The following is a 55059-nucleotide window of genomic DNA, read 5'->3' on the forward strand; positions in this document are numbered from 1 at the left end:
TACCGCGGCTTGACCAGCATGCCGTCGACATAAGGCGCTGCCGGGTGGCTGTAGTGGATGTCGTGGCCGGCTTTCTGGTCGGCATTCCATTGCGGGTGATCGGGGAACTTGAGGTCGACTCGGCCGGACAGGAAATCGCCGAGCAGCCGTCGGACCGGCAGCGGCGTGTAGACGAAGCGATAGCCAGACTCGGCGGCGAAGGCGTCCAGCAGGTCGCGGGCGTAGCCGCGGTACTCACCGTTCTCCACGTCGGAATACGGCTGATAGGGCTGCAGTTCGACGCCGACGCGAATGTCCTCCTGCGCGGCGACGGGCAGGGCGAGCAGGCAGAGCAGCAGGGCAAAGCACTTGGTCATGGCAGGCAGGGTCTCGCTGACAGCTAACAGCGGCTGGCACCCTAACCATAGCTGCGCCTTAGAGAATCGGCGAGATCAGCCTTGCTACGCGCATGCCCAGTTGTTGCAGGCGGTGCAGGTTGCGCCGGTCGGCGTTGACCAGCTCGCGCGAGCGGCTGAAGTCGTCTTCCAGCATGGCCGCCACCTGAGCGTTGAAGCCCTCGTCGAAGGTCAGCAGGCTGACCTCGAAATTCAGGCGGAAGGAGCGGTTATCCAGGTTGGCGCTGCCCAGCATGCTGACATCGTGATCGATCAGCAAAGCCTTCTGATGCAGGAAGCCCGGCTGGTAGCGAAAGATGCGCACGCCCGCGCGCAAGGCTTCGAAGGCATACAGGCTGGAGGCGGCGTAGACGATGCGATGGTCCGGGCGTGCCGGCAGCAGCAGGCGCACGTCGACGCCACGCATCACTGCCAGGCGCAGTGCGGCGAACAGCGCTTCGTCGGGCACGAAGTAGGGGCTGCTCAGCCAGATCCGCTCGCGTGCCGCATGAATCGCCTCGACGAACAGCAGCGAGCAGGTCTCCTGTGGGTCGGCCGGGCCGCTGGCGACCACCTGGCAGAGCAGGCCGGGTTCGTCCTGCTTGCTCGGCATCAGCAGCGGTGGCAAGCGTTTGCAGGCCCAGTACCAGTCTTCGGCGAAAGCTTCCTGCAGGCTGGCCACCACCGGGCCGCGCACCTCGACATGGGTGTCGCGCCAGGGCGCCAGCGGCGGCTTCTGCCCGAGGTATTCGATGCCGACGTTGAGCCCGCCGAGAAAACCGATCTCACCGTCGACCACGACGATCTTGCGGTGGTTGCGAAAATTCAGCTGAAAGCGATTGAGCAGCCCGGAGCGCGTGGGGAAGGCGTGTATCTGCACGCCACCGCGGCGCAGGCGGTCGATGAAGGCGGCAGATAACGAATGGCTGCCGACGCCGTCATACAGCACATGCACCTTTACGCCAGCGGCGGCGCGTTCCAGCAGTACGTCTTGCAGGCGCCGGCCGAGGCGGTCGTCACGGATGATGAAGAACTGCAACAGGATTACTTGCTGGGCGCCGGCCAGGGCGTTGAGTATCGCCGCGAAGGTGGCCTCGCCGTCGATCAACAATTCGACGCGGTTGCCGGTCAGGCCAGGCAGATGCGACAGACGCGGCAGAGCACGCAGGCGGTCGTAGGCGGGCGACAGGTGCGCGGCCTTGGCTTCCTCGACCCAGGGGCGCCAGTCCTGCTCGGCCATGGCGTGGTGCATTTCCTTGTCGGCCTGACGCCGCGCCTTGACGTAAGCATCGAAGCGACTGCGGCCGAACACCAGGTACGGCAGCAGCGTCAGGTAGGGCATGAAGAACAGCGACAGCCCCCAGGCGAGCGCACCCTGGGCGGTGCGCACGGTCAGCACGGCGTGGATCGCGGCCAGCACGCCAAGGGCGTGAATGGTGGCGATCAGGTAGGCGAACAAGTGGGGAATGCCGAAATCGGCAGGCATGCAGGCTCTTCCTTTCACAGGCTGTGTGCAACTGACTACGGCGGTTGCAGGGCGTTCTGCGTACATCCTGCCACGCTGTTTCCTGGTGTGGCAGTGCCGGGCAAATTGCCAGCTTACAGGGAATTATTCGGGACTCTCATGTGTCTGTGAGTCTGAGTGAGCGGAATTCATGTGTTACCCTTTCCGGTTCGACCCGTCTGTGGGTCGTCTTTAATTGGAGGAGGGCATCCGTCCTGTTCACGCTCGTCTAGCGAGTCAAACGCATCAAGGAGCACGCCACGTATGGGAAACGTCCCTTCGCATGACACGACCCCGCCATCCGCAGCGGAAACCCACGAGGGCATCCCGGCACCGTCCGGTGAGGCCAATCTGATCGACACCGATTACGTCATCGGTCAGGACAACATCAAAGGGCAATTCGTTTTCGCCCTCGACATTCATGGCAAGGTCTTCACCATCTCCGCGCTGGTCGCGGTGATCTTCGTGATCCTCGCCCTTGCTCTGCAGAACCAGATCGAGCCGCTGTTCAGCGGCCTGCGCGACTGGCTCACCCACCACATGGCCTGGTTCTTCATCGGCGCCGCCAACATCTTCGTCGTCCTCTGTATCGGGCTGATCCTGTCGCCACTGGGCAAGGTACGCCTCGGCGGCAAGGACGCGACGCCCGATTACACCTACATGGGCTGGTTCTCCATGCTGTTCGCCGCCGGTATGGGTATCGGCCTGATGTTCTACGGCGTGTCCGAGCCCATGTCGCACTACAGCGCGGCGATGGGTGGAATCACCGTCGGTGAGGATGGCGTGCGTACCGACTGGGCACCGCTTGGCGGCGCTGCTGGCAACGCCGAAGAAGCCGTGCGTCTGGGCATGGCTGCGACCATCTTCCACTGGGGCCTGCACCCCTGGGCGATCTACGCCATCGTCGCCCTGGCACTGGCGCTGTTCTCGTTCAACAAGGGCCTGCCGCTGTCGATCCGTTCGATCTTCTACCCGATTCTCGGTGAGCGCGTCTGGGGCTGGCCGGGGCATATCGTCGACATCCTCGCGGTGTTCGCCACCCTGTTCGGGCTGGTCACCTCGCTGGGGCTTGGTGCGGAGCAGGCGGCTGCGGGTGTGGAGTACCTGTTCGGCATCCCGGCGACGGACACCACCAAGGTGCTGCTGATCATCGCTATCACCCTGATCGCCCTGGCTTCGGTAGTCGCCGGTCTCGACAAGGGCGTCAAGCGCCTGTCAGAGATCAATATGGGCCTGGCCATGGCCCTGTTGTTGTTCATCATCATCGCCGGGCCGACCCTGGTGATCTTCACCGACTTCTTCAAGAACCTCGGTGCTTACCTGCAGTACCTGCCGGCGCTGTCCAACCCGGTCGGTCGTGAAGATGCCAACTTCAGCCAGGGCTGGACCGCCTTCTACTGGGCCTGGTGGATCAGCTGGTCGCCGTTCGTCGGCATGTTCATCGCCCGTGTCAGCCGTGGTCGCAGCGTGCGTGAGTTCCTCGTCGCCGTGCTGCTGGTGCCGTCGCTGGTGTCGGTGCTGTGGATGACTGCCTTCGGTGGTACCGCCATCAACCAGCTGCTGGTCGATGGTTTCACCGGTGCGCAGGAAGCCGGCCTGGAGCTGAAGCTGTTCAGCATGCTCGGTGAAATGCCGCTGACCGGTATCACCTCGTTCATCGGCATCGTGCTGGTAGTGGTGTTCTTCATCACCTCGTCGGACTCGGGCTCCCTGGTGATCGACACCATCACCGCTGGCGGCAAGGTCAACGCGCCGGTACCGCAGCGCGTGTTCTGGGCCAGCATCGAAGGCGTGATCGCCATCGCCCTGCTGCTCGGCGGCGGCCTGGTGGCGCTGCAGGCCATGGCCGTGTCGACGGGCCTGCCGTTCACCATCGTGCTGCTGGTGGGCTGTATTTCCATCGTCAAAGGCCTGATGAGCGAGCCGCGTTAAGCGATGAACGACCCTCTCCCATGGACGGGAGCGGGTCGTTCCGGCCATAAATGAAAACGCCGCGAACCTGTCAGGGTTCGCGGCGTTTTCGTATCTGGCGGTCGTGCATCAGCACTCGATGATATTTACCGCCAGGCCGCCACGGGCGGTTTCCTTGTACTTGGTCAGCATGTCTGCGCCGGTCTCGCGCATGGTCTTGATCACCTTGTCCAGGCTCACGTAGTGCGAGCCATCGCCGTATAGCGCCATGCGCGCGGCGTTGATGGCCTTCACCGAGGCGATGGCGTTGCGCTCGATGCAGGGGATCTGCACCAGGCCGCCGACCGGGTCGCAGGTCAGGCCCAGGTGGTGCTCCATGCCGATTTCCGCCGCGTTCTCGACCTGCTCCGGGGTGCCGCCCAGAACAGCACACAACGCACCGGCCGCCATCGAACAGGCCACGCCGACTTCACCCTGGCAACCGACTTCTGCGCCGCTGATCGAGGCGTTTTCCTTGTACAGGATGCCGATGGCGCCGGCGGTGAGCAGGAAATCGATGATGCCGCGGTCGCTGGCGCCGGAAATGGCGTTGGCGTAGTAGTGCAGCACGGCCGGGATGATGCCGGCGGCGCCGTTGGTTGGCGCGGTGACCACGCGGCCACCGGCGGCATTCTCCTCGTTCACCGCCAGGGCCCAGAGGTTGACCCAGTCGAGCATGCGCAGCGGGTCTTCCAGGTAGCTGCGCTGGAAGCCGCCCAGCTTGCGCGCCAGGATCGCGGCACGGCGACGTACCTTGAAGCCGCCCGGCAGAATACCTTCGGTGTGGCAGCCACGGTCGACGCAGGCCTGCATCACCTTCCAGATTTCCAGCAGGCCGGCATCGGTCTCTTCGTCGCTGCGCCAGTGACGTTCGTTGCGGCGCATTACCTCGGCAATGCCGATGCCGTTCTCGCGCGCCAGGCGCAGCAGGTCGGCGCCACTGCTGAACGGCAGCGGCAGGCTGGTGGCGTCCGGGGCGATGACCTTGTGCTTGGAGCCGTCGGCGAGAATCGCCTCGCTGACCACGAAGCCGCCACCTACCGAGTAATAGGTGGCCTCGTGAACCTGAATGCCGGCGGCATCGAAGGCGGCGAAGCGCAAACCGTTGGCATGCAGCGGCAGCGCCTTGCGGAACATCTTCAGGTCGGCCTTCTCGTCGAAGGCGACGGAGTGCTTGCCGGCCAGGACGATGCGCTTGTCGCGGCGGATGGCCTCGATGTAGCCCGGCACCTGGTCCACGTCGACGGTATCCGGCTCATGGCCGCTGAGGCCGAGCAGCACCGCCTTGTCACTGCCGTGGCCCTTGCCGGTGGCGCCCAGCGAGCCGTACAGCTCGGCGGCGACGCGGGTCACCTGCGGCATGTGATCGTGGTTTTCCAGCGCGTGAGTGAACAGCGCGGCGGCGCGCATCGGGCCGACGGTGTGGGAGCTGGAGGGGCCGATACCGACTTTGAACAGGTCGAAAACGCTGATAGCCATGGCGAGATTCTTCTTGTGTGGGCACGTCTGAAAACCCGGTTTTCAGCGATGCCGTCATGTGGGTGAACCACGCGCCCGGTTCAGCGCGTGTGGATATCTCTATCTAAGGCCGGCCATATCATTATGTATACTGATTTATTTTTAACCTATTCGTTAGCGACCCTTAACTATTGAGATCGCGTCATGGACATCACCCGCCTGCGCACCCTGCGTGAACTGGCCCGCTGCCGCACCATGGCCGCTGCTGCCGAGTCGCTGCACCTGACGCCCTCGGCGGTTTCGCAGCAGGTGTCCCAGCTCGAACGCGAAGCGGACATGGCGCTGATCGAACGGCGCGGGCGCGGTGTGGTGCTGACCCCGGCCGGCGAGCGCCTGGTGGCGCATGCCGAGCGCATCCTCATGGTGCTCGACGAAGCGCGCTCGGAGCTGGCGCTGCTGCGCGGTGAAATCGCCGGTGAGCTGCGTGTGGCGGCTTTCCCCTCGATTGCCGTGGCGGTGATCGCCGAAACCGTGCGCGCGTTGCGCAGCGCCTACCCTCGGCTGAACGTGGTGGTATTGGAACTGGAACCGCAGGAAAGCCTCAGCGCCCTCGGCGCCTGGCAGATCGACGTGGCGGTGATCGACGACCTGGCCGTGCAGCCCGACGAAAACCGCGAGAACTACGCGCTGATTCCCCTGACCCAGGACCAGCTGCACGTGCTGCTGCCCATCGACCATGCCCTGGCCCGGCGCGACAGCCTGACCATCGCCGAGCTGCGCGACGAAGCCTGGGCGCTGGACTCCACCGGCAGCTCGTTCGGCGAATTCATCACCAACCTGTGCCGCCGTTCGGGTTATGCGCCGCGCATCAATGCCCACTGCGCCGGCTTCGAGATGGTCGCGGCCATGGTCGCCTCGGGCAACTCCATCTCCATCGTCTCCGGCCTGCGCCTGGTACGAACGCTACCCGGCGTCACCGCCGTGCCGCTGCTGCCGGCTATCCAGCGTGGCGTGTTCCTCGCCTACCGCAAGGGCGAGCGCGATCACCCGGCGGTGAACGTGTTTCTCGACGAGGCGGTGTATACCGCAGACAAGGTGCTGGGTTAGCCCGCTCGTGTGATAGGGGCTTTAGCCGCGATGCTCTTGGCTTTTCGATGGGGCCCACATCATCCGTCTAACCGACTTTTACTCCACGGGCGCGAGAGGCTCTTGAGCCGTTTCAGCCTCCAACTTCGCCCTGTCAGCTTTGCTGATGTACTTGGGTTTGCTGCTTTTGGGCGCGAGCTTGGCATTGGCCTTCTTGGCATGGGCTTCGAGTAGTTGTTTGATCTTCTTGCGGCGATTCATGGGCGTGTGTCTGCGCTGTTATAGATTGAAGGTGTTGCCGGTAGTACCCACGCTCTGCGGGGGGATCGCCGTATAAGATGCTGTGCGTCGGAGTCTGTCGTCTGATCTGAGAGGCCGGCCGTGTGAAGGGTCAGGGCGCACTCGAGGGACTACGGACGTAGTAGTTGTCGAATTCGCCTTGCTCCACAAGCTGGAAGCCATGGCGGGTGTAGAACTCATTGGACTCGCTCTCCCGCAACGCACCGACTTTGACCGGCTTTTGCAGTGACTCGGCTTGACTGAACACGGACTGCAAGACCTGGGCGCCGATGCCAAGGCGTTGATGCTCAGGTCTGACGTACAAGTGATCGAGCAATAGGTACGGCTCTTGGAGCTTTGTGACGACAAACCCGACGCGCTTGCCGGCGACGACGATGTGCCTTGTGCTCTCGGGCGAGAAGCCGGCAAGAAAGCGCTCTCTTGCGCGCGCTGGATCGAACCGTCCGATGCGCTCCAGGCTCTCGCGCATGGCTTCGATGCGGATGGCGACGAGCGCTTCGAAATCGGATTGTATTGCAGGCTCAAGGTTGACGCGCGGTCGCTTCTGAGACACGAGCTTCTGGTTCCTGTGTGTTCTAACAGTGATTAGATTGAAGGCGGCATCAATCCGATAATTGAGCGCTCTATTTAGCTCCGTATCATTGCGCTACGCCTGACGCGAAAGGCTTTCGACGCTTAACCTTATCTCGGGATGACTGGCCGGGCAGAGTGTTTGCCTGACTTCCACTTTTGCCCTCCCGCTCTGACGGGGGCATACACGCATGCCCTGTATCAATCAGCCCCAGACCGCCCCCACTGGCGTATGCCCCGGATAGTGCCTCGCCACCTGCGCCTGCAGCAGCTCGCCACAGGCCAACGCATCGGTCAGCGCATGGTGCGCCGAGTACAGCGGTAGGCCGTAGCGCAGGCGGCTGTCGGCCAGGCGGATGGAAATGGGTTCGCGGCCGCGCAGGCGGTCCCACCAGCTTACGGTGCGCTTGGGGTGCAGGCGGGCTTCCAGTTCCATGGTGTCGATGGTGGGGAAGATCAGCCCTTCGCCGAGGTGCTGGCGCACGGCCTGGTCGAGGAAGCTGCGTTCGATATTGCGGTAGTGCACCACCACCACCTTGCCGGCCAGGGCTTCCAGTAGCTCTTCGAGCACACTGGCCAGGCGTGGGGCGTGGCGGATGTCGCTGTGGGTGATGTGGTGGAAGGTGACCGATTCGGCACTCAACTCGCTGGTGGGTTTGACCACCCAGTAGCGCGCCTCGCTGCAGCGGATGCGTTGCAGGCTCAGTGGCACCAGGCCAAGGCTGACGATGGCATGTTCACGCGGGTCGAGGCCGGTGGTTTCCACGTCCAGCGCCACCAGCGGTACTTCCGCCAATGGCGTATCGGCGGCGACGCAGCCGGCGCCGTAGAAGGCGCGCAGGCGCGGGTCGCGGCTGCTTTCGGCGAGGCTGGCGAACAGTTGCGGCCAGTCCTGGGCTGCGCGCTCGCTCATCGCGGGCGGCTCGCTGGCTGTGCGGGGTAGCGAAAGCGCAGGAATTTCTGCGCGTTGCTGATCACCTGGAAGGCTTCCTTGAGGTGCTGGCGTTCGCTGGCGCTGAACTGTTCCGGCTCGATGTAGTTGCTCGGTGCGTTGCCAGCCTCGACTTCACGGGCCTGGTGGCGCACGCGTACCAGGCTGAGGAACTCGAAGGCGTAACGCAGGTGTTCCAACGCCTCCTTGGGCAGCAGCTTGGTGGCGGCGATGGCGTCGAGGCGATCCAGCGAGTTCTGCGCCTTGGAGCCACAGGCCAGGGCGTGCACGCGGATCAGGTCGGTGAGCGGCGCGGTGCCGCGGCCTTTGAGGTTGATGATGTTGCGGTGGCGGCCGTCGGTTTCCATCACGAAGGTGCGGAAGAAGCCCAGCGGCGGTGTGCGGTTGAGCGCGTTACGCGCCAGCGCGGCGAGGAAGGCGGGGCAGGCGCTGGCCTTCTGTGCCAACAGGTCCTTGAGGTTTTCCACCAGCTCGGTTTCGCCGTAGAGGCCGTCGAGGTCGAAGAAGATGCTGGCGTTGAGCAGGGTTTCCGGGTTGGGCCGCTCGATCCACTCGCTGAAGTACTGCCGCCACACCTTCAGCGGCTGCCGCCACTTGGGGTTGGTGGCCATGATGCCGCCCTTGCAGTAGCTGTAGCCGCAGGCGGCCAGGCCGTCGCTGACGAACTGCGCCAGTTCGGCGAAGTAGGCGTCGTGTTCGTCCGCATCGAAGCTATCGTCGAGCACCAGAGCATTGTCCTGGTCGGTGAGCAGCAGTTGCTCGTCGCGGGCCATGGAGCCTGCAGCCATGAAGCAGTAGGGCACAGGCGGCGGGCCGAGTTTCTGTTCGGCCAGCTCCAGCAGGCGCTGGCTGAAGGCGCGGCCGATGCCGCTCATGGCGCTGCCGACCATGTGCGCGCTGGCATCGTCGGCGACCATGCGTACGAAGGTGGCGCGCAGGTCCGGCAGCAGGCTCTTGAGCCCCTCCACCGAGGTCTTGTTGAAGATGCCGTTGACCAGATACAGGCTGCTGCGCGACTCGTAGCGGATGATGTCGGCCAGCGCCACCACGCCCACCGGGCGGCGGCGATGCAGCACCGGCAGATGGTGGATGTTGTTGCGCAGCATGCACAGCATGGCTTCGAACACCGAGTCGTCGGCCTGCAGGGTGATCGGGTTGGGCGTCATGATCTGGCTGACCGGCGTGTCGCTGGGCAGGCCGGCGGCGACCACGCGGGTGCGCAGGTCGCGGTCGGTGAGGATGCCAGCCATCACCTGGTTCTGCTGCTCGGCGACGTCCACCTGGTTCGGGTCGGGCCAGCGCGTGCCGGGATCGACGACGATCACCGAGGACACGCTGTGCTCGGTCATCACCTGCGCCACCTGCTGGATCGGCGTATCCAGCGGCACGCTGATCGCACTGCGCGAGATCAGCTTGCGCACCTTGATCTTCATCAATTCGCTGGCCTTGCCGTGGCTGTCTTCCAGGGCGGACTTGAGTCGCGACTGGCCTTCGGCCTCGACGAAGTCGGCAAAACTGTCGAACTGGTCGCAGAGCTGTTGAAACAGGGGGCCCGGTATGAAGTAGATCAGGCAATCTTCCAGTGCCGTGGCGCCCAGGCGCACCTTGTTGCCGCGCAGCAGCCCGGCCTGGCCGAAGATGTCGCCTTCGGTCAGGCGGTTGTGCAGTTCGCCGCTTCGCCGATGGATTTCCACCGCGCCGCTGCGTACGTAATGCAGCTCGTGGATCGGCGCAGCGACGGCGAGGATTTCACTGCCGGCCTTGAAGTAGCCCACTTGCACCTGGCGGGCGATCTCGTCGAGAGTCTGCTCCGGCAGAGTGTCGAAAGGGGCGAAGCGATTCAGGTGGTCGCGGATCTCGATCAACTCGATCTGCATGCGTGCCTCGCTGACTGGCTGGCACTACAGGATACGGGCTGCCACGATGTCAGTGCAAAGCGGGCGGCCACGGGCCAACCAAGGAGAGGCTATGCAGGTTTCGGGATTTTGGTGGCTGGCGGGCGCGCTTCTGGTGCTCGGCGGCGCCGTGGTTTTCTACTACAACCGCCTGGTGTTCAACCGCCACCGCGTGGCTGAGGCCGCCAGCGGCATCGATGTGCAGCTCAAGCGCCGCTCCAGCCTGATTCCGGCGCTGGTGGAATGCGTGCGCCAGTACATGGGCTATGAACAGAGCACGCTGCAGGCGTTGGTGCAAGAGCGCATGCGCGCGGTACAACTGGCGGATTCGCCGCTGGCCCAACGTGCGCCGGTAGAGACGCTGCTCAGTCACCAGCTACGCCAGCTGTTTGTGCTGGTCGAGGATTATCCAGAGCTCAAGGCTGACAGCCAGTTTCGTGAGCTGCAGGGCAACATCAGCGAGGTCGAGAACCATATCCAGATGGCTCGGCGTTACTACAACGGCGCGGTGCGTGAGCTGAACGTACTGGTCGAGTCGGTGCCGAGCAATCTGGTGGCTCGGCTGTTCGCTTTTACCCAGGCCGAATATTTCACCCTGGATGACCCGCGTGAAGGCCAGTCGCCGAAGATGGAGTTCTGAGCATGCAAGGATGGTTGCGTGGCCTGTTGCTTAGCTGTTTTCTGCTACCCGGCCTGGTGTTGGCGCAGGAGGCCATCGAGGACTTTGCCGTCACCCTGCAGGTCGAGGCTGACGGCAACCTGCTGGTCACCGAGCGGATTACCGTACGCGCCGAGGGCCAGGATATTCGTCGTGGCATCTACCGCGATCTGCCGGTCAGTTATGCGCTGCCGATGGGGCTGGAGCAAAGCAGCCCGATCACCCTGCTGGGCGTGACCCGCGACGGCCGTAAGGAACCTGTGCGCACCGAGCGCAATGGCGCCTGGGTGCGCTATTACCTCGGCTCGGCTAGCGTCCTGCTCGATCCGGGGCGTTATCGCTACGAATTGCGCTATCGAGTCGAGCGGGCGTTGTTGCATCACGCCGACAGTGACGAGCTGTACTGGAACGTCACCGGTAACGGCTGGATATTTCCCATTCGCCAGGCTTCGGTCGAGGTTCGCCTGCCGGAGGGCGCGCAAATCGGCCAACTGGCCGCTTACACCGGCGCCCAAGGTGATCAGGGCCAGGACTTCCAGATTGTCGAACGCGGCGATGATCACCTGCGCCTGGCCACCACTGCGGAGCTTCCCACCCACCACGGCCTGACGATAGCCGTGGATTGGCAGGCTGGGCTGGTGCCGCGGCCAAGCGGCTTGGATAACGTCAAACGTGCGCTCCTGGACAACCTTGGTGTGGGCGTTGGCACGCTGCTGCTGATCGGCCTACTGCTGTTCTATCTGAACGCCTGGCATCGCGTCGGCCGCGACCCGCGCAAGGGCGTGATTATCCCGCTGTTCGAGGGGCCGCAGGGTATGAGCGCGGTGCAGGCGGGCTATCTCTGGCATCGCGGGTTGCGCGGCGCTTTCGGCGAGGCACGGGCCTTCAGCGTGTGGCTGACCGACATGGCAATCCGTAAGCATCTGCGTATCGAAGACAGGCCGCGTAGCGGTTTTATCCTGTCGCGCGCGGGTTTGCGAGGCGATCTGAATGGGCAGGATCGTGAATTGAGCGACCGTCTGTTCAAGGCCGGCAAGGAGGATGGTTCGATCGCTATCGGCAAGAAATACGAGCCTCGCCTCGCTGACACGCTGAGCACGTTGGAAAACCAGCTGAAGCAGCAGGGTAAGGCCTGGTTCAGCAACAACCGTGGCATCTGGGCCTTGGGCTTGCTGTGGGCCCTGCTCGGGAGTGCGGTGATGCTGGTGATGGGCAGCCATGGCGATGATTTTGCCACCGGCATGGCAGGGTTGGTGTTTGGCCTGGGCTTTGGCGTACCGACGCTGATCATGTTCAACCTGGCGCGGCGGCAGCCGAGCTTGGGCAAGAAACTTCCCTTGTTCTTCGCCGCACTGATGTTCGCCTGGCCGGTGCCGGTGGGGCTGTTGATGATTGCCGAGGCAGCTTCCCTGCCGGTTCTGCTGCTGATCGTGCTGTATGTCGCGCTGGTGGTGGTTTTCTATTACCTGATGCCGGCCCCGACCCTGGAAGGGCGGCGCCTGCTCGATGCGTTGGAAGGCTACCGCGACTACCTGCAACTGGCCGAGAGCGATGTTCTGGCGCTGGCGGGTGATGCGCCGGCGATGAGCATCGCCCTGTACGAACGCCATCTGCCCTTCGCCATGGCCCTGGGCGTCGAGGACAAGTGGAGCGCGCGCTTCAGTGCGGCACTGGCCAGCGGCCTGATCGACCCTGAGCAGCGAGATTACCAACCGACCTGGTATCACAGCCGCAGTAGCTACAGTTCCCCGCAAGCGATGAGCAGTGCCCTGGCGGCCGGCCTCAGCAGCGCTACGGCGTTGGCGTCGACGCCCCCGCAGTCGAGCAGCTCTTCGGGAGGCGGTGGCGGTGGGTCTTCCGGTGGCGGCTCTTCCGGCGGTGGTGGCGGAGGAGGCGGCGGCGGGGGGTGGTAGTACAGCCTCAATCGCGCCGATATCGCAGCGGCAAGCCTTGACAATCGTCTTGCACCTGGCCGGCGTGCCAGGCCAGTTGTCCGGAGACGAAGGTGCTGCGCACGGCATGACGGAAGCTGCGGCCCTGGAACGGCGTCCAGCCGCAGTGGGCGAGGATCGGGTCGGCCGCCACCGGGCGTGGCTCGGTCAGGCGTTCGACCAGGGTCAGGTCGGCCCAGTAGCCTTCGCGCAGGTAGCCGCGCTGCTCGATGGCGAAACGCTGGGCCACGGCGTGGCTGGTCTTTTCCACCAGCAGGGGCAGTGGCAGCAGGCTGTCGGCCACCAGCTCCAGCAATGACGGCAGGGCGTGCTGCACCAGCGGCAGGCCGGATGGCGCCTGCAGGTAGGGGCGCTGCTTTTCCTCCCAGGTGTGCGGCGCATGGTCGGTGCCGATGATGTCCAGGCGTCCGCAGAGCAGGGCCTGGCGCAGTGCGTCGCGGTCGGCCTGGGTCTTGATCGCCGGGTTGCACTTGATCAGGTGGCCGAGCTGCGCGTAGTCGCGCTCATCGAAGTACAGATGATGGGCGCAGACCTCCGCGGTGATCTGCTTGCCGGCGAGCGGGCCAGACTGGAACAGGCTCAGCTCGCGGGCTGTGGTCAGGTGCAGCACATGCAGGCGTGTGCCGTAGCGACGCGCCAGGCTCACGGCCAGGCTGGAGGACTGGTAGCAGGCCTCGGCATCTCGGATCGCTGGGTGTTCGCCGGCGGGGATGGTGTCGCCGAAGCGCGCCTGCCACTGCGCCTCGCGTTCGCGGATGCGCGGGGTGTGCTCGCAATGCGTCAGCAGCACCGTCGGGCAGTCGCGGAATAGCCGTTCCAGCGCTGGCAGATCGTCGACCAGCATGTTGCCAGTGCTGGCACCCATGAATACCTTCACCGCCGCCACGCGGTTAGGGTCGAGTGCGGCGACGGTGTCGAGGTTGTCGTAGCTGACGCCGAAGTGAAAGCCGTAGTTGACCTTCGAGCAGCTGGCGGCGCGTTGTTCCTTGGCCGCCAGGGCTTCCAGCGTCAGGGTCGGCGGGTTGGTGTTGGGCATGTCCATGACGCTGGTGATACCGCCGGCCACTGCCGCCTGCGACTCGCTGGCGAAGCTGCCCTTGTGCGGCGCGCCGGGGTCGCGAAAGTGCACCTGGTCATCGATCATGCCCGGCAGCAGGTACTGCCCGGCGGCGTCGAGCAGGCCCTCGCCGGGCTGGTGGGCGAGGCTGCCGGCGATGGCGTCGATGCGCCCGTGGCGGATGCGTAGGTCGGCCTCGAACACGCGGCCCTCGTTGACCAGGCGGGCGTTACGGATCAGCACGGTCAGAACTCGTTCTGCAGGGCTTTGTAGCCCCGCACCAGGTCGATGTTGGTGCGGGCCACGTCCTCGGAGAACTCGCTGGCCGAGACGCTGACGCGCGGCAGGCTGGCCAGGTCAGTCTTCGGTCCGATGCGTTGGGTGGAGGTGACGTGGAAGCCTGCCGGCAGGTCGCAACCGTCGACCACGGCGTTGTGCCGCACCACGCAGCCGTCGCCGACGGCGCAGTTGAACAGCACGCTGTTGAAACCGATGAACACGCGGTTACCGACGCTGCACGGGCCGTGGATGATCGAGCGGTGGGCGATGGATGTGTGCTTGCCGATGGTCACCGCCGCGCCGGACTTGGAGTGGATCACCACTCCGTCCTGGATGTTGGAGTTGGCGCCGATGACGATGGGCTGCATGTCGCCGCTGGCGTCCACCTCGTCGGCGCGGATCACCGCATAGGGGCCGACGAAGACGTTGTCGTGGATGATCACCTTGCCGCAGATGATGGCGGTCTTGTCGACATAGGCGGATTCGGCGATGACCGGCAGGTGGCCGGACGGATTCTTGCGGATCATGGTCGCTCCTTGGGCGAGGGTTCGGGCACCGGGTCGTAGCTGCCCGGATGCCAGGGATGACAGCGCAACAGCCGGCGCAGGCTGAGCCACAGGCCGCGCAGCAGGCCATGCTTTTCCAGGGCTTCGACGGCGTAGTGCGAGCAACTGGGGTGAAAGCGGCAGCGCGGCCCGAGCAGCGGGCTGATCAGGTACTGGTAGAAACGCACCAGGGCGATGGCCATGCGCTTCATGCTGGGCCGCTCACGGCCACGCGCAGCTGTTCGCCGTCGAGGTCGTTGTAGAAACAGTTGGGTCGGCCGGTATGGCAGGCCGGGCCGAGTTGCTCGACCTTGAGTAGCAGGGCGTCGCCGTCGCAATCGAGGTGCGCGCTGAGCAGGCGCTGGCGATGGCCGCTGGTTTCACCCTTGCGCCACAGTAGTTGGCGCGAGCGCGACCAGTAGCAGACCTGGCCGCTGGCCAGGGTTTCCTGCAGCGCGCTGCGATTCATCCAGGCCAGCATCAGCACCTCGCCGCTGTCGTGGCGCTGGGCGATCACCGGGATCAGCCCGGCGTCGTTCCAGGCGATGGCCGCCAGGGCCTCGTCAAGCGCCACGGCGTGGCCTGCTTCGGCGGATTCCAGCTGCAACCAGAAGGCGTCGGCAGTCATGGCTCAACTCCAGTTCCAGCGGCTTTGCGCCACCGCGTCGTGGGCGTGCAGGCTTTCCGCGTGGACGACCTTGAGGCGGAACGCGCTGGCCTGCGGCAATTGGCGCAGGGCGCGGTGCAGGCGGCGTGCGGCGTCTTCGCAGAACATCAGGTTCTGCCCGTTGGCGAGGGCGAAGGCCTGTTCGTCGGCGCGCTTCACCGCGGTCTGTACCGGCGTGCCGAGGGCCTGCTCGGCGCTGTCGATCAACTCCAGTACGGGTAGTTCGACGCAGCCCGGTGCCAGGCGCAGTCGCAAGGTCGCCGTGCTGCGCTGGCTGTGCGGTGTGGCGACGATGCCCTGGGTCGAGCCGAGCCAGTCGAGCACGCTGGAGTAATCCACCTGCTGGTCGGGAAAGTCCCAGGCGAAGCGTTGCTGGATCAACTGCCTTGCCAGCGCTGCCGAGCAAGGGCAGGTGGACGAGTAGCTGACCTCAACCTGCAATTCGATGTTCACGCCCCGGCCGTCCTGCCGGGCGCGCAGTTCGAAGGGGTAGCCCTTCCAACCGTTCAACGGGCTGACCAGCGCCGGACGCTTGAGTGGTACCTCGCCGCGCAGAGTCAGGGTGGCGCTGTCGGACAGCTCCTGGTGACTGCTCAGGCAGTCATCCAGCACCTGCAGCACTGCCGGCACGTTCAATGGCTGATGCACCAGACGCTGCGCCGCCAGGTACAGGCGCGACATATGGATGCCACGTGCGCCGGCATCATCGAGGCTCACGCCGATGTCGACGCTGGCGGTCACGGCGGCGTCCGCCAAACGAATGGGCAGGGCGATGCCGGCCATGCCGACCCAGTCCAGCGGCAGGTCATAGTGGGTGGCTTGGGCGGCAATATCCGGCAGAGGCTGTTCGTTCATCGTAAATCCGTGGGTAGCGGTCAGAAATAAATGTTATGTTATAACAATTAAAACAAGCCAGCCGATTTGCCATGACCCTGACCGCGACCACCGAAGCCGAACTGCTGGCTCAGCCAGCCGACGACTACATGAACGACGCCCAGCAGCAGTTCTTTCGCGAGCTGCTGCTGACCCAGCGAGCCGAGTTGCAGGTGCGCATCGACGAGGAATTCACCGAGCTGCGCCAGCCCGATACCAGCAGCGACGTCGCCGATATCGGCGCCGCCGAGGAACAGCGCCAGTGGCAGCTGCGCCTGCTGGAGCGGGAAAAGAAGCTGCTGGACAAGATCGACCAGGCGCTCGAACGCCTGGCGCGTGGCGAATACGGCTGGTGCGCCGAGACCGGCGAGCCCATCGGCCTGAAACGCCTGCTGCTGCGCCCGACCGCGACCCTGAGCATCGAAGCCAAGGAGCGTCAGGAGCAGCGCGAAAAACATCAGCGTGACCGTGACTGAACGAGGAACACCCCCATGAATCAGCGTCTACCCGTTACCGTGCTGTCCGGCTTTCTTGGCGCCGGCAAGAGCACCCTGCTCAACCATGTGCTGAAGAACCGTGAAGGCCGCAAGGTCGCCGTGATCGTCAACGACATGAGCGAAATCAACATCGACGGTGCCACCGTCCAGCAAGACGTCAGCCTCAACCGCGCCGAAGAGAAGCTGGTGGAGATGAGCAATGGCTGCATTTGCTGCACCCTGCGCGAAGACCTGCTCGACGAGGTCAGCCGCCTGGCCAGCGAAGGTCGCTTCGACTACCTGCTGATCGAATCCACCGGCATCAGCGAGCCGCTGCCGGTGGCCGAGACCTTCACCTTCCGCGACGAGCAGGGCCGCAGCCTGTCCGACCTGGCGCGGCTGGACACCATGGTCACGGTGGTCGACGGGGTGAACTTCCTGCGCGATTTCCATGAGGCCGACAGCCTGGCCAGCCGGGGCGAAACCCTGGGCGAGGAGGACGAGCGTTCGATCACCGACCTGCTGATCGAGCAGGTGGAGTTCGCCGATGTCATCCTGATCAGCAAGATCGACCTGATCAGCCAGGCCGAGCGCGAGGAGCTGATGGCCATCCTCCGTGGGCTCAACACCCACGCCGACATTCAGGCCATGAGCATGGGCCAGATCGCCCTGGACACCATCCTCGACACTGGCCGCTTCGACTTCGACCGCGCCTCGCAGGCGCCGGGCTGGCTCAAGGAGCTGCGCGGCGAGCATGTGCCGGAAACCGAGGAATACGGCATTGCCTCCAGCGCTTACCGTGCGCGCCGGCCGTTTCATCCGCAGCGCTTCTTCGACTTCCTCTCGCGTGAGTGGACGAATGGCCGCCTGCTGCGCTCCAAGGGCTTTTTCTGGCTGGCCAGCAAGTATCAGGAAGCCGGTAGTTGGTCGCAGGCTGGCGGGCTGATGCGCCATGGCCTGGCCGGGCGCTGGTGGCGCTTCGTGCCCAAGCAACACTGGCCGCAGGACGAGGAAGGTCTGCAGACGATCATGAAGCACTGGAGCACTGAAGTCGGTGATTGCCGCCAGGAGCTGGTGTTCATTGGCCAGAACATCGACTTCCCGCAGTTGGTGCGTGAGCTGGACGATTGCCTGCTGACCGATGAGGAAATGGCCGGCGGCCCGGATGCCTGGCGCCTGCTCGCTGACCCCTTCGGTGCCTGGCAGCAGGAGGCCGCCTGATGTTCGCCCTGCAGTTGCCGAACCTGTCCCGGCAGGTGCTGGGCGAGGATATCCAGGTGCTGGGTGAGGTGCTGCACGACGGCGTCAACCTGGCTGTCTGGCAGCGTCGCCTGCCGGCGCAGATCGCCGACTTCGCCGACGCGCTGCTGGCGCAAGGTGAGCCGCTGGCGCAGTCCATGACCCTGGAGCTGCCGCGTGCGGACAGCGAGCCGAATCTCGATGGCCTGGTGGCGCAGTACGCCGATCTGCCGGGTCAGGCGGCCTTTCTCGCCGATGTGGCCTGGCTGGTGCGTGCCTATGCCTGCCTGCTCGATGCTCAGCGCATCGGCCTGCGCCTGCGCGCGCTGGACAAGGCCATGTGCCCGCGCTTTCACGTCGACCACGTGCCGCTGAGGCTGATCACCAGCTATGCCGGTGTCGGCAGCGATTGGCTGGAGGAGGGCGTGATGCCGCGCAGCAAGCTCGGTCAGCCGGGTGCCGAGCCGCAGGACGAGGCCCTGATCCAGCGCCTCGAAAGCGGACATGTGGCGTTGGCCAAGGGCGAGAAATGGCATGGCAACGAAGGGCGCGGATTGATCCACCGCTCGCCGCAGCCGCCAGTGGGTGAGCGACGTCTGTTGTTGACCCTGGATTGGCTGGCCTGAGCCGCGCGAAACTGCAGTTGCGTAGGGTGCGCTGTGCGCACCGCGACACCGAGGCGTTTGCTGGTGCGCACAGCCTAGGCGGCCCCGCGACACCCTACGGATAGCGGCAAGCTCTTAAAAAATAGGCCGGAGCGACTGCCCCGGCCTTAAGCACCAAGAGATCATGTCGACGCGTGACTCGACATGAGGGTTACGTGAGGTACCCGAGGTCATTAGGCGCCTGTTGGGTGACAGTTTGATGTCAGCGTTCCGCGTAGGGCGGGTGCAACCCGCCAGGCAGGGAGTGGCGGGTTGCACCCGCCCTACAACACTCGCCTCAGGGCTTGATCCACTGGCCCTGATACTGCGTCTTGCAGGCTGGCTCCAGGTACAACGCGTCGCTGGCCACGCCGTAGTAGTGGATATCCTGCAGGTACATACCGCTGCCGGCGCGGGCGTTCTGGCAGACGCCGTGGGCACCCTTGGGGCACTGTTCGACGAACTCCACCTCGACCGTCTGGCCTTGCAACTGCGGCTGGCAGAAACCGTCGCGGAACAGCGTGGTGGGGATGTTGCGATTTTCCTGGCAGACCTTCACGTCCAGGCGTTCGGCCTGGCTGTGCACCACGCAGGCTTCGGCCAGAGCCAGGCCCGGCAGCAGGGAAAACAGCAACAGCCATGCACGCATCATTTCGACTCCCGAAAAACTGCCGGCGAATCTAACATGCTGTTTCTTTGCAGTCTGTGCTGGCACTTGTCTGGCGAACCACCGAACATAAATTCATGCTCAGTCAAATCCCTACCCACCTCATTGCCGGCCCGCTCGGCGCCGGCAAGACCACGCTGATCCGTCACCTGCTGGCGCAGAAACCGGCGGGCGAGCGTTGGGCGGTGCTGATCAACGAATTCGGCCAGATCGGTCTGGACGCCGCCTTGCTCGAGCAAGGCGACGACGGTATCGCCATGGCCGAAGTGGCCGGTGGTTGCCTGTGCTGCGTCAATGGCGCGCCATTTCAGGTCGGCCTCGGGCGCCTGCTGCGCAAAGCGAAGCCAGATCGCCTGCTGATCGAGCCATCCGGCTTGGGGCATCCGGCACAGTTGCTGGCGCAACTGCGTCGGCCGCCCTGGCTAGGCGTGTTGGCCGTGCAACCGGCACTGATGGTGCTTGATGCTGCCGCACTGGCTAGCGGTCAGCCGTTGCCGGACGTGCAGCGTCAGGCACTGGATGAGGCCGGCTTGCTGCTGTTGAACAAGAGCGAGTCTCTGGACGAGGCGAGCCGGGTGCGAATTGCCGCGAGCCTGCCGCCCGTGCCGCTGCACTGGAGCGAGCAGGGCCGGCTTGACCTGGGCTTGCTGCCGGGGCTGGCGGCGCAGGCTTCGTCCATCAAGGCGAGCACCGAGTTACCCACAGCTGCACCCGGCCTGGCGCAGATCTGGCGCTACGCTGCCGAGCCGATCTGCCAGGTGCAGGATCAGGCCGAGGGCTGGAGCATTGGCTGGCGCTGGCACCCCAGCCAGCGTTTCGATCTCGCGCAGGTGAGCCAGTGGTTGCAGCGTATGGATTGGCGCAGGGCCAAGGCCGTGCTGCACGGCGGCGAAGGCTGGCAGTCGTTGAATGCCTTGCAGGGGCAAGCGCTACAGGCCTGGACCCCGAGCGAATGGCGTAAGGACTCGCGCCTGGAATTGATCTTCGATCAGGCGCAGGACGCCAAAACGCTAAGCGCTTCGTTCGCTGCGTGCCGAATCCCGGCGGTGGGCTGATAAACTCGCCGCGCTCTCGTCGCTGTGGATAACTTTCATGCAACTGCTGCCCTGGTCTCACGACACCTCTGCCGGCTTCACCCTGCGCGGCTGGCACACGCCGCCGTCGGGCAAGCCGTTGCTGCATTTCCTGCACGGCAATGGCTATTGCGGGCGCGTCTATACACCAATGCTGGCCGCGTTGGCCGAGGACTTCGACCTCTGGCTGTGCGATGTACAGGGCCATGGTGACAGCGATCATGGCGGCCGCTTCCATGGCTGGAACCGCAGCGCTGAGCTGGCGGTGGAGGCCTTCGACACCTTGCGTGGGCCATTCGGCGACGTACCGCGCTTTGCCCTCGGGCACAGCTTCGGCGGTGTGCTTACCAGCTTGATCCTGGCGCGCCATCCAGAGCTGTTCCGGCGCGCCGTGCTGCTCGACCCGGTGCTGTTCAGTCCGGCGATGATCGGGGTGATGGCATTGTCCGACGTGGTCGGCCTGGCGCAGCGTACCGGGATGGCGAAGAAGGCGCAGAAGCGCCGTCGGCAATGGACTGACCGCGCCAGTGCTCACGCTGCGTTACATGGCCGTGGCATGTTCCGTGGTTGGGACGAGGCAGCGTTCGACGCCTATATCGAGCATGCGCTGAAGGATGTCGAGGGTGGCGTCGAGCTCAAGTGCCGGCCAAGCCGTGAGGCGGATATCTTTGGCTCCTTCCCGCGGGGCTTGTGGCCGTCGCTGGCCAAGGTGACGACGCCGACCGAAGTGATTCACGGTGCACACACCTATCCCTTCGTTGCCAAGTCCGTGGCGCGCTGGTGCGCGGGCAACGCCCATGTGCGCAGTCAGGTGGTGCCGGGCGGGCACTGTTTCATGCAGGAGCACCCGGCGGACAGCGCCGAGCGCGTGGCCGCTTTCCTGCTGCAGCGCGGCTGAATCGGGTAGGCGCTATTGCGCCTTGCGCCGCCAGTCTTCCAGGCGAATGACGTTGCCTGGTTGTTGCACTGCAACCGGTTCGGGCTGCGGCTCCAATATCGGGTGGGGCTGCAGTTCGATGCGGCCAAGGTGCGGGCCGAACATGCTGATATGTCCGCGCAGTCGTTGCTCGCCGGTGACGGTGAACTCGAAGTCATACAGTCGCGCCAGGCGACGATGGCCTCTGGCATCGCGCTGGATGGCCAGACGACGCAATGCCACGGCGCCATCGAGCAGCTCCACGTCGAGTTTTGCGCAGTGCTGCTTGGCGAAGGCCAGCGCACGCTCGCGAATACCGTGGCCGCGCCATAGCCAGGCGCAGGCAGCGGCGAACAGCATCAGCAGGAACACATCGAACAGGTTGATCATGGCGACTCCAGCTTCGGGAGACAGAGCTTAGCTTATCTGCCACGTGCTTCTCAGCACAGTGGCTTGCCCATGCGTCGGCTCTGCATTAGCGTTCGCTCTCTTCAGATGAAAAGGACGTCACCATGCATTGCCCCGCCTGCCGCACCACTCGCCTGCAACCGGCAAAACTCGAAGATGGCCTGCTCGGCCATGGCTGCGCACAGTGCCAAGGCACGCTGGTCAGCCTGCTGCACTACCGCGACTGGGCCGAGCGTCAACCAGCACAAGAGACATCAACCGAGCTGGCCGCCGAGGCTGAAGTGGGCGAAACCAGTCATGCCTTGAGTTGCCCCAAGTGCGCCAAGCTGATGAGCAAGTTTCAGATCAGCGGCACCCGCGCCAATCGTCTCGACCTGTGCGGCACGTGCGACGAAGCCTGGCTGGACAGCGGCGAATGGCAACTGCTCAAGGCCCTGGAGCTGAGCCAGCGCATGCCGGCGATCTTCACCGATGCCTGGCAGCGCCAGGTACGGCAGAAGGCCAGCGAACAGGCCCGGCGCGACCGCTTCAGCCGCATCGCCGGCGAAGACGCCATCGCCCGCGCCGACGAAATTCGTACCTGGCTCAAGGATCACCCGCAGCGCCGCGAGCTGTTGTTCTACATCGGTCACGACTGAGGCGCGAGGCGCCATCTGCGGCCGGTTGCATCCGCCCTACGCTTCGGCGTTCTTCTCTTCGCTCAACGCCTGGTAGCGCTGTTGCAACTCGTCGCGAATCTGCCGGCGCTGCTTGGCCTGGCGCTGGCGGCGCAGGCCGTCGGCGGTGTCCGGTTGCAGTTCCGGGATCGGTGCCGGGCGGCCATTGGCATCGACCGCGACCATGGTGAAGAAGCAGCTGTTGGTGTGGCGCACCGAGCGCTCGCGGATGTTCTCGGTGATCACCTTGATGCCGATTTCCATCGACGTGCGCCCGGTGTGGTTGACCGAGGCGAGGAAGGTGACCAGTTCGCCGACGTGCACCGGTTCACGGAACATCACCTGATCCACCGATAGGGTCACCACGTAGCAGCCGGCGTAGCGGCTGGCACAGGCGTAGGCGACTTCGTCGAGGTACTTGAGCAGCGTACCGCCGTGGACATTTCCGGAGAAATTGGCCATATCCGGTGTCATCAGTACGGTCATCGTCAGTTGCGCGGTTCCGGCTTCCATCGTCGCTCCGAGTACGTGTGGGGCTTATGAGAGTAAGGCCTGCTGGTGCAATGCAAGATACACACTCACTATTGCAAGGATGCCATCCATGCTGATTCGCTCGAAATTTATGCTCCTGGCTCTGCTAGGGCTCGCCGGTGCCGTGCAGGCGACCGAAGAATGCGCCACAGCGGTGCAGTGCAACCAGGTCGGCAGCGCCGCCTATCAGGACGGCCGCTTCGAGCAGGCCATCGAAGCGTTCGAACGTCAGTTACGACGCGTCGAAGATGGTGATACGGCACAGTTGGAGTTGGCACTGAACAATCTCATCCTCGCTAACCTGCGCTCCGGCCAGACCGGCATGGCGCGCGCCTGGTTAGGCGTGGCGCTGGACAACAACCTCAGTGGCTCCTCGACTCGCCTGCACCTGACCAAGGTAGCCGAGGCGCTGGATTACCAGACCCTCGCCACCAGCCCGACCGGACGCTACCTGCGTTACGGCGGCCAGGCGGTATGGAGCGAGCTGCTGATCAGCGAAGACAGTAATGGCGGCTATCTCGCCAGTTTCTCGCCCGTACGCGCCGGCGCTCGGGTCGAGGAGTACGGCCCGGCTGCGATTGGCGAGCTGGATGGCAAGTTGGTCGGCGACGAGGTGCAGATGCGCCTGCAGGACGCCGGCCTGGGCAACGATTGCGCAGTGCAACTGCTGCGTGAAGGCATCGAGCTGCGCGTGCAGGAGGTATTCGCCGAGGGCTGCCAGGATTACGGCGGCATGGGCATCAGCGTCGGTGGTCGTTACATCAAGGTCAGCCCATGAGGCCTGGGCAGGTTGCTGTCCTGATCATGTGCTTGTCGGCGCTGCTCCTCGTGGGCGGCTACGCCTGGCTGCGTGACGAGCCGCCTGGCACTCAGGTGCAGGACTGGCAGCAGCAGGTGCAGGCGGCAACGGGCGAAAGCCGCGCGTACCTTTACCTCAACGGGATCGATGCCCCTTTAGATGAGCAGCCTGAGGCACTGGGCGCGGACCGTCTGCAGCACTACGAGCGCTGGCACGCCGGGCGCGGTGTGACCGATAGCGATTATTCGGGGCCGAGCGTTGCCAGCCTGCCGTTGCCAGAAGGGCGACTGTTCTGCCGAATCGAGGCGCCCGGCTGCTTCGACAGCCTGCTGGAGCAGGCCGACCTGGGGAGCCGTATCGCCCCGGATTGGTTCGCTCTGCAGCGGCGCTACTGGGATTTTCTCAACATGGATGACTACCGCACGCTGACCTCGGTGAGCCTAGCCGAGCCGCTACCGCGCCTGACTTATGTCTACGCGGGCCAGCGGGTGCACGATCTGCTCATGCTGCAAATGGCCCGCGATGGCCAAAGCGATGTGGCGCAGGGAGGGTTGCGCGAGGAGCTCAGACTACTGCGCCAGCAACTGGTGCGCGCGGACAACCTGGTGCTGAAGATGCTGCTGGGGCGGCTGATCAGCGATAACCTGGAGTGGCAGGTTCGTCTCTATCGCCATGGGCTGATCCCACGCCCGTCGGTTCCGGAGCCCTTCAGCGCGGCCGAGCGCTCGCTGCTCAAGCCCATGCAGCGCGAGTTCTACGGTATAGCGCAGATGTATGCGCAGCTGCCTGATAGCGTCTCCGGCCGGGAATACCTCGGGCTGCTGCTGTTTTTCCGACCGCAGATGACCATCAACGCCAGCCTGGCGCCTTATGCGCGAGCCGTGGAGTTGTCGCAGCTGGAGCCGGATGCGTTCGCCGCCGCGCTGCAGGAGCCGGTTCCTGGGCCGGCCTCGGTTGGCGGTATACGTAACCGGGCTGGCAACATCCTACTGGCTATCGCTGGCCCGAACATGCGCCTGTATGCCGGGCGCTTGCATGACCTGGAGGCGAAGCGCCGCTTGTTGGCCGTAGTGGTGAGCCTGCCTCCGGGGCCTTTCGATGACGAGCAGCTGGCCAACATGCCGGATGCCCGCAACCCATACCATCCGACACAGCTGGCCGAGCCCGATGGACGCGGCCAGCTGTGTTTCGACGGCCCGCACGAGGCGGGATTCAATGGGCGTTGCATGCCGCTGTAGATAAGGGTGTGCGGCAGGGCTCGCCGCCAACTTATCGTCCGCGACGATCAGGCGTGAGTCAGGTACCAGCGCCAGTCCTGCTCGCCCACCTCTCCCATGAACTGGCGGTACTCGGCCCACTTGATCGCCAGGAACACCTCGAGGAAATCCTCGCCGAGCGATTCGCGTGCCCAGCTTGAATCTTCCAGGTTGCGCAGGGCGGTGAGCCAGTCGGTGGGCAGGGTTTCGCGGGCCTGCTCGTAGCCATTGCCGACGATGGCTGCGCCTGGGTCGAGCTGCTCGCGGATGCCCTTGTGGATGCCGGCGAGGATCGCCGCCGCAGCCAGGTACGGGTTGGCGTCGGCGCCGCAGATGCGGTGCTCGACATGGCGACTGTTGGCCGGCCCGCCTGGCACGCGGAACGACACGGTGCGGTTGTTCACCCCCCAGCTCTTGGCCAGCGGCGCGTAGCTGTTGGCCTGGAAACGGCGGAAGGAGTTGGCGTTGGGGCAGAAGATCGCCATGGCATCGCCCAGCGTTGTCATCATGCCGCCAATGGCATGTCTCAAGAGCGTGCCCTGTCTGCCTTCAAGGTCAGAAAGCTCGCTGGCCATCAAATTGTTGCCGTCAGCATCGGCCAGCGACACGTGCATATGTAGGCCACTGCCAGCCAGATCGCCGAACGGCTTGGCCATGAAGCAGGCCTGCAGTCCATGCTTGTTGGCCACACCCTTGACCAGGCGCTTGTAGCGCACGCCTTCGTCCACCGCCTGCAGCGCATCGAAGCGGTGCTCCAGGGTCAGCTCTAGCTGGCCGGGGGCGTATTCGGAGATCGCCGTGCGCACCGGCAGGCCCTGCGCCTCGCAGGCGGCGTAGAGGTCGTCGAGGAAGGGCTGCATCTGCTCCAGCTCATACACGCCGTAGACCTGCGGCGCCTGCGGGCGTACGCCATTCATCTGCACGGCGGGCTGCGGGCGACCATTGGCGTCGCGCTGCTTGTCCAGCAGGTAGAACTCCAGCTCCACCGCCATCACCGGGTGATAGCCGTCGGCCTTGAGCGCCTCGATGGCACGCACCAGCACATGGCGCGGGTCGCCCGGCGTGGCTGGCAGACCCTGGGTCGGGTGCATGCTCACTTGTAGCTGGCCGGTAGGCACCGCGCGCCAGGGTTGCAGGGTCAGGCTGCCGGGCAGCGGGTAGGTCCAGCAGTCGGCATCGGCCACTTCCCAGACCAGGCCGCTTTCCTCGACGTCCTCGCCCTGGATGGTCAGCGACAGGATCGAGCTGGGCAGCGGTCGGCCGTTTTCGTAGATAGCCAGCAGCTCGTCGCGATGCAGCAGCTTGCCGCGCGGGATGCCGTTGGCGTCGATCAGCATCAGCTCGATGCTGCGGACCTCGGGGTGGGCGGCGAGAAAGTCGCGGGCTTCCTGCGGGTTGGCGAATTGCATGGTGATTCTCACAGTGAGTCGTTATCTCGTGGGAGGCGCTTTAGCGGCGACTGTCGCGGCTAAAGCCCCTCCCACAGGCTGATCGATGAATTACTCGCGGGCGCCGGGGATGGCCAGCAGCTCGGTGAGGGCTTGGTCGAGCATGGCGATCAGCTTGTCCACATCCTGCGCTGTGGTGCTCGGGCAGCACAGGGTCATGTTGTGGAATGGCGTGATCAGAATGCCGCGGTTGATCAGGTACAGGTGCAGGGCCATTTGCAGCTCGTCATGGAACGCCGCTTCGGCCTCGGCGCCGGTGCGTGGCGGCGTGGCGCAGAACTGGAACTCGCAACGCGCGCCAAGTTCGGTCACCGACCACTTGAGGCCATGCTTGTCGATCAACTGGCGGAAACCCTCGGCCAGGCGCGCCGCCAGCGGCAACATGTGGTCGTAGGCCGCCTGGGTCATCACCTGCTCCAGGTTGGCGCGCATGCAGTGCATGGCCAGGGCGTTGGCCGACAGGGTGGTGCCCATGCCGCTGTGGCCGTGACCGTGGCTTGCCTCGCTGGCGCGCTGACGCGCCTGGGTCATGGCGCCTGCCATCTCTGCGCTGCAACCGAAGATGCCGCAAGGCACGCCCCCGGCGATCGGCTTGCCGACCACGAAGAAGTCCGGGTCCAGGCCCCACAGGCGCGTGCAGCCACCGATATCGGTGGAGATGGTGTGGGTTTCGTCGATGATCAGCAGGCTGCCGTACTTACGCGTCAACTCGCGGCATTTCTGCATGAAGCCTGGATCGGGCAGGACCATGCCGATGTTGGTCATCGCCGGTTCGCAGAGCAGGGCGCAGACGTCGCCCTGAGCCAACGCCGCCTCCAGCGCTGCGACATCGTTGAAGGGAATGGCGCGGCTGTGCTCGGTCAGGTCGTAGGCCTGGCCGACCAGACCGGAGCGGTGCACGGTCTGGCCATCGCGTTCGCGCACCATCACGTCGTCGACGGTGCCGTGGTAGCAGCCGTCGAACACCAGCAGGGTCTTGCGCTGAGTGATGGCGCGCGCCCAGCGCAGCACGTAGCGGTTGGAGTCGGTGGCGGTGGCGGTCACCTGCCAGTAGGGCAGGCCGAAGCGCTGGGCCAGCAGCTCGCCGCAAACCACTGCGTCCTCGCCCGGCAGCATGGTGGTCAGGCCGTTATTCGCTTGTTCGGCGAGGGCGCGGGCCACCGGATCGGGGGAGTGGCCGAACATGGTGCCGGTGTCACCCAGGCAGAAGTCGATGTACTCGTGACCGTCCACATCGAAGAAACGTGCGCCCTTGGCTCGCTCGACGAACAGCGGTACCGGTGTCGACCAGTCGGCCATCCAGTGCATCGGCACGCCGCCGTACAGCGAGTGGCGGGCGCGCTCGGCCAGGGCCACGGACTTCGGATTGCGGGACAGGAACCGCTCGCGCTCGGCGGCGACGAAACGGTCAACGGCGACTTGGCTGATGCCACTGGCGGTGGTCATGGGGCATACCTCGATTGAATGCTGCCGGCATGATATTTTGTGATCACAAAATAGTAAATGGTTAGATATGAGTCGATTATTTCGGCTTCAAATCTTTATTTGTGATCACGAAAAATTTCATATTCAGCCGTTTTTCACACAAAATCAGTTCCTGTCGTAGACTCGCCACATCTTCAATCGGAGCCTCCCATGCGTGACTGTAGCCTGACCCTTGCCCAATTGCCGGCGCCACCGATGGAGGTGGCACATGGCTGACAATCTGCAGGAGCAGCTGTATCAGAACATCCGCTCAGGACTGCTGGTCGGGCGTTTCCAACCCGGGGAGCGGTTGAAGATCCGCGACTTGGCCACCGAATGGGGCACCAGCCCGATGCCGGTTCGCGCGGCCCTGCAGCGGCTGGTGGCCGAGGGCGCGCTGGAGGGCGAGCAGCAGCGCTCGGTGCGCGTCCCGTCGATGACCCGCGAGCGCTACGAAAACATCTTCCAGGTGCGCCTGGCGCTGGAAGGCCTGGCAGTGGAGCTGGCCACGCCGCGTCTGGACAGCAGCGACCTGGCCCTGCTGCGTGACTGTGTGCAGCGCATGGACGCCGCCATCGAGCAGCGCCAGGTGCAGGACTACCTCAACGCCAACAGCCAGTTTCACCTGCATTTGTACGGTGCATGTGGCAACCCGGTGTTGCTGCGTTCGATCGAGTCGCTATGGCTGCAGATCGGCCCCTTCTTCAACCGCCTGTTCACCGGCGCCGACCTGTCGCTGCGGCTCAATGACTTTCATGAAGACGCCTTTGCCGCTATCGAAGCCGGCGATGCCAAGGGCGCTCGCCAGGCGATGGAACAGGATCTGCTTTACTTCGCGCGCTTTCTGCTCAACCTGCTGGCGTTGGAGCAGGGTGAGGTGTGAGGGCGCTGCTCGCGTAACTCACTTGATGCGGCTCGCGGCTAAAGCCCCTCCCACGCGGCCGAGTCTCGGATACACATCGTGGGAGGCGCTTCAGCGGCGACGGCGTTCGGGAAGCAGATAGTCCGTAGGGCGCACCCTAGTGCGAAAGCGTGATCAGCTTTCCAGCCAGACGTCACGGCACCAGTGCCAGACCGAGTCCCAGCTTTCGTCGGTCAGCTCGCCTTCGTCGCCATCCCACAGCCAGACCTGGCCTTCCACGTCCACCGCGTAGTAGTCGCGGCCGTCCTGGCACAGTGGCACCAGATCGCGCGGCAGGCCGAGATCCCAGGCCACCGAGGCGACTTCCGGTAGGTAGGTGTGCGATTGCGGATCACTGGCGGTCACCGGCTCCAGGCGGCCGTAGACCACATCACTGACCTTGAGCAGGTATTCGCGCAGCTCGAAGGGCAAGTGGATGAGGATCTGCTCTTGAATCTCCACCAGGGTCTCTTCTTCCGGCAGCTCCAGCGGTACCGGTACCGGCTCGTTGAGTTCGCGCAGCTGTTCGATGACTTCTTCCACGGCGTCGGCTCCTCATCTTGGGGGATCGGCTTTATACAGTAGCTGGCCGGCAGAATGAAAACATGTCGTCGTCACTGCATACTGGCGCTTTTGCGGAGCCTTTCATGTCATCTCTTACCTGGCACTGCCTGCACCACAGCGAACTCGATGCTGCGACCCTCTATGAACTGCTGGCACTGCGCACCCAGGTGTTCGTGGTCGAGCAGAACTGCCCCTATCTGGAAACCGATGGCCAGGACCTGGTCGGTGACACCTGCCACCTGCTGGCGCGTGATGAATCTGGGCTGGTGGGCTATCTGCGCTTGCTCGATCCGCAACGCATGGACGGCGAGGTGGTAATCGGTCGGGTGGTGATCGCCGAGCGGGCGCGCGGCAGCGGGCTGGGCCATCGGCTGATGGAGCGGGCGCTGGTCGAGTGTAGTCAGCGTTGGTCGGGGGTGCCGGTTTATCTATCGGCGCAGGCGCACCTGCAGGGCTACTACGGGCGTTATGGCTTCGAGGCGGTGACCGAGGTGTATCTGGAGGACGACATCCCGCATATCGGCATGCGCCGGGCTGCTAAGGATCTGTCGTGAGGGGCTGTAGGAGCGGCTTCAGCCGCGATAACCGGCAAATGCCGCAATAAAAAAACCCGGGCAAGCCCGGGTTTGTTCTGCGTCGTCGCGATCAGTTCTGGCGAATGCCAGCGATCAGCCAGGGCTGGTTGTCGCCCTGGGCGCGCTCCAGGCGCCAGCTTTCGCTGAACGGCTCGCCCTGCTCGAAGCGCGAGGTCTTCGACACACCGCTGAAGGTCAGGGTAGCGATGGTCTTCTCGGCGTTGTCGTCGACACCATCGAGTTGCACGTCGAGGTTGTCGACGTAGGTGGACTGGAAGCCGTCACCCAGCTCGGCGCGCTCGCGCTTGAGGAAGTCCAGCAGTTGCGGCGTGACGAACTCGGCGATCTTGTCCATCTCGTCGGCGTCCCAGTGCTGCTGCAGGTTCATGAAGTGCTCGCGACCGGCGGCGATGAAGCTCTGCTCATTGAACCAGGCCGGGGCGTTAATCACCGGAGCGGCCGAGGCCAGACGACCACCGAAGATATTGCTGCCAGCGGCCGGCGCGTTGTCGGCATTTGGCATTTCACGCTGGTACGGCGCACCGGCAGCGGCCATTTGCGGCTGTCGACGAGCGCGACGGGCAGCGAGGAAGCGGAACAGCAGGAAAGCGATTAGGCCGAAGATCAGCATGTCCATGATCTGCAGGCCTTCGAAACCATCACCCATGAACATCGAGGCCAGCAGGCCACCGGCGGCCAGACCGGCCAGCGGGCCGAGCCAGCGCGAAGCACCGCTGGCGGCAGCGGCAGGCTGTTGACGACCGGGTGCCTGGGCAGCCGATTGCGCCGGCGGCGTGGCCTGGCGGGTCTGATGGCTGGGTGCGGAGCCGAAGGATTTGCCACCGCCAAAACGCTTGGCGTGGGCTTCGAAACTGAAGGTCAGTGCCAGGCACAGAACCATGGCGATACTGAGGAAACGCTGCATCACGGTTTTCTCTCTTATGGAAAAGCTTGGCCGGCATCTTGCCCGTCATAGGGGGGGCATGACCAGTGACAGAATGTTTCCGGCTTTTGCCTGCACTGGATGGCGCCGTGCCTGCCCGGCTTGGTACCGAAGCGCCTGGCGCACCCTACGGGCGTTGCAGCAGCAGAGGCAGCGGGCCGCAGCGTAGTTGAGCACGCAGAAAGGCGCGGAAGGTTGCTGCGTCTTCTTCGGGATGACGCAGCCAATGCACGAAGCTGCGCAGATAGGCGCTGGTGAGCAGGGTTTCTTCGGCGATACGGCGCAGGTGCAGGCTTTGCCGTCCGGCTGCTTCGCGCCACCACTGCACGGTGCGGCTTACGCGCATCAGGCCGAGCACCTGCAGGTGGATATGCCCGGGCTCGAGCTTGTACAGCAGCATCTGCCCAGTGACGGCCCGATGTGCGGCGAGGCTGTCGAGCCAGGCCAGCAGGCAATTTTCCAGGCGCTGTTCGGCGTTCAGCCCCTGCAGAGCGGGATTTTTTGCGTGACCAAGCATGGCCAGGTCGGCGCGGTCGAACCAAGCCTCCACCAGGTCATCCTTGTCGCGGTAATGGCGGGCGATATCGTCCAGGCCTATATCGAGCGCGGCGGCGACGTCGAACAGGTGCAGGCGCTCCCAGCCGCAGACGTCGGCCAGTTGCAGGGCGGTATCAAGAATGTGGGCGGGGTCGGTCGGCTTTTTCTTCATCCCTGAAGTATGGCCGCCGGGGCTGGAGGTGCAGCCTGGAACGACAAACGGAGCCGGATAGGTCAGATGTGGCCGCGCCGAACGGGTAGGAGCGGCGCTCCGCCGCGAACCTGAGGTAATACAGCTTCGCCCCGGGGCGAGGCTCCCACAAGGGCAAGGGCTATAGCGCTGAGCGGCTCAGCGCCAGTCGTACAGCTCCTTTTCCGAGAGTGCATGCATGGGGATAGCCAGCGCCTGGAACGCCTGCATCGAGGCCCAGATGCGGCCATTGAGTTCGCTTTGTGCGGCCAGCTCGCCCAGCACCTGTTCGCTCTCCTTTTGCATCGCCTGCAGCACTTCGTCGGGGAAGCGTTTGAGCAGCGTGCCGCTCTTCTTCAGTTCATCCAGCGCCAGGGCGTTGTGGTAGACGTAGTCGTCCATCATGTCCTGGGTCGCCGCACGCGCCGCTTCGGTGACGATGGCCTGCAGGTCGGCGGGCAGGGCGTCGAAGGCTTTCTGGTTGATCAGCAGTTCGAGCACTGACTGTGGTTCCTGCCAGCCCGGGTAGTAATAGTACTTGGCGGCTTTATGCAGGCCGAAGGCCAGGTCGTTGTAAGGGCTGACCCAGTCGGTGGCGTCGATGGCGCCGCTTTGCAGCGAGGTGAAGATTTCGCCGCCCGGCATCACCACGGTGGTCGCACCCAGGCGGCTCCAGACTTCGCCGCCGAGGCCCGGCATACGGATTTTCAGGCCTTTGATGTCAGCCAGGCTGTTGATTTCCTTGTTGAACCAGCCGCCCATCTGCATGGTGCTATTGCCCGCCGTCAGCGGCTTGAGGCCGAATGGTGCATAGGCTTCGTCCCATAGCGCCTGACCACCTCCCTTGTTCAGCCAGGCGTTCATTTCCAGGGTGGACAGCCCGAAGGGCACCGCACCGAAGAACTGCGCCGCCGGCACCTTGCCCTTCCAGTAGTAGGGCGTACCGTGGCCGAGCTCGGCCGTGCCGCGGGAGACCGCGTCGAATACTTCCAGCGCCGGCACCAGCTCGCCAGCGGCGTAGACCTTGATGGTCAGGCGCCCGGCGCTCATGGCGTTGACGCGCTCGGCCAGGCGTTCGGCAGCGGTGCCGGTGCCGGGCGCGTTTTTCGGCCAGGTGGTGACCATCTTCCAATGGAAGCTTTGCGCGGGAGCGGTGGCCTGGTTGGCCGGCGGGGAGTCTTCCTTGCAGCCGATCAGGCTGAAGGCGAGCAGGGGCAGTAGAAGCAGCGAACGAAGATGCATGGGCGCAATCCCTAAGAAAAACGGGGCTTTTCAGCCCCGTTCGGTTGGCTCAACGCCAGTTGTACAGTTCTTTCTCGGTCAGCTCCTGCATGGCGCTGGCCTCTTCCAGGAAGGCTTTCTGCGAGGCCCAGATGCGGCCGTTGAGATCGTTCTCGGCGGCCAAAGACTCGAGCACCAGATTGGACTGCTCGCGCATGGCTTGCAGCACGTCATCCGGCAGACGCTTGAACTGCACGCCTTCGCTCTTCAGGCTTTGCAGCGCCTTGGCGTTGTTGAACACGTAGTCGTCCATCATGTCCAGGGTCGCGGCACGCGCGGCTTCGACGACGATGGCTTGCAAGTCGGTCGGCAATGCGTCGAAGGCCTTCTGGTTGACCATGGCCTCGACCACCGCCTGCGGCTCCTGCCAGCCCGGGAAGTAGTTGTACTTGGCAGCCTTGTGCAGGCCGAAGGCCAGGTCGTTATAGGGGCCGACCCAGTCGGTGGCATCGATGGCACCGGTCTGCAGGGAGGTGAAAATTTCGCCGCCCGGCAGGTTGACGGTGATCGCACCCAGACGGCTCCAGACTTCGCCGCCGAGGCCCGGCATGCGGATCTTCAGGCCTTTGATGTCGTCCAGGCTGTTGATTTCCTTATTGAACCAGCCGCCCATTTGCATGGTGGTGTTGCCCGCCGACAGCGGCTTCACACCGAACGGTGCGTAGGTTTCATCCCACAGCGCCTGGCCACCGCCGTGGCTGAGCCAGGCGTTCATTTCCAGGGTGGAGAGGCCGAACGGCACGCTGCTGAAGAACTGCGCAGCTGGCACCTTGCCTTTCCAGTAGTACGGGGTGCCGTGGCCCATCTCGGCGGTGCCGCGGGAAACGGCGTCGAACACTTCCAGCGCCGGTACCAGCTCACCAGCGGCGTAGACCTTGACGGTCAGGCGCCCGGCACTCATGGCGTTGATGCGCTCGGCCAGGCGCTCGGCAGAGGTGCCCAGACCAGGGAAGTTCTTCGGCCAGGACGTGACCATTTTCCAGTGGATGATTTCTGCCGGCTTGGCAGCGGCTTGCTCGCTGGCAGCCTTGTCTTCTTTGCAGCCAACCAGGCCGATGGCGGCGATCAGCGCCAGGGCGGTGCCGAACAGATTGCGGCGATTCATCGATTATCTCCAGATACGGTGTACTAGTAGGCTTCAAGCTTGGCGTACGCCAGCATCAGCCATTTACTGCCTTCGTTTTCGAAATTCACTTGAACCCGCGCCTGGGCGCCAGCACCCTCGAAATTGAGGATGGTGCCCTCGCCGAACAGGCTGTGACGTACGCGTTGGCCCAGACTGAAGGGCGTTTGCGGTACGGCACTGCCGGCGAACAGACTGCCGCCACCCATCGAGCTGGTGCTCACCGGGCGGCTGACGCTGTTGCTCAGGCGTACTTCCTGAATCAGCGGTGCGGGGATTTCGCGGACGAAGCGCGACACCTTGTTATAGGTCTCGCTACCGTAGAGACGCCGTGTTTCGGCGTAGCTGATCACCAGCTTCTGCATGGCACGGGTAATGCCGACATAGGCCAGGCGGCGTTCTTCTTCCAATCGGCCCGGTTCTTCCAGGCTCATCTTGTGCGGGAACAGACCCTCTTCCATGCCCACCAGGAACACCAGTGGGAATTCCAGGCCCTTGGCGCTGTGCAGGGTCATCAGTTGAATGCTGTCTTCGTTTTCGGCGGCCTGGGTGTCCCCGGCCTCCAGCGAGGCGTGGGTGAGGAAGGCCTGCAGCGGGGTCAGCTCGTCGTCTTCATCGTTCTCGAAGGTGCGTGCGGCGCTGACCAGTTCCTCCAGGTTTTCCACCCGGGCCTGGCCCTTCTCGCCTTTTTCCGCCTCGTGATAGGCGAGCAGGCCGCTCTTTTCGATGACCACCTGGGTCATCTGGTGCAGCGGCATGGCCAGGACCTGCTCGGCCAGGCTGTCGATCAGTTCGATGAAGCCGGCCAGGGCCCCCGAGGCGCGAGCGGGCAGCGCCTTGACCGTCAGCATCAGGCGGATCGCCTCCCACATGTGCACGTCATGGGCGCGGGCGTACTCGCGGATGGTTTCGATGGTCTTCTCGCCGATGCCGCGCGCCGGCACGTTGATGATGCGCTCCAGCGCCGCATCGTTACCGCGGCCGTCGAGCAGACGCAGATAGGCCATGGCGTTCTTGATTTCGGCACGCTCGAAGAAGCGCTGACCACCGTAGATGCGGTAGGGGATCTTCTCGCGCAGCAGCGCCTCTTCCAGCACCCGCGACTGGGCGTTGGAGCGATAGAGAATGGCGATCTCGCTGCGCTTGAGGCCGTCCTTGCGCAGGGCATCCTCGATGGTCTCGACCACGTAGCGCGCTTCGTCGTGCTCGTTGAAGGCGGCATACAGGGCCAGCGGCTCGCCATCGCCGACGTCGGTGCGCAACTCCTTGCCGAGGCGGCCCTGGTTGTTGGCGATCAGCGCGTTGGCGGCATTGAGGATATTGGCGGTGGAGCGGTAGTTCTGCTCCAGGCGGATGATCTCGGCATCGGCGAAATCGCTGTCGAACTGCTGGATGTTCTCGATCTTCGCGCCGCGCCAGCCGTAGATCGACTGATCGTCGTCGCCCACGACCATCAGGCTTTCGCCGCCCTTAGCCAAAAAGCGCAGCCAGGCGTACTGCACGGCGTTGGTGTCCTGGAACTCGTCGACCAGGATATGGCGGAAGCGGCGCTGGTAGTGCTCCAGCAGGCCGGCGTTGTCGCGCCAGAGGTCGAGGGCACGCAACAGCAGTTCGGCGAAGTCGATGACACCGGTGCGTGCGCAGGCCGCCTCGTAGGCTTCATAGATGCTGCGCATGGTGGCCAGGAACAGGTCGCCGCTGGCCTGGATACCTTGCGGGCGGATGCCCTCGTCCTTTTGCCCGTTGATGAACCACTGCGCCTGCTTGGCCGGCCAGCGTTGTTCGTCGAGGCCCAGTTCACGGATCACCCGCTTGATCAGGCGCTGCTGATCGTCGGAGTCGAGAATCTGGAAGTTCTCGGCTAGCTTTGCCTCCTGCCAGTGTGCACGCAGCAGGCGGTGAGCCAGACCGTGGAAGGTACCGACCCACATGCCCGCAGGGGCGTGGCCGAGCACGTCTTCGATGCGGTGACGCATCTCGGCAGCCGCCTTGTTGGTGAAGGTCACCGACAGAATGCTGTGCGGCGACACGTCCAGGCGCTGGATCAGGAAGGCGATGCGATGCACCAGCACGCGGGTCTTGCCCGAGCCGGCGCCGGCCAGCACCAGCTGATGACCAGGCGGTGTGGTAACCGCGTGGTGCTGGGCGGGATTGAGGGTAGTGAGTCTGTGATCGAGGTCATTTTGCATCGCGGCATTCTAGGGGGCCGGACAGGTGAGGGCAAACCGTTGGCCGAGCGTGGAGAAACGCGTCCGATGCAACCGACGACTGGCAGGTCAGGGCGCAGATGCGCCTGGTCAGGCGGCCAAAGGCCATCATGCTCTGCCGGTGCCCGCCAAAAGTTGGGCGTCAAGCTGTGAAAGGGGCCACATCATTGTTGGGCAGAGCGTCTGTCTCGGGTATTCTCCCGCGACGTCAGGGCTGAGGCAGCTGAAAAACACCGCAGCCCCTCAGGCAACCATTACAAGAAAATCGCCCATGACCGCCACGACTAGCGCCGAAGTTCAAGAGGTGACGCTGGACCCGCATCAGGCTGAACGTCAGTTCGCCACGGATATTGCCGTCGAGCGCACCCGCTTGCTGTTTCTGGGCTCGCGCCTGCCCACTCTGCTCATGCTCCTGGTTGGCCTGGCCTGCAGCCTATTGCTGTGGAATCAGCAGAGCGCCCTCATGCTCGCAGCATGGTTGGGCTGGGTGGTGTTGCTGGTGCTGCTGCGTCTGACCCAGGTGAATGCCTTCAACGCGGCGCTGCCGAGCCGCCAGGCCGAACCCTACTGGCGCCGCATCTTCCTCTTCGGCGCCGGTGCATCCGGGTTGACCCTCGCCTTCGCCGTGATCGTGCTGGTGCCCGCCGATGTCTTCTACCAGCAGGCGCTGGTCTATGGTCTGATCGCTGCGGCGATTCTTTCAGCCAGCGTGGCCTATGCCGTCAGCCTGTCGGCCTTTCTCAGCTTCGCCTTGCCCTGCCTGCTGCCTTCGGTGACCTATCTGTTGCTGGCCGACAACAGCCTGCAACGCGGTTGGGGGCTGCTTGGGCTGATCCTGTTTCTTGCCTTGCTGATCGTGGCCTGGCAGGTCAATCGCCTGGTACAGCGCAGCCTGCTGCAACGGTTCCATAACCTGGCGCTGATCAGCAACCTGGAGCGCGCTAAGCAGCGCGCCGAAGGGCTCAACGAAGAGCTGGCGCGCGAGGTTGAGCAACGCCGTCGCGCCGAACGTGAGCTGCGTGGTGCCCATGGTGCGCTGGAAATGCGCGTGGCCGAGCGTACCCTGGAGCTGGACGAGGCGACTCATGCCCTGGGCACGAGCCAGGAGCGCCTAGCCCTGGCGCTGGAGGCCAGTGAGCTGGGGCTGTGGGACTGGGATCTGGAAAGCGATCAGGTGCACCATTCGCACCTGCGCGAGCTGTTCGGTCTGGAGCCGGAGCAGGTGCAGGTGATGCTGCGCGACCTGACCCCGCGCCTGCATCCGGATGATCTGCCAGGGTTGCGCCGGGCGTTGGTCCGGCACCTCAAGGGGCGCAGCGAGGATTATCAGATCGAGTACCGCGTGCGCCATGTCGACGGCCACTGGGTCTGGGTCGAGGACCGTGGCCGTGCGGTCGAGCGCGACGCCGCCGGCCGTGTACGGCGCATGCTCGGCACGCGGCGCGATGTCAGTGCGCGGCGTCAGCAGGAGCAGCAACAGCGTCTGGCGGCGACCGTGTTCGAAGCGGCCAGCGAAGGCATCTTCATCCTCGACCCCGACTACTGTGTGCTGGCGGTCAACCGCGCGTTCAGCGCGGTGACCGGATACAGCCGTGAGGAAGTGGTCGGGCGCACGGTGACCAGCCTGATCGGCAGCCGCGAGATGCGCCGGCAATACCAGATGATCCGCCAGGAACTGGACAGCACTGGCACCTGGCAGGGCGAGCTGATCGAGACGCGCAAGAGCGGCGAGCTTTACCCGCAATGGCTGCAGCTCAACCTGATACGCGACGCCAGCGGCCGGCCCAGCCAAATCGTCGGCTTCTTTGCCGACCTCAGTGCGCGACGCGAGGCCGAGGAGCGCCTGCGCTACCTGTCGCACTACGATGATCTGACCGGCCTGGCCAACCGCAGTCTGTTCAAGGAGCGTCTGCACGATGCCAGCCAGCGCGCCCGCCAGAGCGGCCGCAGCATTGCCCTGGTGCACATCGACCTGGACCGTTTCAAGCTGCTCAACGACAGCCTCGGCCATGAAGTGGCGGACCAGTTGCTGCGCCAGATGAGTCGTCGCCTGACCCAGACCGTACCCGAGGCCGACTGCATCGCGCGGCTCTCAGGCGACGAGTTCGCCATCATCCTCGACGCCTACGGCAGCCTCTCCAGCCTGGCACGGGTGGCCAGTCGGTTACTGGCCAAGTTGCGTGTGCCAATGACCGTTGGTGGCCACGAACTGGTGATCAGCGCCTCGCTGGGCATCAGCCTGATGCCGGACTACGCGCGCGAGATCAGCGCGCTGATCAGTCAGGCCAACATGGCCGTGCAGCATGCCAAGCATCTGGGCGGTAACACCTTCCAGTTTTTCACCGACAACCTGCAGGCCTGCACCCTGGAGCGCCTGCAACTGGAGAACCAGCTGCGCAAGGCCATCGACGAAGGCCAGCTGGAGGTGTTCTACCAGCCCAAACTGAACCTCGCCGACGACCAGCTCAATGCTGCCGAGGCGCTGGTGCGCTGGCGCCATCCGCAACAGGGCATGGTGCCGCCGAGCGAGTTCATCGGTCTGGCCGAGGAAACCGGGCTGATCGCACCGATTGGCGAGTTCGTGCTGCGTCAGGCCTGCCAGCAGGCGTGTGAATGGCAGCGCCAGGGGCTGGCGAAAATCCGTGTGTCGGTGAACATCTCGGTGCATCAGCTGCGCCAGGGCAACCTCACCAGCCTGGTGCGCCAGGTGCTCGAAGAGACCGGCCTGGCGCCGCAGTATCTGGAACTGGAGCTGACCGAAAGCCAACTGCTGGATAACGTCGACAGCGTCATCGTCACCTTCCGCCAGCTGCGCGAACTGGGGGTCAAGCTGGCCATCGACGACTTTGGCACCGGCTACTCCTCGCTCAGCTACCTCAAGCGCTTCCCGGTGCATTACGTGAAGATCGACCAGACCTTCATCCGCGACCTGTCACCCGGTGGCGAGGATGCCGCAATCACCCGCGCGATCATCGCCATGGCTCACAGCCTGGAGCTGAAAGTGGTGGCCGAGGGCGTGGAAACCCAGGCACAGATGGACTTTCTCAAGAGCCAGAACTGCGATGAGATCCAGGGCTTTCTGATCAGCCGCCCGGTGGAGGCAAGCGCCTTCGCCGAGCTGCTGCGTGCGCAGATCGATAATCCACTGGATTGAGCGGCATTTGCTCGCTACCCAGGCAGCCTGCGTTCACTTGGCGAATAGCTGGCCGATGTCCTTGAACGCCTTGAACTCCAGCGCGTTGCCGCAGGGGTCGAGGAGGAACATGGTGGCCTGCTCGCCGACCTGGCCCTTGAAGCGTACATAGGGCTCGATGACGAACTTCGTCTCGCGGCTGCGCAGGCGTTCGGCCAACGCTTCCCAGTCGGCCCAGCCGAGCACCACGCCGAAGTGCGGCACCGGCACGTCGTGGCCGTCCACGGGGTTGCTGGCGGCCGACTCCTGGTAGGCCATCTTCGGCGCTTCATGGATCACCAACTGGTGGCCGAAGAAATCGAAGTCCACCCAGTGGTCGCTGCTGCGACCCTCGGCACAGCCGAATACCTCGCCGTAGAAATGCCGGGCTGCTGCCAGGTCATGAACGGGAATTGCCAGGTGGAAGGGCGCAAGGGACATCACGGAATACCTCTGGTTATTGTGTGTAGGGCGGGTGCAACCCGCCATCGGTGTTCATTGCACCAGCCTATCAACAGCAAAATTGTTCTAAAGCGAATATCCTTGCGAGCAAGCTCAAATATTTTTGATCAATCGAGGCCTCGATGCTGCGCGAACTGAAAACCTTCGTCACCGTCGCTCGCTTGGGCACCTTCGCCGCTGCCGGCCAGCAGGTGGGGTTGACCCAGTCGGCGGTCAGCGCGCAGATGCGCGTATTGGAGCAACACCTGGGTGTACGCCTGTTCGACCGCAGTGGCCGCGCCGCTGTGCTCAACGCCGCAGGTCGCCACGCCCTGCCGCTGGCCGAGCAGATGCTCGCGCTGTATGCGCAGATGGCGCTGCCACAGGCTGCCGATCAATGGCAGGGCGAATTGCGCGTCGGTGCCATCGCTACCTTGCAGACTGGTCTGCTGGCCGAGGCTTTACCGCGTTTTCGCCAGCTGGCACCGCTCGTCGAGCTGAAGCTGGTGCCGGGCGTTTCCCTACAGCTGTTCAGCCAATTGGATGCCGGTGAGCTGGACCTGGCCCTGTTGATCAAGCCGCCGTTCGCCTTGCCCAAGGAAATCCTGGAAGTGCCGCTGGCACAGGAGCCTTTCGTGCTTATTGCGCCGCTGGACGTGCCGGGCGACGACCCGCTGCGGCTGCTCGCGGAGCAGCCCTTCGTGCGCTACGACCGCGCCTCGTTCGGCGGTCGTCAGGTCAGCCGTTTCCTGCGCGAGCAGCGCCTGAACGTACGTGAGGCGCTGGAGCTGGATGAGCTGGATGCCATCGTGCGCCTGGTGGAAAACGGTATGGGCGTGGCCCTGGTACCGCGTGCGGGCCTGTGGCTGCAACGGCCGACGCGGCTGCGGGTGATCGAGCTGGGCGCGCTGACCTTCCATCGCGAGCTGGTCGCCCTGGTGCGCCGTGCGCAGCGCCAGCCGGCGCTGGATTGTCTGCTGGAGTGCCTGCGGCGCTGATCCGTATTGTTGGCAGTGCGTACGGCGCACCCTACGGATCGCTGAGATTCCACGCATAAAAATACCGCGCAGCTTTGCAGCGGCGCGGCATTGTTTACAGCAAGAGCGGTCGGCGGCGATCAGAACGCCGGGACGACGGCGCCCAGGTACTTCTCTTCGATGAACTGCTTCACTTCGGCGCTGTGCAGGGCCTTGACCAGCTTCTGTACGGCCTCGCTGTCCTTGTTGTCAGCGCGGGTCACCAGGATGTTCACGTACGGCGAGTCGCTGCCTTCGATGGCCAGGGCGTCCTTGGTCGGGTTCAGCTTGGCTTCCAGGGCGTAGTTGGTGTTGATCAGGGCGAGGTCGACCTGGCTCAGTACGCGCGGCAGGGTGGCCGCTTCCAGTTCACGCACCTTGATCGCTTTCGGGTTCTCGACGATGTCCTTCGGCGTGGCGAGGATGCCGGCTTCCGGCTTGAGTTTGATCACGCCGGCCTTCTGCAGCAGCAGCAGGGCACGGCCGCCGTTGGTGGCGTCGTTGGGGATGGCCACGGTGGCGCCTTGTGGCAGCTCGCTCAGATCCTTGATCTTGCTGGAGTAGGCGCCGAAGGGCTCGACGTGCACGCCGGCAACGCTGACCAGCTCGGTCTTGCGGCTGGCGTTGAACTCGTCCAGGTACGGCTGGTGCTGGAAGAAGTTGGCGTCGAGGTTCTTTTGCTGTACCTGCAGGTTGGGCTGTACGTAGTCGGTGAACACACGCACCTTCAGCTCCACGCCTTCTTTGGCCAGGGCTGGTTTGACGAACTCGAGGATCTCCGCGTGCGGCACCGGGGTGGCAGCGACGTTGAGGGTTTCGGCCTGGGCCGAGAAGGCCGCGCAGGCGGCGATGGCAGTCAGCAGCTTCTTCATTTCAAGGTTCCTTTTGGGAAGGTTGGTGCGGGTCTCGCAGGTAGCGAGTCGCCGCTTGTCGTGATTACTTGCGAGAAAAATGGATGACCAGTCGATCCCCGACCATCTGCAGCACCTGCACCAGAATCAGCAGCAGGATCACGGTCACGGCCATCACGTCCGGTTGGTAGCGCTGGTAGCCGTAGCGCACGGCCAGGTCGCCGAGGCCGCCGCCGCCGATCAGGCCACTCATGGCGGTGTAAGACACCAGGGTAATCGCGGTGACGGTGGTGGCCGCGAGCAGGCCGGGCAGCGCCTCGGGCAGCAGCGCGCGGGTGATGATCTGCCAGGTAGTGGCGCCCATCGCCTGGGTCGCTTCGATGATGCCGCGCTCGACTTCACGCAGGGCGGTTTCCACCAGCCGTGCGAAGAACGGCGTGGCGCCTACCACCAATGGCGGGATGGCGCCGGCCACGCCCAGCGAGGTGCCGACCAGCAGCTCGGTGAAGGGAATCATCAGGATCAGCAGGATCACGAAAGGCACCGAGCGCAGGATGTTCACCACCAGCGACAGCGCGCCGTACAAGGCCTTCTGCTCGAACAGCTGGCGCGGGCCGGTGAGAAACAGCAGCACGCCGAGCGGCAGGCCGAGCAGCACGGTGAACAGCATCGAGCCGAGCAGCATGTTCAGGGTGTCGAGACTGGCCTGCCAGATTTCCGGCCAGAACACGTTGGGCAGCAGTTGTTCGAGCATCAGCGCAGTACCTCCAGATGCACGTCGGCGGCTGCGAAGCGCGCCAGCGCGGCGTCGATGTCACCACCGGTCAGGGCCAGGGTGAGCTGGCCATAGGGGGTGTCCTTGATGCGGTCGATGCGCCCGGCGAGGATGCTGTAGTCCACCCCGGTTTCGCGGGCCACAGTGCCCAGCAGCGGTGCGTAGGTGGCTTCGCCCTGGAAGGTCAGGCGCAGGATGCGGCCTTCGACATGGGCAAAGTCATCGCGCTGTTCGGCTTCGTCGACGTGCTCGGACTCCTGCACGAAACGCTTCGTGGTCGGGTGCTGCGGGTGCAGGAACACCTCGGCCACCGGGCCTTCCTCGACGATGATGCCGGCGTCCATCACCGCCACCCGGTCGCAGACGCGGCGGATCACGTCCATCTCGTGGGTGATCAGCACGATGGTCAGGCCCAGTTCGCGGTTGATCTCGGCCAGCAGCTGCAGCACGGCGGTGGTGGTCTGTGGGTCGAGGGCGCTGGTGGCCTCATCGCACAGCAGGATCTTCGGTCGCGTGCTCAGCGCACGGGCGATGCCGACACGCTGTTTCTGCCCGCCGGAGAGCTGCGCGGGGTATTTGTTGGCATGATCCTGCAGGCCGACGCGCGCCAGCAGCTCGGCGACGCGGGCGTCGATTTCGGCACGGCTCAGTTCGCCGGCCAGGCGCAGCGGCATGGCGATGTTGTCAGCAACGGTCTTCGACGACAGCAGGTTGAAGTGCTGGAAGATCATCCCGACCTGCTGGCGGAAGCGGCGCAGACCATTGGCATCGAGGGCAGTGACGTCGACGCCGTCGATCTCGATGCGCCCGCCGGAGGGTTCCTCCAGGCGGTTGATCAGGCGCAGCAGGGTGCTCTTGCCGGCGCCGGAATGGCCGATGATGCCGAACACCTGGCCGCTGCCGACCTGCAGCGTGGTGGGCTGCAGCGCCGGAATCTCACGGCCTGCGACGCGGTAGGCCTTGTGGACGGATTGAAACTGGATCACGCGAACGACCTTTTGGGTGTGTTCAGTCGCCGGCTCCAGAGTGTTGTCGAGCCGGCGCATCGAGCGCCGGGTAGGGCGCAAAAGTGCGCTAGTTTACCCGGCAGTGTTTAGGCCGAGAAAATCTTTGTAGGCCTATGTTTATTACAAAATGGTATTACCGATCAGCGATAGTGCGCGCGCCCGTTCTCAGTTGCGTTGTGGGCTCAACAGCAGGCGCGGTACCTGTTGTGGCGCGATCTTCTGGCTCAACTGCGGACGGAAGCTCGGGTCGAGCTTCTTGATCCGCGCCGAGAGCAGCGCCGCGACCCAGGGGTAATCCTTGGCCTCGCGCACTTCGATGCGCACCGCACAGCGAAAGGTCACGACATCGGCGGCTACGCCGTCGAGCAGGCGGCGCAGGTTTTCGTTGTCCTGGCTGTCCAGCATAGGCAAGGCCACGCTGCTGGTGGCGGCGCTTGGGTCGATCAGGCGTGCTTTGGGTGTGCTCTCGACCGTGGGCGTCGGCTGGCTCGCAGCTACCTGAGCCGTTGCTACCTTGGCGGCAGCTTGGCGCTCACTGGCCAGGCGCTGCTGACGCAGTTGTTCCTGACGTTCAGCATCGAGCTTGGCGGCGGCATCACGTGCTTGTTGCTCGGCGGCCGTCTGGCGTGCCGTGCGTGCGCTGTCGATGGCCTGGTTGAGGTCGCGACTCAGGGCCGGCGCCTGTGGCATCAGGCTGCGGGCCTGGCCCAAGGCCTGCGCGGCGCGATCCAGATCGCCCTGCTGCAGTGCTTCGCGGCCCTGTTCCATGTAGGCCTCGGCCAGCTGGCGCTGGTACTGCTCCAGACGCGTGTCGCGGCTGGCGCGTTGCTGCAGGGTGTTGAGTTGGCTGCGCGCATCATCGAGACGCTCTTCGGCCAGGCTCAGGTCGAGCTGGCGGAAGGCGATGACCAGATCATCGACCGGCGGGAGGCTGTGCTGCTGGCTGCTCTGGCAACCGGCCAGAAGTAGAACCAGAAAAAGCGGAAGACCACGAAAAGCGAACGACTTCATAACTACGCGTCTCGAATTGTGCAAAAAACGCGCAATCATACAGGTTCGTACCGCTGATTTCATCTTGATCGGCTACGCAGAGCGCGCCATCAGCTGTTGCGCTTGGGCAGCGCAAAGCTGGCCAGGAACAACGCAGCAGCGCTGACCACGATGGACGGCCCGGCTGGTGTGTCCTGATACCAAGACAGCGCCAGGCCGCAACACACCGCCAGCAGGCCGAGTAAGCTGGCGCCGACGGCCATCTGTTCCGGCGTGCGTGCGTGGCGCTGGGCTGCGGCGGCGGGGATGATCAGCAGGGAGGTGATCAGCAGCACGCCGACGATCTTCATCGCCACGGCGATCACCACGGCGATCAGCAGCATCAGCGCCAGGCGTATCGCGGCCACCGGCAGGCCTTCGACCCGCGCCAGTTCCTCGTGCACGGTGATCGCCAGCAACGGCCGCCACAACCAGGCCAGCAGCGCCAGCACCAGCGCACTGCCGCCGATGATCCAGGCCAGGTCGGTGGGGCTGACGGCGAGCAGGTCGCCGAACAGGTAGCTCATCAGGTCGATGCGCACGTCATGCATGAAGCTCAGCGCCACCAGGCCCAGTGACAGGGTGCTGTGGGCGAGGATACCCAGCAGGGTGTCGGAGGCCAGTGGCTGGCGCTGCTGCAGGGTCACCAGCAGCACGGCGAGCAGCACGCAGCCGACGGTCACGGTGAGGGTCGGGCTGACGTCGAGCAGCAGGCCCAGCGCCACGCCGAGCAGGGCGGCATGGGACAGCGTGTCGCCAAAATAGGCCATGCGCCGCCAGACCACGAAGGAGCCGAGCGGGCCGGCTACCAAGGCCAGCGCCAGGCCGGCGAGCAGGGCATTGAGGAGAAAGTCAGGCATCAGTGTTTACAGTTCGGGCCGTGGACGTGGGCCGGGCCGTGAATGGTCAGGCCGGGCTTGACCACGCCGCCATGCAGGTCGTGATCGTGGTCATGATGGTGGTGGTAGACGGCCAGGCTCTTGGCGTCCTGGCCGAACAGTTCGATAAAGGCTGGGTCGCCGCTGACCTGCTCCGGGTGGCCGGAGCAGCAGACATGGCGGTTGAGGCAAACCACCTGATCGGTGGCGCTCATCACCAGATGCAGGTCGTGCGAGACCATCAGCACGCCGCAGCCGTGACGCTCGCGCAGACGCGAGATCAGCCGGTACAGCTCGGCCTGCCCGGCGACGTCGACGCCCTGCACCGGCTCGTCGAGCACCAGCAGTTGTGGCTCGCGCAGCAGGGCGCGGGCTAGCAGCACGCGCTGCATCTCGCCACCGGAAATGCTCTGTAGCGGGCTGTCGATCACCTGCTCGGCGCCGACTTCAGCCAGTGCTGCCAGCGCGCGCTGGCGATCCACACCCGGCACCAGGCGCAAAAAGCGCAGCACCGACAGCGGCAGGGTGGCGTCGACATGGAGCTTTTGCGGCATGTAGCCAATGCGCAGGCGCGGCGTGCGGCGCACGCTGCCTCGCTCGGGCTGCAGCAGGCCGAGCACCACGCGCACCAGGGTGGTCTTGCCGGCGCCGTTGGGGCCGATCAGGGTGACGATCTCGCCGGGCTGTACGCTAAGCTGCACGTTATCCAGCACCGGCTGGCCGTTGAAGCTGACAGCGACGCCGTCGAGGCGGATCAGCGCGTCGCTCATGCCGTGCCCTTGCAGCCTGCGCACAGGCCGACGACTTCCACGGTCTGACCCTCGACGACGAAACCGACGCCGGCTGCACTGTCGACGATGGCCTGACTGATGGTGGCTTGTTCCAGTTCGGTCGCCGCATGGCACGCTCGGCAGATCAGGAACTGGCCCTGATGCGGGTGCTCGGGATGGCTGCAACCGACGAAGGCGTTAAGTGATGCGATACGGTGTACCAGGCCGTTTTCCAGCAGGAAATCCAGTGCGCGGTACACCGTGGGCGGCGCTGCGCGGCGACCGTCTTCATCGCTCAATACGCCGAGGATGTCATAGGCGCCGAGTGGCTTGTGGCTGGCCCAGACCAGTTCCAGCACGCGCTTGCGCAGAGCAGTCAGGCGCAGGCCCTGGCGCGCGCAGATGGCTTCGGCCTCGGCCAGCGCATGGCTGACGCAGCGGGAGTGATCGTGGGGGCGTGCAGACAGGGGAGTGTCGGTCATGGGCAAGGACGGCGCGAGTGAGAGACGTTATTATATTACCTGTTCAATGCCATTCGAGTATGCCCGTGTTGCGTCTTTTCTGTCTCTTTACCCTGTTTTTCGTCGCCAGCGCTCAGGCCGAGGTGCGTGTGCTGACCAGTATCAAACCGCTGCAACTGATTGCCGCGGCGGTGCAGGACGGCATCGGTGAACCTGAAGTGCTGCTGCCGCCTGGCGCTTCGCCGCACCACTATGCGTTGCGCCCGTCCGACGTACGGCGAGTGCGTGATGCTGACCTGCTGTACTGGATCGGACCGGACATGGAGGCCTTCCTGCCGCGCGTGCTGGGTAGCCGTGACAAGCCTCAGGTGGCCGTGCAGGACCTGCCCGGTATGACCCTGCGTCATTTCGGCGAGAGTCATGAGGAAGACGATCACGACGATCATGATCACGAGCACGCACATGCTGGCGACGACCTGGGCCACGATCACGACCACCGCCCGGGTAGCCTGGATGCTCATTTGTGGTTGGCAGCAGACAACGCCAAGGTCATCGCCGCACGCATGGCGGCAGACCTGGCCAAGCTGGATACCGCCAATGCCGGGCGCTACGCCGCCAACCTGAAAGCCTTCGAAGCTCGTCTGGATGTGCTCGATGGCCGTATTCGCCCGCAACTGGCCGACCTGCAAGGCAAGCCGTATTTCGTTTTCCACGAGGCCTTCGACTATTTCGAGGCCGCCTATGGCCTCAAGCACGCCGGCGTGTTCAGCGTGCTGACCGAAGTACAGCCCGGTGCGCGTCACGTCGCTGCCATGCGCGAGCGCCTGCAGCAGACCGGCCCGAGCTGCGTCTTCAGCGAACCGCCGCTGCGCCCGCGCCTGGCGGAAACCCTCACCGCGGGCCTGCCGGTCAAACTGGCGGAGCTGGATGCCCTGGGCGGCACCTTGCCGGTCAGCGCGAGCGGTTATGAGCAACTGCTGGAAAATCTGGCAAACGGCCTCAGCGAGTGCCTGAATAGCCTGTAGGTGCGCATCGGAGAGTCCAGCGGCCGACCCCGTGTAGGAACGATTTCACTCGCGATTGAAGTGCCCCGGATTGCATCCGGGCTACGGGCTGGCGAGGCTTTGTGGGAGGGGCTTCAGCCGCGACGAACCGAGCTACGAACTGTAACCACCGCCTCGTTGCCGTTTGCCGGCGCAAACCACTAGGCTTGCGCTTTTGCTGCGAGCGCCTGCCATGTCGCCACCTGCACCTCGTCCGTCCAGCGCCACACTGGTGCTTTTGGCCTCGCTCTATTGTGCTCAGGGATTGCCATCCGGGCTGATCGCCCACTCGTTACCGGTACTGCTACGCCAACATGGCGTCGACCTGGCGCTGATCGGTCTGCTCAAGTTGCTGGCGCTGCCCTGGTTGCTCAAGGTCTTCTGGGCTCCCTGGATCGACCGCCTGGCCTCGCGCAGATTGGGTCACCATCGTGGCTGGATTCTGCCGCTGCAGAGCGGCGTCATCGTCTGTGTCGCCGCGCTGGCGCTGCTGGCACCGCAGACGCTGTTCGGCTCCGGCCTGTGGTTATTGCTTGGCTTGCTGCTGCTGATCAACTTGCTGGCCTCGACCCAGGACATCGCCACCGACGGGCTCACCGTACGCTTGCTGCCCGAACGCTGGCGTGGCCTGGGCAACAGCCTGCAGGTGGGCGGCTACAAGGTCGGCATGATCGTCAGCGGCAGCGGCCTGTTGCTGGTGATCGACCCGTTGGGCTGGAACCTGGCTGTGGGGTTGGTGGCCGGCCTGATCCTGCTGATGACTGTGCCGATCTGGCTGTTTCCCGAGCGCCGCGTGTTGCCGTTCCAGCCTGCTCTGGCTGAAAACGCCCTCGGCCCTCGTCTGCTGTTCGACCACTACCGTGGCCTGTTGGCGCAACCCGGCATGCTGCTGTGGTTGGCGGTGGTACTGACCTTCAAATTGGGCGACTCGCTCGGCTCGCCGATGATCAAACCGATGCTGGTGGATCAGGGTTGGAGCACCGCAGCGCTAGGCCAACTGACCCTGATCAGCAGCCTGGCCGGCATCGGCGGTGCCTTGCTGGGTGGCTTGCTCTACGCGCGCATCGGCGTGCTGCGTGCGCTGATCCTGTTCGGCGCCCTGCAAGCCATCGGCATCGCCGCTCTGGCTTTACTGGTGGGGCAGGGCGCCAATACCGGGTTGGTCTATGCCGTGACCCTGTTCGAACAGGTGGCCGACGGCATGTCCACCGTCGCCTTGTTCGCCGCCATGATGCGCATGTGCCGCCCCGAACACGAAGGCGCCGACTTCACCCTGCAGGCCTCGGCGCAGTTGCTGTTGTCCGGCTTCGTCGGCGCCAGCAGCGGGGTGCTGGCCAAGGCGCTGGGGTATGAGGGCTTGTTCGTCGGAGCGGGGGTGTTGGGGATGCTGGTGCTGGTGGTCGTGCTGATGCATGGGCGCCGCAAGCCCGCCTGAGTAATCGGGGCGGATCACTCCGCCCAGTGCCGCCCGTGACGCTCCAGCAGGTGTTGCAGTTGCTCTGGTCCATCGCTGCCGGCCGGATAGGGGCGCGGGCTCTGGTAGTGCTGGTGCCAGCCCTGCAGGATCGGGTCGACCCATTGCCAGGCCGCCTCCACTTCGTCGCGGCGCATGAACAGCGTCGAGTCGCCTTCGATCACGTCGAGCAGCAGGCGTTCGTAAGCATCCCAGCGGCGTTGGTGGTTGAAGGCATTGGCCAGGTTGAGGTCCAGCTCCACCGGTTTCAGGTGCATGCCCTTGCCGGGGTTCTTGGCCATCAGCTGCAGGCTGATGCGCTCTTCCGGCTGCAGGCGGATCAGCAACTGGTTGGCTTCGCCATCGTTGAACAGGCGGTGCGGCACCGGCTTGAACTGAATCAGAATCTCCGAGGCCTTCTTTGCCAGGCGCTTGCCAGTGCGCAGGTAGAAGGGCACACCGGCCCAGCGCCAGTTGTCGATCTCCACCTGCACGGCGGCGAAGGTCTCGGTATCACTGTCGTTGTCGACGTTCTTCTCGAAGTAATAGGCGGGGACGTCGTGGCCGCCGATCTTGCCGGCGGTGTACTGGCCGCGCACGGTCTTGTCCTGCACGTCGAGCCCGGAGATGGGTTTCAGCGCTTCGAGGATCTTCACCTTTTCGTTGCGCACCGCGTCGGCGTCGAAGCGCACCGGCGCCTCCATGGCCACCAGGCAGAGCAGTTGCAGCAGGTGATTCTGGATCATGTCGCGCATGGCGCCGGCCTTGTCGTAGTAGCCGCCGCGGTTTTCCACGCCCAGGGTTTCGCACACGCTGATCTGCACGTGATCGATGTGCCCAGCGCGCCACACCGGCTCGAACAGGGCGTTGGCGAAGCGCAGCGCCATCAGGTTCTGCACGGTTTCCTTGCCCAGGTAGTGATCAATGCGGAATACCCGTGCCTCGTCGAACACGGCGCCGATGGCAGCGTTGATCGCACGGGCCGACTCCAGCGAGTGGCCGATGGGTTTTTCCAGCACGATGCGCGCTGCCGGGCCAGCCAGACCGGCGTTGGCGAGGTGCGCGGCGATGTCTTCGAACAGGCTCGGTGCGGTGGCCAGGTAGTACACCCGCACGCGCTGCTCGTCACGTCCCAGGCGCTTGGCCAGGCGGCCGAAATCGGCGCTCTGCGCGGCGTCCATGGCGAAGTAGTCGAGGCGTGCGGCGAAGCTCGCCCAGGCCTCGTTGGTGAAGTCGGCACGGGCGACCTGGGCACGGCAGTGGCGCTCGGCCAGGGCCTGGTAGGCCTCGCGGGTGTGACTGCTGCGGGCCAGGGCAAGGATGCGCACATCGGCGTGCAGGCGCCCTTCTCGGTGCAGGTGATAGAGCGCCGGCAGCAGCTTGTGCAGGGCCAGATCGCCCGTGCCACCGAAGACCAGCATGTCGCAGGGAATACTCAAGGGAAACACTCCGACTCGTTTAGCAGACCGTTGCACACTACCTGCGTTTGCAGGAAGGAGGCAGTGAAAACCGCCCCAAGAATGCCTGTATTTCTGCGGCGTGCCCGATGTTTGAAACATTCGTTCAGCTGTTCGGCAAGCGCTTGGCTGTGCGCGGGCGTGAGCTATGTAGTATAACTACAAGGTCACTACAACCGCCGACCGCCGATCATAACCGAGCCAAGACTCGCCGAGCGCCGCGGTAGACCCTTTTCTGCATAGAGCCTATCTCCGTGAATCTGTTGCAACACATCGCCCAGTCGCGCCACCTGCTGCGCAAGTCCGAACTCAAGGTGGCCGATCACGTCTTGCTCGATCCTGCATCGGTGATGCACAGCTCGATGGCCGAGCTGGCGCACAGTGTCGGTATCAGCGAGCCGACCATCGTGCGCTTCTGCCGTGCCATCGGTTGCAGTGGCTTCCAGGATCTCAAGCTGAAGCTGGCGCAGAGCCTGGCCGCTGGCGCCAGCTTCGGCCAGTTCGCCATTCATGAAGACGACTCGGTCGCCGACTTCAGCCTGAAGATCTTCGACACCACCCTGCATACGCTGATGGAGGTGCGCGAGAAGCTCGACCCCGAGGCGCTGCAGCGCGCCATCGCCGCCTGCTCCAACGCGCAGCGCGTGGAGTTCTACGGCTTCGGTGCATCCGGCGCCGTGGCCGCCGATGCCCAGCACAAATTCTTCCGCCTGCTGCTCAATGCCGCGGCCTATTCCGACCCGCACATGCAGGCGATGAGCGCGGTGACCCTGCAGCCCGGCGATGTGGCGGTGTGCATCTCCCAGTCCGGTCGCTCCAAGGACCTGTTGATCAGTGCCAACCTGGTGCGTGAATCCGGCGCCAGCCTGATCACCCTGTGCCCGAGCCAGACGCCGCTGGCCGAGCTGTCGACCGTCAACCTGGCCATCGACGTGCAGGAAGACACCGAGATCTACACCCCGCTGACCTCGCGCATCGCCCACCTGGTGGTGATCGATGTGCTGGCCATGGGCGTGGCCATGGCGCGCGGGCCGAGCCTGGTCAACCACCTCAAGAGCGTCAAGCGCAGCCTGCGCAGCTTGCGGCTGTCACCGAAGTCGCTGCGTAACAGCGAGGACTGAATAGAGCGATTAGCGAATGCTTTCAAGGATGAAAGACATGGTGAGACAAGGAGTGCTGATTGCGCTCATCGCGCTCGTTATGGGATGCAGTACCGTGGTTTCCAGGCTGGGGCCGGATAGGCCTTCTGGTCTGTATCCAGCGACCAACACCGCACTAGAGCTGACAGGCGATCTGTGGTGTTGGTATTTTCTGGCTTGTCCGATTGTTCTGGTTTCTCTACCTGTGGATGTTGCACTGGATACGCTGCTGCTACCGGTCGACACGGTGCGCCTGCTCAATCGCGATTAGTCGGAGGCAAAGTCTGAAACCATTGCGACATCCGCCGTCACCGAGGCTTCATAGCGCTGCCGTCAAAGCGTCATCTCGCCGAGCGAAGCTGGGTGCTCCAGTCCTCGTTCCGGGAGAACCGAGATGCCTCGTATCTTCGATGATGCGCACCTGCACGACCAACCCGACGCCAAGACCCGGCGCAAACTGCAAGACCAGCGCCGCATGGCCTACCGCCGGGCTATCGAGCACTATGCCGAGCAGTGCCAGCTGCAACGCGAACTTGCCGACTTCCCCGAGCTGGTGTCCGCCGGCTACTCGCAGCAGGCTGAGCGTACGTCGCGTCGCGCGGCCTGATCCTCTCTCGCTGTCCTGCCTGCGAGCAGGGCAGCGAGCTTGCCCGATTCTACGAACTTATTGCCCGGTTCTGCCGATCTCTGTGGTCGGCGGCGACAGGCGCTTTTGTGCCCACTACAGTGATGGTCTGGCCCCCTGTGTGCGGGGTTGACCGTGACCACCGGCAAGCCATGCCGGAAACATCAGACACCATCAGAACAAGGTGGGCAGACCATGATTACCCTGAATCTCAATGGCCAGGACCACGAGCTGGACGTGGCCGACGATATGCCGCTGCTCTGGGCATTGCGCGACGTCGCCAATCTCACCGGCACCAAGTACGGCTGTGGCATGGCGCTGTGCGGCGTCTGCACGGTGAACGTCGAAGGTCAGCCGACCCGCTCCTGCGTTACCCCGGTATCGGCAGTGGTCGGCAAGCGCATCAACACCATCGAAGCGGTCGGCGAAGATGCCGTGGGCAAGGTGGTCCAGCAGGCTTGGCGGCAACTCGACGTGGTGCAGTGCGGTTACTGCCAGTCCGGGCAGATCATGGCGGCGACGGCCTTGCTGAGTAGCAACAAGGCGCCGAGCGATGCCGATATCGATGCGGCCATGAGCGGCAATATTTGCCGCTGCGCTACCTACGTGCGGATTCGCGCCGCGATTCACGAAGCTGCCGACAAACTGGCCTGAGGAGGCGCATAGACATGGGCAAGATCGAAACTCCCGATAGCGCCACTCGCGGCATCCTCAATGTCAGCCGTCGCACCCTGCTCAAGGGTGGCGGTGGCCTGGCGCTGGGCATCTTCTTCGCGCCGCTGCTGCGCGGCATGGATGCGCTGGCCGCAGCAGGAGGCCCGCTGGAGCCGAACGCCTTCGTGCGCATCGACCTCGATGGCACGGTGACCGTCCTGGCCAAACACCTGGAAATGGGCCAGGGCAGCTACACGGGTCTGGCCACCTTATTGGCCGAAGAACTGGATGCCGACTGGGACAAGGTGCGCGTCGAAGGCGCGCCGGCCGATGTGAAGCGTTACAACAACCTCGCCTTCGGCCCGATGCAGGGCACCGGCGGCAGCACCGCCATGGCCAATTCCTGGGAGCAGATGCGCAACGCCGGTGCGACCGCCAAGGCCATGCTGGTGGCTGCGGCCGCGCAGCGTTGGAGCGTGCCGGTAAGTGAAATCAGCGTCGACAAGGGCGTGGTCAGTCACGCCGGTTCAGGTCGTAGTGCCGGCTTCGGTGAGCTGGTCGAGGCGGCAGCCTCGCTACCGGTGCCGGAGCAGGTGCAGCTCAAGGCCCCGAAGGACTTCAAGCTGATCGGCAAGCGTGAGCTGCGCCGCAAGGACAGCCCGGGCAAGACCGATGGCAGCGCCATCTTCACCCAGGACTTCAAGCTACCCGGCATGCTGGTGGCCATGGTTGCCTATCCGCCGCGTTTTGGCGGTGTGCCACGCTCGGTCGATAGCAGCAAGGCCAAGGCCGTGCGTGATGTGGTCGAGGTGGTGGAGTTTCGCGATCTGCCCCATGGTCGTTCGGGCGTCGCCGTGTTGGCGAAGAACACCTGGGCGGCGCGCCAGGGGCGCGATGCGCTGGTGATCGACTGGGATGAGAGCCAGGCCTTCACCCTTGGTAGCGAGGAAATTCTCGCGCAATACCGCGACGATGCGGGCAAGCCAGGTCGGCCGGCCACGAGCAAGGGCGATACCGATGCGGTGCTGGCCCAGGCGGCGAAAACCGTCGAGGCCGACTACGAGTTTCCTTATCTGGCGCACGCGGCGATGGAGCCGATGAACTGCCTGGTCAAGCTGTCCAGCGACCGCTGCGAAATCTGGAACGGCGAGCAGTTCCAGACCGTCGACCAGGCCATCATCAGTAGCTACCTGGGCCTCACGCCCGAGCAGGTTTCGCTGACCCAGCTGTATGCCGGCGGCAGCTTTGGTCGCCGCGCCGGTTCGGTGTCGGACTACCTGCTGGAGGCGGTGGCCATCACCAAGGCCGCGCGTGACAAGGGCGTGGATGCGCCGGTGAAGATGGTCTGGACGCGCGAGGACGATACCCGTGGCGGTTATTTCCGACCGCTGTACCTGCACCGCGTGCGCATCGGCCTGGATGAGGCCGGCAAGCTGCAGGCCTGGCACAACCGTATCGTTGGGCAGTCGATCATGACCGGTACCTCGATGGAGCCCTTCATGATCAAGGAAGGCATCGACCATACCTCGGTCGAGGGCCTCTCCAATCTCTCCTACGCCGTGCCCAACCTGCAGGTGGAGCTGAGCACGCCGACCAATATCAAGGTGCCGGTGCTGTGGTGGCGCTCGGTGGGGCATACCCACACCGGTTACGTCGCCGAAACCATGATCGATGAGGCCGCTGTCGCGGCTGGGCAGGACCCTTACAGCTTCCGCCATGCGTTGCTGGATAGCCATCCGCGTCATCGCGGTGCGTTGGAGCTGGCCGCCAAGCAGGCCGGCTGGGACAAACCGCTGGCGGCGGGCGCCGAGGGCGAGAAGCGCGGGCGTGGCATTGCCGTGCATGAATCGTTCGGCTCGTTCGTCGCGCAGGTCGCTGAGGTCACGGTGAAGGCCGATGGCAGCTACCGTCTGGACCGCGTGGTATGCGCGGTGGACTGCGGCATCGCGATCAACCCGGATGTGATCAAGGCGCAGATGGAAGGCGGCATCGGCTTCGCCCTGGCGGCTGCCCGACATAGCGCGATCACCTTGAAGGAAGGGCGGGTCGAGCAATCGAACTTCCACGACTTCCAGGTGCTGCGCATGAACGAGATGCCCAAGGTCGAGGTGCATATCGTGCCGTCCGCGGAGAACCCGACAGGTGTCGGTGAGCCGGGCGTACCGCCGCTGGCGCCAGCTCTGGCCAATGCGCTGTTCGCAGCGACCGGCGTGCGTTTGCGCAAGCTGCCGTTCCCGGCGCAGATCAAAGCCTGAGTTCAGGTGCGGTAG

The 55059-nt window shown here is 64.5% G+C and carries 55 protein-coding genes (1 of these 55 cut by a window edge); 23 read left to right on the forward strand and 32 right to left on the reverse strand.

The window, feature by feature from the left end; translation table 11 throughout:
- Positions 1-356: the 5' portion of an ABC transporter substrate-binding protein gene (locus tag CXP40_RS13275; protein ID WP_106734119.1), read on the reverse strand. 370 nt of this gene lie to the left of the window's left edge; the window shows 356 of its 726 coding nt (coding positions 1-356); the start codon lies at positions 354-356; its stop codon lies off the left edge, out of view.
- 58 nt (positions 357-414) lie between these two features.
- Positions 415-1860, reverse strand: coding sequence for a cardiolipin synthase (gene cls, locus CXP40_RS13280; RefSeq protein ID WP_106734120.1), 1446 nt, complete (start codon positions 1858-1860; stop codon positions 415-417).
- Positions 1861-2142: 282 nt separating this feature from the next.
- Between cls and CXP40_RS13285 the strand changes: the two genes are divergently transcribed.
- Positions 2143-3810, forward strand: coding sequence for a BCCT family transporter (locus CXP40_RS13285; protein WP_106734121.1), 1668 nt, complete (start codon positions 2143-2145; stop codon positions 3808-3810).
- A 108-nt stretch (positions 3811-3918) separates the two neighbouring features.
- On the opposite strand, the gene CXP40_RS13290 is transcribed toward CXP40_RS13285, so the two are convergent.
- Positions 3919-5307, reverse strand: coding sequence for an L-serine ammonia-lyase (locus tag CXP40_RS13290; protein WP_106734122.1), 1389 nt, complete (start codon positions 5305-5307; stop codon positions 3919-3921).
- Between the two features lie 183 nt (positions 5308-5490).
- Here CXP40_RS13290 and CXP40_RS13295 point away from each other — a divergent pair, with 183 nt between their 5' ends.
- Positions 5491-6393 (forward strand): LysR family transcriptional regulator, encoded by a 903-nt coding sequence (locus CXP40_RS13295; RefSeq protein ID WP_099525121.1) that lies wholly within the window; start codon positions 5491-5493, stop codon positions 6391-6393.
- 78 nt (positions 6394-6471) lie between these two features.
- Here the strand turns inward: CXP40_RS13295 and CXP40_RS13300 are convergent, their stop codons facing one another.
- The 4 genes from CXP40_RS13300 to CXP40_RS13315 all read right to left on the reverse strand — a co-directional run bounded on the left by CXP40_RS13300 (position 6472) and on the right by CXP40_RS13315 (position 10071).
- Positions 6472-6633: a DUF2986 domain-containing protein gene (locus CXP40_RS13300; protein ID WP_106734123.1), complete on the reverse strand. Its 162-nt coding sequence runs from the start codon at positions 6631-6633 to the stop codon at positions 6472-6474.
- Positions 6634-6763: 130 nt separating this feature from the next.
- On the reverse strand, positions 6764-7141 hold the full coding sequence (locus CXP40_RS13305) for a GNAT family N-acetyltransferase (RefSeq protein ID WP_106734215.1): 378 nt from the start codon (positions 7139-7141) through the stop codon (positions 6764-6766).
- 306 nt (positions 7142-7447) lie between these two features.
- A complete protein-coding gene (locus CXP40_RS13310; RefSeq protein ID WP_106734124.1) occupies positions 7448-8155 on the reverse strand; it encodes a 3'-5' exonuclease in 708 nt (235 codons plus the stop codon).
- Positions 8152-10071: a DUF294 nucleotidyltransferase-like domain-containing protein gene (locus tag CXP40_RS13315; protein ID WP_106734125.1), complete on the reverse strand. Its 1920-nt coding sequence runs from the start codon at positions 10069-10071 to the stop codon at positions 8152-8154. The genes CXP40_RS13310 and CXP40_RS13315 overlap by 4 nt, the downstream gene beginning before the upstream one ends.
- A gap of 91 nt (positions 10072-10162) precedes the next feature.
- On the opposite strand from CXP40_RS13315, the gene CXP40_RS13320 reads away from it, so the two are divergent.
- Both CXP40_RS13320 and CXP40_RS13325 read left to right on the forward strand, forming a co-directional pair.
- Positions 10163-10729, forward strand: coding sequence for a LemA family protein (locus CXP40_RS13320; RefSeq protein ID WP_106734126.1), 567 nt, complete (start codon positions 10163-10165; stop codon positions 10727-10729).
- Positions 10730-10731: 2 nt separating this feature from the next.
- Entirely contained in the window at positions 10732-12660 is a 1929-nt protein-coding gene (locus CXP40_RS13325; protein ID WP_106734127.1) for a DUF2207 domain-containing protein, read from the forward strand.
- 7 nt (positions 12661-12667) lie between these two features.
- Here CXP40_RS13325 and CXP40_RS13330 read toward each other — a convergent pair whose 3' ends face one another.
- The 5 genes from CXP40_RS13330 to folE2 are packed head-to-tail and all read right to left on the reverse strand — an operon-like array spanning position 12668 to position 16102.
- Positions 12668-14005, reverse strand: coding sequence for a dihydroorotase (locus CXP40_RS13330; protein WP_106734128.1), 1338 nt, complete (start codon positions 14003-14005; stop codon positions 12668-12670).
- Positions 14002-14562 carry a carbonate dehydratase gene (locus CXP40_RS13335; protein ID WP_106734129.1) on the reverse strand — a complete coding sequence of 187 codons (561 nt, stop codon included), beginning with the start codon at positions 14560-14562 and terminating at the stop codon, positions 14002-14004. The genes CXP40_RS13330 and CXP40_RS13335 overlap by 4 nt, the downstream gene beginning before the upstream one ends.
- Positions 14559-14792 carry a membrane protein insertion efficiency factor YidD gene (gene yidD, locus CXP40_RS13340; RefSeq protein ID WP_106734130.1) on the reverse strand — a complete coding sequence of 78 codons (234 nt, stop codon included), beginning with the start codon at positions 14790-14792 and terminating at the stop codon, positions 14559-14561. Before yidD ends, CXP40_RS13335 begins: the two co-directional genes overlap by 4 nt.
- Positions 14789-15208 carry a phosphoribosyl-AMP cyclohydrolase gene (gene hisI / locus CXP40_RS13345; RefSeq protein WP_106734131.1) on the reverse strand — a complete coding sequence of 140 codons (420 nt, stop codon included), beginning with the start codon at positions 15206-15208 and terminating at the stop codon, positions 14789-14791. Before hisI ends, yidD begins: the two co-directional genes overlap by 4 nt.
- A gap of 3 nt (positions 15209-15211) precedes the next feature.
- Entirely contained in the window at positions 15212-16102 is an 891-nt protein-coding gene (gene folE2 / locus CXP40_RS13350) for a GTP cyclohydrolase FolE2 (RefSeq protein WP_106734132.1), read from the reverse strand.
- A gap of 71 nt (positions 16103-16173) precedes the next feature.
- Between folE2 and dksA the strand changes: the two genes are divergently transcribed.
- From dksA to CXP40_RS13365, 3 genes are read left to right on the forward strand one after another with little or no spacing between them, the layout of a single operon-like run.
- Positions 16174-16596, forward strand: a complete 423-nt coding sequence (gene dksA, locus CXP40_RS13355) for an RNA polymerase-binding protein DksA (RefSeq protein WP_106734133.1) — start codon at positions 16174-16176, stop codon at positions 16594-16596.
- Positions 16597-16611: 15 nt separating this feature from the next.
- On the forward strand, positions 16612-17817 hold the full coding sequence (gene zigA / locus CXP40_RS13360) for a zinc metallochaperone GTPase ZigA (RefSeq protein WP_106734134.1): 1206 nt from the start codon (positions 16612-16614) through the stop codon (positions 17815-17817).
- The gene (locus CXP40_RS13365) at positions 17817-18461 is read left to right on the forward strand and encodes a DUF1826 domain-containing protein (RefSeq protein ID WP_106734135.1); all 645 of its coding nucleotides are present in this window, start codon (positions 17817-17819) and stop codon (positions 18459-18461) included. The genes zigA and CXP40_RS13365 overlap by 1 nt, the downstream gene beginning before the upstream one ends.
- A 316-nt stretch (positions 18462-18777) precedes the next feature.
- Here the strand turns inward: CXP40_RS13365 and CXP40_RS13370 are convergent, their stop codons facing one another.
- On the reverse strand, positions 18778-19128 hold the full coding sequence (locus CXP40_RS13370; RefSeq protein WP_106734216.1) for an NADH:ubiquinone oxidoreductase: 351 nt from the start codon (positions 19126-19128) through the stop codon (positions 18778-18780).
- Positions 19129-19223: 95 nt separating this feature from the next.
- Between CXP40_RS13370 and CXP40_RS13375 the strand changes: the two genes are divergently transcribed.
- Positions 19224-20201 carry a GTP-binding protein gene (locus tag CXP40_RS13375; RefSeq protein WP_106734136.1) on the forward strand — a complete coding sequence of 326 codons (978 nt, stop codon included), beginning with the start codon at positions 19224-19226 and terminating at the stop codon, positions 20199-20201.
- 37 nt (positions 20202-20238) lie between these two features.
- Positions 20239-21117, forward strand: a complete 879-nt coding sequence (locus CXP40_RS13380; RefSeq protein WP_106734137.1) for an alpha/beta fold hydrolase — start codon at positions 20239-20241, stop codon at positions 21115-21117.
- Positions 21118-21129: 12 nt separating this feature from the next.
- Here CXP40_RS13380 and CXP40_RS13385 read toward each other — a convergent pair whose 3' ends face one another.
- On the reverse strand, positions 21130-21525 hold the full coding sequence (locus CXP40_RS13385) for a DUF3301 domain-containing protein (RefSeq protein WP_092378892.1): 396 nt from the start codon (positions 21523-21525) through the stop codon (positions 21130-21132).
- A 122-nt stretch (positions 21526-21647) separates the two neighbouring features.
- On the opposite strand from CXP40_RS13385, the gene CXP40_RS13390 reads away from it, so the two are divergent.
- Complete coding sequence (locus CXP40_RS13390) at positions 21648-22181, forward strand: zf-TFIIB domain-containing protein (RefSeq protein WP_106734138.1); 534 nt, start codon at positions 21648-21650, stop codon at positions 22179-22181.
- A 36-nt stretch (positions 22182-22217) separates the two neighbouring features.
- Here CXP40_RS13390 and CXP40_RS13395 read toward each other — a convergent pair whose 3' ends face one another.
- Positions 22218-22712, reverse strand: coding sequence for an acyl-CoA thioesterase (locus CXP40_RS13395; RefSeq protein WP_075750905.1), 495 nt, complete (start codon positions 22710-22712; stop codon positions 22218-22220).
- 88 nt (positions 22713-22800) lie between these two features.
- Here CXP40_RS13395 and CXP40_RS13400 point away from each other — a divergent pair, with 88 nt between their 5' ends.
- Together CXP40_RS13400 and CXP40_RS13405 are read left to right on the forward strand one after the other, a co-directional pair.
- The gene (locus CXP40_RS13400; RefSeq protein ID WP_106734139.1) at positions 22801-23508 is read left to right on the forward strand and encodes a tetratricopeptide repeat protein; all 708 of its coding nucleotides are present in this window, start codon (positions 22801-22803) and stop codon (positions 23506-23508) included.
- Complete coding sequence (locus tag CXP40_RS13405) at positions 23505-24767, forward strand: hypothetical protein (protein ID WP_106734140.1); 1263 nt, start codon at positions 23505-23507, stop codon at positions 24765-24767. Before CXP40_RS13400 ends, CXP40_RS13405 begins: the two co-directional genes overlap by 4 nt.
- A 47-nt stretch (positions 24768-24814) precedes the next feature.
- On the opposite strand, the gene CXP40_RS13410 is transcribed toward CXP40_RS13405, so the two are convergent.
- The gene (locus CXP40_RS13410) at positions 24815-26194 is read right to left on the reverse strand and encodes a glutamine synthetase family protein (protein ID WP_106734141.1); all 1380 of its coding nucleotides are present in this window, start codon (positions 26192-26194) and stop codon (positions 24815-24817) included.
- 90 nt (positions 26195-26284) lie between these two features.
- The gene (locus tag CXP40_RS13415) at positions 26285-27679 is read right to left on the reverse strand and encodes an aspartate aminotransferase family protein (protein WP_106734142.1); all 1395 of its coding nucleotides are present in this window, start codon (positions 27677-27679) and stop codon (positions 26285-26287) included.
- Between the two features lie 247 nt (positions 27680-27926).
- Between CXP40_RS13415 and CXP40_RS13420 the strand changes: the two genes are divergently transcribed.
- Positions 27927-28580 carry a GntR family transcriptional regulator gene (locus CXP40_RS13420; RefSeq protein ID WP_106734143.1) on the forward strand — a complete coding sequence of 218 codons (654 nt, stop codon included), beginning with the start codon at positions 27927-27929 and terminating at the stop codon, positions 28578-28580.
- Positions 28581-28733: 153 nt separating this feature from the next.
- Here the strand turns inward: CXP40_RS13420 and CXP40_RS13425 are convergent, their stop codons facing one another.
- Complete coding sequence (locus CXP40_RS13425; RefSeq protein WP_037005543.1) at positions 28734-29141, reverse strand: SMI1/KNR4 family protein; 408 nt, start codon at positions 29139-29141, stop codon at positions 28734-28736.
- Positions 29142-29245: 104 nt separating this feature from the next.
- Between CXP40_RS13425 and CXP40_RS13430 the strand changes: the two genes are divergently transcribed.
- Entirely contained in the window at positions 29246-29716 is a 471-nt protein-coding gene (locus CXP40_RS13430) for a GNAT family N-acetyltransferase (protein ID WP_106734144.1), read from the forward strand.
- A gap of 91 nt (positions 29717-29807) precedes the next feature.
- Here CXP40_RS13430 and CXP40_RS13435 read toward each other — a convergent pair whose 3' ends face one another.
- From CXP40_RS13435 to uvrD, 5 genes are all read right to left on the reverse strand, one after another.
- On the reverse strand, positions 29808-30662 hold the full coding sequence (locus tag CXP40_RS13435) for a Tim44 domain-containing protein (RefSeq protein WP_106734145.1): 855 nt from the start codon (positions 30660-30662) through the stop codon (positions 29808-29810).
- 145 nt (positions 30663-30807) lie between these two features.
- Entirely contained in the window at positions 30808-31389 is a 582-nt protein-coding gene (locus CXP40_RS13440; protein ID WP_106734146.1) for a TetR/AcrR family transcriptional regulator, read from the reverse strand.
- 177 nt (positions 31390-31566) lie between these two features.
- Positions 31567-32649: a TRAP transporter substrate-binding protein gene (locus CXP40_RS13445; RefSeq protein WP_106734147.1), complete on the reverse strand. Its 1083-nt coding sequence runs from the start codon at positions 32647-32649 to the stop codon at positions 31567-31569.
- 49 nt (positions 32650-32698) lie between these two features.
- Entirely contained in the window at positions 32699-33793 is a 1095-nt protein-coding gene (locus CXP40_RS13450; RefSeq protein WP_106734148.1) for a TRAP transporter substrate-binding protein, read from the reverse strand.
- Positions 33794-33816: 23 nt separating this feature from the next.
- Entirely contained in the window at positions 33817-36000 is a 2184-nt protein-coding gene (gene uvrD, locus CXP40_RS13455) for a DNA helicase II (RefSeq protein WP_106734149.1), read from the reverse strand.
- A 289-nt stretch (positions 36001-36289) separates the two neighbouring features.
- Here uvrD and CXP40_RS13460 point away from each other — a divergent pair, with 289 nt between their 5' ends.
- Complete coding sequence (locus CXP40_RS13460) at positions 36290-39172, forward strand: GGDEF and EAL domain-containing protein (RefSeq protein ID WP_106734150.1); 2883 nt, start codon at positions 36290-36292, stop codon at positions 39170-39172.
- Positions 39173-39205: 33 nt separating this feature from the next.
- Here CXP40_RS13460 and CXP40_RS13465 read toward each other — a convergent pair whose 3' ends face one another.
- On the reverse strand, positions 39206-39631 hold the full coding sequence (locus tag CXP40_RS13465; RefSeq protein ID WP_084341967.1) for a VOC family protein: 426 nt from the start codon (positions 39629-39631) through the stop codon (positions 39206-39208).
- Between the two features lie 143 nt (positions 39632-39774).
- Between CXP40_RS13465 and CXP40_RS13470 the strand changes: the two genes are divergently transcribed.
- Entirely contained in the window at positions 39775-40629 is an 855-nt protein-coding gene (locus CXP40_RS13470; RefSeq protein WP_106734151.1) for a LysR substrate-binding domain-containing protein, read from the forward strand.
- A 119-nt stretch (positions 40630-40748) separates the two neighbouring features.
- Here the strand turns inward: CXP40_RS13470 and CXP40_RS13475 are convergent, their stop codons facing one another.
- From CXP40_RS13475 to CXP40_RS13505, 7 genes are all read right to left on the reverse strand, one after another.
- Positions 40749-41519: a MetQ/NlpA family ABC transporter substrate-binding protein gene (locus tag CXP40_RS13475; RefSeq protein ID WP_003464754.1), complete on the reverse strand. Its 771-nt coding sequence runs from the start codon at positions 41517-41519 to the stop codon at positions 40749-40751.
- 64 nt (positions 41520-41583) lie between these two features.
- On the reverse strand, positions 41584-42252 hold the full coding sequence (locus CXP40_RS13480; RefSeq protein WP_003464751.1) for a methionine ABC transporter permease: 669 nt from the start codon (positions 42250-42252) through the stop codon (positions 41584-41586).
- On the reverse strand, positions 42252-43259 hold the full coding sequence (locus CXP40_RS13485; RefSeq protein ID WP_003464748.1) for a methionine ABC transporter ATP-binding protein: 1008 nt from the start codon (positions 43257-43259) through the stop codon (positions 42252-42254). The genes CXP40_RS13480 and CXP40_RS13485 overlap by 1 nt, the downstream gene beginning before the upstream one ends.
- Positions 43260-43445: 186 nt before the next feature.
- A complete protein-coding gene (locus tag CXP40_RS13490) occupies positions 43446-44291 on the reverse strand; it encodes a PA5502 family lipoprotein (protein ID WP_106734152.1) in 846 nt (281 codons plus the stop codon).
- An 89-nt stretch (positions 44292-44380) separates the two neighbouring features.
- Positions 44381-45169 carry a zinc ABC transporter permease subunit ZnuB gene (znuB, locus tag CXP40_RS13495; protein ID WP_003464741.1) on the reverse strand — a complete coding sequence of 263 codons (789 nt, stop codon included), beginning with the start codon at positions 45167-45169 and terminating at the stop codon, positions 44381-44383.
- Complete coding sequence (gene znuC, locus CXP40_RS13500; protein ID WP_013717871.1) at positions 45169-45957, reverse strand: zinc ABC transporter ATP-binding protein ZnuC; 789 nt, start codon at positions 45955-45957, stop codon at positions 45169-45171. Before znuC ends, znuB begins: the two co-directional genes overlap by 1 nt.
- Positions 45954-46439, reverse strand: coding sequence for a Fur family transcriptional regulator (locus CXP40_RS13505; RefSeq protein ID WP_106734153.1), 486 nt, complete (start codon positions 46437-46439; stop codon positions 45954-45956). Before CXP40_RS13505 ends, znuC begins: the two co-directional genes overlap by 4 nt.
- 65 nt (positions 46440-46504) lie before the next feature.
- Between CXP40_RS13505 and znuA the strand changes: the two genes are divergently transcribed.
- Both znuA and CXP40_RS13515 read left to right on the forward strand, forming a co-directional pair.
- Positions 46505-47443, forward strand: a complete 939-nt coding sequence (gene znuA, locus CXP40_RS13510) for a zinc ABC transporter substrate-binding protein ZnuA (RefSeq protein WP_106734154.1) — start codon at positions 46505-46507, stop codon at positions 47441-47443.
- Positions 47444-47654: 211 nt separating this feature from the next.
- Entirely contained in the window at positions 47655-48896 is a 1242-nt protein-coding gene (locus CXP40_RS13515) for an MFS transporter (protein WP_106734155.1), read from the forward strand.
- A gap of 14 nt (positions 48897-48910) precedes the next feature.
- Here CXP40_RS13515 and zwf read toward each other — a convergent pair whose 3' ends face one another.
- A complete protein-coding gene (gene zwf / locus CXP40_RS13520) occupies positions 48911-50335 on the reverse strand; it encodes a glucose-6-phosphate dehydrogenase (protein WP_218239027.1) in 1425 nt (474 codons plus the stop codon).
- Between the two features lie 290 nt (positions 50336-50625).
- On the opposite strand from zwf, the gene hexR reads away from it, so the two are divergent.
- From hexR to CXP40_RS13545, 5 genes are all read left to right on the forward strand, one after another.
- Positions 50626-51492 (forward strand): transcriptional regulator HexR, encoded by an 867-nt coding sequence (gene hexR / locus CXP40_RS13525; protein WP_017363449.1) that lies wholly within the window; start codon positions 50626-50628, stop codon positions 51490-51492.
- Between the two features lie 37 nt (positions 51493-51529).
- Positions 51530-51781, forward strand: coding sequence for a YceK/YidQ family lipoprotein (locus tag CXP40_RS13530; protein ID WP_106734156.1), 252 nt, complete (start codon positions 51530-51532; stop codon positions 51779-51781).
- A 123-nt stretch (positions 51782-51904) separates the two neighbouring features.
- Positions 51905-52117: a PA3496 family putative envelope integrity protein gene (locus tag CXP40_RS13535; protein WP_106734157.1), complete on the forward strand. Its 213-nt coding sequence runs from the start codon at positions 51905-51907 to the stop codon at positions 52115-52117.
- 213 nt (positions 52118-52330) lie between these two features.
- Complete coding sequence (locus tag CXP40_RS13540; protein WP_106734158.1) at positions 52331-52789, forward strand: (2Fe-2S)-binding protein; 459 nt, start codon at positions 52331-52333, stop codon at positions 52787-52789.
- Positions 52790-52803: 14 nt separating this feature from the next.
- Entirely contained in the window at positions 52804-55044 is a 2241-nt protein-coding gene (locus tag CXP40_RS13545) for a xanthine dehydrogenase family protein molybdopterin-binding subunit (RefSeq protein WP_106734159.1), read from the forward strand.
- The last annotated feature ends 15 nt before the right edge of the window (positions 55045-55059 follow it).

Origin of the sequence: Pseudomonas sp. YY-1 (genome assembly GCF_002843095.1) — a bacterium.
Lineage (GTDB): Bacteria > Pseudomonadota > Gammaproteobacteria > Pseudomonadales > Pseudomonadaceae > Aquipseudomonas > Aquipseudomonas sediminis_A.

Coding starts and splice junctions, on each gene's coding strand:
- CXP40_RS13290 (WP_106734122.1), bottom strand. CDS start 5,307: ATGGCTATCAGCGTTTTCGACCTGTTCAAAGTCGGTATCGGCCCCTCC.
- CXP40_RS13440 (WP_106734146.1), bottom strand. CDS start 31,389: ATGAAGAAAAAGCCGACCGACCCCGCCCACATTCTTGATACCGCCCTG.
- CXP40_RS13535 (WP_106734157.1), top strand. CDS start 51,905: ATGCCTCGTATCTTCGATGATGCGCACCTGCACGACCAACCCGACGCC.
- CXP40_RS13380 (WP_106734137.1), top strand. CDS start 20,239: ATGCAACTGCTGCCCTGGTCTCACGACACCTCTGCCGGCTTCACCCTG.
- CXP40_RS13460 (WP_106734150.1), top strand. CDS start 36,290: ATGACCGCCACGACTAGCGCCGAAGTTCAAGAGGTGACGCTGGACCCG.
- uvrD (WP_106734149.1), bottom strand. CDS start 36,000: ATGCAAAATGACCTCGATCACAGACTCACTACCCTCAATCCCGCCCAG.
- CXP40_RS13505 (WP_106734153.1), bottom strand. CDS start 46,439: ATGACCGACACTCCCCTGTCTGCACGCCCCCACGATCACTCCCGCTGC.
- CXP40_RS13415 (WP_106734142.1), bottom strand. CDS start 27,679: ATGACCACCGCCAGTGGCATCAGCCAAGTCGCCGTTGACCGTTTCGTC.
- CXP40_RS13480 (WP_003464751.1), bottom strand. CDS start 42,252: ATGCTCGAACAACTGCTGCCCAACGTGTTCTGGCCGGAAATCTGGCAG.
- CXP40_RS13410 (WP_106734141.1), bottom strand. CDS start 26,194: ATGCAATTCGCCAACCCGCAGGAAGCCCGCGACTTTCTCGCCGCCCAC.
- CXP40_RS13465 (WP_084341967.1), bottom strand. CDS start 39,631: ATGTCCCTTGCGCCCTTCCACCTGGCAATTCCCGTTCATGACCTGGCA.
- CXP40_RS13285 (WP_106734121.1), top strand. CDS start 2,143: ATGGGAAACGTCCCTTCGCATGACACGACCCCGCCATCCGCAGCGGAA.
- CXP40_RS13530 (WP_106734156.1), top strand. CDS start 51,530: ATGGTGAGACAAGGAGTGCTGATTGCGCTCATCGCGCTCGTTATGGGA.
- CXP40_RS13385 (WP_092378892.1), bottom strand. CDS start 21,525: ATGATCAACCTGTTCGATGTGTTCCTGCTGATGCTGTTCGCCGCTGCC.
- folE2 (WP_106734132.1), bottom strand. CDS start 16,102: ATGAACGAACAGCCTCTGCCGGATATTGCCGCCCAAGCCACCCACTAT.
- hisI (WP_106734131.1), bottom strand. CDS start 15,208: ATGACTGCCGACGCCTTCTGGTTGCAGCTGGAATCCGCCGAAGCAGGC.
- CXP40_RS13310 (WP_106734124.1), bottom strand. CDS start 8,155: ATGAGCGAGCGCGCAGCCCAGGACTGGCCGCAACTGTTCGCCAGCCTC.
- CXP40_RS13470 (WP_106734151.1), top strand. CDS start 39,775: ATGCTGCGCGAACTGAAAACCTTCGTCACCGTCGCTCGCTTGGGCACC.
- CXP40_RS13420 (WP_106734143.1), top strand. CDS start 27,927: ATGGCTGACAATCTGCAGGAGCAGCTGTATCAGAACATCCGCTCAGGA.
- CXP40_RS13450 (WP_106734148.1), bottom strand. CDS start 33,793: ATGAATCGCCGCAATCTGTTCGGCACCGCCCTGGCGCTGATCGCCGCC.
- CXP40_RS13325 (WP_106734127.1), top strand. CDS start 10,732: ATGCAAGGATGGTTGCGTGGCCTGTTGCTTAGCTGTTTTCTGCTACCC.
- yidD (WP_106734130.1), bottom strand. CDS start 14,792: ATGAAGCGCATGGCCATCGCCCTGGTGCGTTTCTACCAGTACCTGATC.
- CXP40_RS13445 (WP_106734147.1), bottom strand. CDS start 32,649: ATGCATCTTCGTTCGCTGCTTCTACTGCCCCTGCTCGCCTTCAGCCTG.
- CXP40_RS13490 (WP_106734152.1), bottom strand. CDS start 44,291: ATGAAGTCGTTCGCTTTTCGTGGTCTTCCGCTTTTTCTGGTTCTACTT.
- CXP40_RS13375 (WP_106734136.1), top strand. CDS start 19,224: ATGCTCAGTCAAATCCCTACCCACCTCATTGCCGGCCCGCTCGGCGCC.
- CXP40_RS13430 (WP_106734144.1), top strand. CDS start 29,246: ATGTCATCTCTTACCTGGCACTGCCTGCACCACAGCGAACTCGATGCT.
- CXP40_RS13540 (WP_106734158.1), top strand. CDS start 52,331: ATGATTACCCTGAATCTCAATGGCCAGGACCACGAGCTGGACGTGGCC.
- CXP40_RS13335 (WP_106734129.1), bottom strand. CDS start 14,562: ATGATCCGCAAGAATCCGTCCGGCCACCTGCCGGTCATCGCCGAATCC.
- CXP40_RS13295 (WP_099525121.1), top strand. CDS start 5,491: ATGGACATCACCCGCCTGCGCACCCTGCGTGAACTGGCCCGCTGCCGC.
- CXP40_RS13405 (WP_106734140.1), top strand. CDS start 23,505: ATGAGGCCTGGGCAGGTTGCTGTCCTGATCATGTGCTTGTCGGCGCTG.
- zwf (WP_218239027.1), bottom strand. CDS start 50,335: ATGCTGGTCTTCGGTGGCACGGGCGATCTGGCCCTGCACAAGCTGCTG.
- znuB (WP_003464741.1), bottom strand. CDS start 45,169: ATGCCTGACTTTCTCCTCAATGCCCTGCTCGCCGGCCTGGCGCTGGCC.
- CXP40_RS13305 (WP_106734215.1), bottom strand. CDS start 7,141: ATGCGCGAGAGCCTGGAGCGCATCGGACGGTTCGATCCAGCGCGCGCA.
- CXP40_RS13475 (WP_003464754.1), bottom strand. CDS start 41,519: ATGAAGAAGCTGCTGACTGCCATCGCCGCCTGCGCGGCCTTCTCGGCC.
- CXP40_RS13390 (WP_106734138.1), top strand. CDS start 21,648: ATGCATTGCCCCGCCTGCCGCACCACTCGCCTGCAACCGGCAAAACTC.
- CXP40_RS13320 (WP_106734126.1), top strand. CDS start 10,163: ATGCAGGTTTCGGGATTTTGGTGGCTGGCGGGCGCGCTTCTGGTGCTC.
- CXP40_RS13400 (WP_106734139.1), top strand. CDS start 22,801: ATGCTGATTCGCTCGAAATTTATGCTCCTGGCTCTGCTAGGGCTCGCC.
- zigA (WP_106734134.1), top strand. CDS start 16,612: ATGAATCAGCGTCTACCCGTTACCGTGCTGTCCGGCTTTCTTGGCGCC.
- CXP40_RS13515 (WP_106734155.1), top strand. CDS start 47,655: ATGTCGCCACCTGCACCTCGTCCGTCCAGCGCCACACTGGTGCTTTTG.
- CXP40_RS13365 (WP_106734135.1), top strand. CDS start 17,817: ATGTTCGCCCTGCAGTTGCCGAACCTGTCCCGGCAGGTGCTGGGCGAG.
- cls (WP_106734120.1), bottom strand. CDS start 1,860: ATGCCTGCCGATTTCGGCATTCCCCACTTGTTCGCCTACCTGATCGCC.
- CXP40_RS13545 (WP_106734159.1), top strand. CDS start 52,804: ATGGGCAAGATCGAAACTCCCGATAGCGCCACTCGCGGCATCCTCAAT.
- dksA (WP_106734133.1), top strand. CDS start 16,174: ATGACCCTGACCGCGACCACCGAAGCCGAACTGCTGGCTCAGCCAGCC.
- CXP40_RS13300 (WP_106734123.1), bottom strand. CDS start 6,633: ATGAATCGCCGCAAGAAGATCAAACAACTACTCGAAGCCCATGCCAAG.
- znuC (WP_013717871.1), bottom strand. CDS start 45,957: ATGAGCGACGCGCTGATCCGCCTCGACGGCGTCGCTGTCAGCTTCAAC.
- CXP40_RS13395 (WP_075750905.1), bottom strand. CDS start 22,712: ATGGAAGCCGGAACCGCGCAACTGACGATGACCGTACTGATGACACCG.
- CXP40_RS13435 (WP_106734145.1), bottom strand. CDS start 30,662: ATGCAGCGTTTCCTCAGTATCGCCATGGTTCTGTGCCTGGCACTGACC.
- CXP40_RS13370 (WP_106734216.1), bottom strand. CDS start 19,128: ATGCGTGCATGGCTGTTGCTGTTTTCCCTGCTGCCGGGCCTGGCTCTG.
- CXP40_RS13315 (WP_106734125.1), bottom strand. CDS start 10,071: ATGCAGATCGAGTTGATCGAGATCCGCGACCACCTGAATCGCTTCGCC.